The organism is Marinobacter sp. 1-3A (assembly GCF_016597775.1).
In the GTDB taxonomy this organism is placed as follows: Bacteria; Pseudomonadota; Gammaproteobacteria; order Pseudomonadales; family Oleiphilaceae; genus Marinobacter; species Marinobacter xiaoshiensis.
In genome coordinates this window covers 1-57,671 of record NZ_VCGZ01000014.1, presented here as the reverse complement: position 1 = coordinate 57,671, position 57,671 = coordinate 1, and the positions used below count along the sequence as shown (strand labels likewise).

Here is a 57,671-nt window from a genome sequence, read left to right as displayed (position 1 = left end):
TGCCAGTCGAATTGGAACTGGGAATCCACAGTGTGCGTCTCCGCAGGGGTTGGGGTCAGAAGTCGCCGGAGCAATTAGCCCCGGCGCTATAAAACAAAGGGCCTGGCGGCCCTTTAGCCTTTACTTGCCTTCTGGCATTGGGCCAAACCACTTTTCGTAAATGGTTTTGTAGGTTCCGTCTTCTTTCATTGAAGCGAGGGCCTCGTTAACCGCACCCACCCACGTACTACCGTCTTTCAGCGCGATGCCATACTGCTGGCCTTCGTACAGCTTGCCAACGGTTTTAACTTTACCTTTACCTTTGGTGCTGGCGAAGTAGCCAACGTTCGGGGCATCGTAGAACACTGCGTCTACTGCACCTGACATCAGTGCCATGTACATGTCTGAACTACCTGGATACGGAGTAACGCCGTTGTTCTTATCCAGATTCTTCTTCAGGAAGTCGTAACTGGTGCTGCCAATCTTCGAGCCGATTTTCAGGCCTTCCAGGTCGGAGACTTCTTTTACTTTATCGTTGTTCTGACGAACCAGAATCCGCAAGCCGGAGTCATAGTACGGGTCGGAGAAATCAACGATCTTTTCACGCTCGTCGGTGATGGTAATACCGGCAATGGCGATGTCCACGTTGCCTGTTTGCAGGGCAGGAATAATACCGTTGAAGTCCATGGTGTTGAGCTTGTAATCAAAGCCCGCACGCTTGGATACTTCAGCGATGATTTCCATATCGAACCCGATCATTTCGCCGGTTTCCTGATCCAGCATCTCAAACGGAACAAAGCTGGGGTCGGTAGCCACTCGCAGGGTTTCAGCGCTTAGGGTGCTAGCTGCGATGGTAAGGGCCAGGCCTGTACCCAGAGTTTTCAGCCATTTCGTGCTCATGCTTTCTCCTTTCTTTCTTATTGGGGCTCCGATTGCCGGATAAGGCAAGCCGGGAGGTTCACTGTTGATGACCGTGCCGCCCGGGGAGCATTAGTGGAACTGCATCACGTACACTCTAGACTATGACTCAGGTGAGCGCCGAAAATCAAATGCTTGGAGGGGATCAGAAAGAGATTCGTTCCCGCTCACTAATACCCAGGTTCTTCCAAATGCTGATGCTTGGCTCAGCCTGGTTCAGGGTATAGAAGTGCAACCCCGGGGCGCCGGCTTTCAACAGCTTCTCGCACATATCCGTGATTACTTCCTCACCGAACTTGCGGATGCTTGCGGTGTCGTCGCCGTAGGCTTCAAGCTGTTTGCGAATCCAGCGCGGTATTTCGGCACCGCACATATCAGAGAAACGCACCAGGCTTGAGAAATTCACGATGGGCATAATGCCGGGTACCACAGGAATGGTTACGCCGAGCTTTTCCAGCCGATCAATGAAATAGAAGTAGCTCTCCGGGTTGAAGAAGTACTGAGTAATGGCGCTGTTGGCGCCAGCCTCTACCTTGCGGGCAAAGTTCTTCAGATCTTCTTCAGCATTTCGTGCCTGCGGATGAAACTCCGGGTAGGCCGCTACTTCCAGGTTGAAGTGATCACCGCTGTGCTCACGGATAAACTCAACCAACTCGTTGGCGTAGCGCATCTCGCCGGATGCACCCATACCGGAAGGCATGTCACCGCGAAGGGCGACAATCCGGTTGATGCCGTTCTCTTTATACACATCCAGCAGTTCCGCAATCTCGGCCCGCGTACCGCCGACGCAGGAGAGATGTGGCGCTGTGGAAATGCCCTGCTTGTGCAGGTCGAGCACGGTTTCAATGGTGCGGTCCCGGGTGGAACCGCCCGCACCGAAGGTGACCGAGAAAAAATCGGGATTCACCTCGGCAAGCTGATTGCGTACAACCTGGAGTTTCTCCTTGCCCAAATCGGTCTTGGGCGGGAAAAACTCAAAGCTGAAACGGCGTTTGAATTGTTTCTGGGATTGCATCTTGTTACCCGATTAGTACTTGTAGCTTTCTGGCTTGTACGGGCCTTCGACCGGTACACCAATGTACTGCGCTTGTTCCGGAGTCATTTTGGTGATTACGCCACCAAAACCTTCAACCATGGCGAGGGCCACTTCTTCGTCCAGCTTCTTCGGCAGAACCTGAACATAGATGCCTTTCGCGCGGGCTTCTTCCGGCAGATCTGCGAACTTGCGCTCGAACAAATACATCTGTGCCAGAACCTGGTTGGCAAAAGAGCCATCCATGATGCGTGAAGGGTGGCCCGTCGCGTTGCCCAGGTTTACCAGGCGGCCTTCGGAGAGCAGAATCAGGTGGTCGTTTGCAGCCTTGTCGCGGTAGATCACGTGAACCTGAGGCTTAACTTCGTCCCATTCCCAGTTCTTGCGCATGAAAGCAGTATCGATTTCGTTATCGAAGTGACCGATGTTGCACACAACCGCGCCGGACTTCAGAGCCTTGAGCATGTGTGCATCGCACACGTTCATGTTGCCGGTGGTGGTTACCAGAATATCTGTGTTTTGCAACAGGGCTCTGTCGATGCCTGCTTCGGTACCGGTGTTCACGCCATTGATGTAGGGGGAAACAACCTCGTAGCCGTCCATACAAGCCTGCATGGCACAGATAGGGTCAGCTTCAGTTACCTTCACAATCATGCCTTCCTGACGCAGTGAAGCGGCAGAGCCTTTGCCCACGTCGCCGTAGCCGATTACCAGTGCCTTTTTACCGGCCAGCAGGTGGTCGGTACCACGTTTGATGGCATCGTTCAGGCTGTGACGGCAACCGTACTTGTTGTCGTTCTTTGACTTGGTAACAGCATCGTTCACGTTGATAGCCGGAACTTTCAAGGTGCCGTCGCGCAGCATTTCCTGCAGGCGGTGTACACCCGTGGTGGTCTCTTCGGTCACGCCGTGGCAGTTAGCCAGGATTTCCGGGTACTTTTCGTGGAGCAGAGCCGTCAGGTCGCCGCCGTCGTCCAGGATCATGTTGGGTTTCCAGCCCTCTACGTCTGCACCGATAGTGCGCTCGAGGCACCACTCGTATTCTTCGTCGGTTTCGCCTTTCCAGGCGAACACAGGAATGTTCTGGGCGGCAATGGCTGCAGCCGCTTGATCCTGGGTGGAGAAGATGTTGCATGAAGACCAGCGAACGTCTGCGCCCAGCTCGATCAGTGTTTCGATCAGCACGGCGGTCTGGATGGTCATGTGAATGCAGCCCATGATGTTAGCACCTTCCAGCGGCTGTTCGGCTTTGTACTTTTCGCGCAGTGCCATGAGGGCGGGCATTTCGCCTTCGGCAATTTTGATTTCTTTGCGGCCCCAATCGGCCAGGTTGATATCGCGGACTTTGTAGTCGTTGAAGCTGCTCATTGGTGTTCTCCGTTTGGTTCTGTTTTGGCCCGAGCCGTGAGTAAGGCTCGGTGCTGCTAAATTTCGATATGTCGGTGGTGGGGTCATCCCTCCCCGGAACCGCTACGAGCACCCCTGCGGGGTCCGGCCAGCAATCGCAGATTGCTGTCGTTCGGCTTGCGCATGAAGCTCCGCTTCATAAACGCTTGCCTCACCCATGTGCGCTTGTCTTCGGCCGTCCATGGCCTACGACATTCCGGGGAGGGATGACCCCACCACCTCGTTCTGGTTTTGGCGTATGCGATCTTGAATACGCTAACAAGTCCGTTAGATACCAGCAGCGTCTTTAAGAGCAGCTGCGCGGTCGGTTTTCTCCCACGGGAAGGTGATGAACGTCTTGCCCGCAACGGTTACTTCTTCTGGCTCGCGACCGAAGTGGCCGTAGGCTGCTGTCGCCCGATACATGGGGTGCAGCAGGTCGAGCATGTTGGTGATGGCATAAGGGCGCAGATCAAAATGCTGGCGTACCAGTTCAATGATTTTGTCGTCGCCAATAGTGCCGGTGCCGAAGGTGTTCACGGAGATGGACGTTGGCTGTGCCACGCCGATGGCGTAGGAAACCTGAATCTCACATTTGTCGGCCAAGCCAGCTGCCACGATGTTTTTGGCAACGTAGCGTCCAGCGTAAGCGGCGGAGCGGTCAACCTTTGAGGGGTCTTTACCGGAGAAAGCACCGCCACCGTGGCGAGCCATGCCGCCGTAGGTGTCTACGATGATCTTTCGGCCGGTTAGGCCACAGTCGCCAACCGGGCCACCGATAACAAATTTGCCAGTTGGGTTGATGTGGAACTGGGTGCCTTTGTGCAGCAATTCTGCCGGCAGTACGTTCTTGACGATCAGTTCCATTACGGCTTCTTTCAGATCGGCCTGGCTAACGTCCGGGTCGTGCTGGGTTGAGAGAACAACCGCATCAATGCCCACAACCTTGCCGTTTTCGTAGCGGCAGGTTACCTGGCTCTTTGCATCCGGGCGCAGCCAGGGCAGTACGCCGTTTTTACGGGCTTCGGCCTGGCGCTCTACCAGGCGGTGAGCAAAGGTGATCGGTGCAGGCATCAGCACTTCGGTTTCGTTGCTGGCGTAGCCGAACATCAGACCCTGGTCGCCCGCACCCTGATCTTCTGGCTTCTGGCGATCAACACCCTGGGCGATATCAACAGACTGCTTGCCGATGATGTTGATGATGCCGCAGGTGTCGGCATCGAAGCCTACGTCTGAGGAGGTGTAGCCTATGTCTTTAATCACGCCACGAACCAGATCTTCCAGATCAACCCAGGCGCTGGTAGTGATTTCACCACCTACGATAGCAACGCCGGTTTTTACCATCGTCTCGCAAGCAACGCGGGCGTGAGGGTCTTCTATGAGAATAGAATCCAGAACCGCATCGGAGATTTGGTCGGCGAGTTTATCCGGGTGGCCTTCAGAGACCGATTCGGAGGTGAAGATGTTGTAGTCAGACATAGCGTTGCTCCTCTGTGAGCGTTTCGAAATCTTGCCGGTGGCTGGATGTTGCTGCAGTTGCCGGCTTAGTTATTTGTTTTGTTTCAGTGGTCGTAGGTACTACTACTTACGCCAATATCAAAGTTTTTTGATATTCCATGCCAGAGGGCGGAATCTCAGGGTTTGATGCGTTTTCGGTTATCGCAGCGGTAACTGGGTTTTCCAGAACTCTCTAACTTGAATTTGAAAGCCGTTGCGCAATCCGATAAATAACTGCTCCCCGGCCTTCAAACCCGCTGCTGCAGCCCATGCGGTAAGCTCTTCTGGCTCGAATCCGAGCCACAGATCACCGCAGTTTTCTTTTGCCCAAATCTGGTCGTGCCGGCACAGATCGCTGATCATCAGGCAGCCGCCATTATTCATCAGGGCTGCAGCGTCCAGAAAAATGTCGGCCGGGCTGGGCACGTGGTGTAGCACCATGTTGGCTACAACAAGATCAAATGCATCCCCTCGGGCCAACAGGGTGTCGGTTACTCCTTCAATCAAATCAACGTTGTTCAGTCGCTCATCAATGCAGGTGCGCGTTGCTTTGGCCAGCATGTCCCGGCTGTTATCCAGACCCACAACGTGATCGCAAAGCTCGGATAGCACCGGCAAAAACCCGCCTTCCCCCGGGCCGATTTCCAGCGCACTTTGCCATTGTTTTTTCTTGGTACGCTTGCGGATCATGTCCGCTACCGGCGCGGCGTACAGGTCAAACGCAGCAATCAATTCCTGCTGCTCCCGGAACTGCTCAGAGTGCCGGGAAAAGAACGCCTGTGACTGATCCGCACGCTGATCCCGAATAAACTCAATTTTCTCTTGCAGGTGCGCAGGCAAGGGTGCGCGATCCACTGCTTCAAAAATTTGCCGAATCGTCAGATCTGTCGGCTTTTCGGTATCCAGATGCAGCGGGCGGCGGTAAAAAATTGCGTTGCCTTCGCGCTGCGGCTCCACCAGCCCGGCTTTGTGCATCACTTTTAGGTGATGGCTCATGCCAGATTGGCGCATATCAAATAACTGGCTCAGTTCCAGCACGCCAAATGTATCCCGACGCAGCACCCGCAGTATCTCCAGGCGCAAAGGGTCGCCGCTTGCCTTGAAGATCGGGGCAAGAACGTCCACGGAGGATATTTGGTGAGAGTGCGTGCTTAAAGTTGTCATGGTTGCGGAGTGTAAGGGGGTTGGGGCGCTCAATCAATAGGCATATCAAAATTTTTTGATATAGATTTATCATTCTTTGAAATCAGTCTCTTTCGGTAATTCCCAACCGAATAACCCGAGATAAGGCGTACGCCGATTTGCCCCGGCACACCCTAATCGGCGAAAATACGCGCCTTATTTTTAAGCAGCTTTTTATTGCCCTTTGAAAAGCACTGGTTTGTTACTTACTTCCTTGAAAAACATTGGAGAAACGTAAATGCCCTCTCGTAAAGATCTCGCCAACGCCGTTCGCGCGCTGAGCATGGATGCGGTTCAGAAAGCCAAATCCGGCCACCCGGGAGCGCCCATGGGTATGGCGGATATCGCCGAGGTGCTGTGGAACGATTACTTGAGCCACAACCCGGCTAATCCTGAGTGGGCCAACCGCGACCGCTTTGTGCTCTCCAACGGCCATGGCTCCATGCTGCAGTATTCACTGTTGCACCTGAGCGGTTACGACGTTTCTATTGAAGACATCAAAAACTTCCGGCAGCTGCACTCTAAAACTCCAGGCCACCCGGAATACGGTTACACCCCGGGCGTAGAAACCACCACCGGCCCACTGGGGCAGGGCCTGGCCAACGCTGTAGGCTTCGCGCTAGCAGAGAAAACCCTCGCAGCACAGTTCAACCGCCCTGGCCATAATGTTGTTGACCACTACACCTACACCTTTGTGGGCGATGGCTGCCTGATGGAAGGCATTTCTCACGAAGTTGCCTCGCTGGCCGGAACCCTGGGCCTTGGCAAGCTGATCTGCATCTACGACGACAATGGCATATCCATTGATGGCAAAGTTGATGGCTGGTTCACCGACAACACGCCGGCACGTTTCGCAGCCTACGGCTGGCAGGTACTTGCGGGTGTTGATGGCCACGATGCCGATGCCATCAGCTCCGCCCTGGAAGTGGCTCGCTCCACTACCGACAGGCCTACGCTGATTTGCTGCAAAACCGTTATCGGTTTTGGTTCCCCCAACAAGCAGGGCAGCGAATCTTCCCACGGCGCGCCTCTGGGTGACGACGAAATTGCACTGACCCGCGAAGCACTGGGCTGGGCTCACGGGCCGTTTGAAGTTCCAGCTGATATCTACGCTGCATGGGACGCCAAAGAAAAAGGCGCCAAGGCTGAAAGCGACTGGAATAAAACTTTCGCAGCCTATGAAAAAGCCGAGCCAGAGCTGGCGGCCGAGCTGAAGCGCCGCATGGCGGGTGATCTGCCAGCCGACTTCTCTGAAAAAGCCCAGGCGTACATTCAGGAATGTCAGGACAAGAGCGAAACCATTGCCAGCCGTAAGGCTTCCCTGAACACCCTGAACGCATACGGCCCAATGCTGCCGGAACTGCTGGGCGGCTCTGCCGATCTGGCTGGCTCCAACCTCACTATCTGGGGCGGCACTAAAGGTGTCACTAAAGAAGACGCCAGCGGCAACTACATCTATTACGGCGTTCGCGAGTTCGGCATGGCGGCCATCATGAACGGTGTTGCCCTGCACGGTGGCTTCGTGCCCTACGGCGCAACCTTCCTGATCTTCATGGAATACTGCCGCAACGCCGTGCGCATGGCCGCACTGATGAAGCAGCGCGCCATCTATGTATTCACCCACGATTCTATTGGTCTTGGCGAAGACGGCCCGACACACCAGCCGATCGAGCAGCTGGCCAGCCTGCGCACCACGCCGAACATGAGCACCTGGCGCCCGGCCGACGCAGTAGAATCTGCTGTAGCCTGGAAAGCCGCTCTTGAGCGTAAGGATGGCCCCAGTGCTTTGATCTTCTCCCGTCAGAACCTGCCAGCTCAGGCTCGTGATGCGCAGCAGTTGGCAGACGTAGCCAAGGGCGCTTATGTGCTGTCTGGCAGCGAAGGCACCCCGGATCTCATCTTCATCGCTACTGGCTCTGAAGTAGGCCTGGCACAAGATGCCGCAGCCAAACTGCGTGAGCAGGGCAAAAAGGTACGGGTTGTTTCCATGCCATCTACCGATGTATTCGATGCCCAGAGCGCCGAGTACAAGCAACAGGTGCTGCCACTGGAAGTGACCAACCGCATTGCTATCGAAGCTGCGATTGCGGATTACTGGTACAAGTATGTTGGCCTGGACGGTCGCATTGTGGGCATGACCACCTTCGGTGAATCGGCACCCGCCGGCGAGCTGTTCAAGGAGTTCGGCTTTACCGTAGAGAACATCCTGGAAGTGTCTGCAGAGCTGCTGGACGCCTGATGACAGACTCCGTGCCCTTTCGTATTGCGATCAACGGGTATGGCCGTATTGGCCAGTGCGTGTTGCGTGCCCTGTACGAAAACGGTTTTCGCGATCACCTGCAGGTGGTCGCGATTAACGAGCTTTCTGATATCGACACCATTGCACATCTGACCCGCTACGATTCCACCCATGGCCGGTTTACCGGAAGCCTGGCAGTGCAGGGGCAGGATTTGATCATGAACGGTGATCCTATCCGCATACTGCGCCATGCAGACCCAGCAGAACTGCCTTGGAAAGAGCTGGATATCGATCTGGTGCTGGAGTGCTCTGGTTCCTATTCAGACCGGGCGACGGCTGAATTGCACCTTCAGGCAGGTGCCAAGCGGCTGCTGTTCTCCCAGCCAGCAGAGTCAGACGTCGACCGCACCGTGGTTTTTGGCATTAACGAAATGGAAATCACCGCAGACGACCGCATAGTGGCCGCAGGTTCCTGCACCACCAACTGCCTGGTGCCGGTGATAACCGTATTGGATAAAGCCTTTGGCGTGGAGCAGGGCAGTACCACCACCATTCACGCCGCCATGAACGACCAGCCGGTGATAGATGCCTACCACCAGCAGGATTTGCGGCTTACCCGCAGCGCGTTGCACAACATAGTGCCGGTGGATACCGGGCTGGCGCGGGGCGTAGAGCGCCTGCTTCCGCACATGGAAGGTCGCTTCAGCTCAGTGGCCTTGCGTGTGCCCACCATGAACGTGTCTGCCATCGACATGGTGTTCAACGTGCGCGAAGCCACCGACGTACCCTCGGTAAACCGTGTATTGAAGGATGCCGCAGATGGCCCGCTAAAAGGCATACTCGGGTATACCGACGAACTGCTGGCCAGCTCCGATTTCAACCATGATTCCCACTCCGGTGTAGTAGATGGCGGCCAAACCCGCGTAACCCGGGGCACCATGGTGAAAGTGTTATGCTGGTTTGATAACGAATGGGGATTTGCCAGCCGCATGCTGGATGTAAGCCAAAGCTGGCTGTCCCGGCTTTAAACTCTTTGCCAATTAATTGAATTAACGGAACCCAGATCATGGCCATTAAGAAAATGACCGACCTGAACCTCGCTGGCAAGCGGGTTCTGATCCGCGAAGACCTCAACGTGCCGGTAAAGAACGGCGTGATTTCCAGCGATGCCCGCATCCGCGCCTCCCTGCCCACCATCAAGGCAGCCAGAGACGCTGGTGCCAAAGTGATGTTGATGTCGCACCTGGGCCGCCCGGAAGAAGGCGTGTACGACGAAGCCTCCTCCCTCAAGCCAGTTGCAGACCACCTCACCAAAGCCCTGGGCCAGGACGTACGCCTGATTAAAGATTACCTCGGCGGTGTTGAAGTGGCCGACGGCGAAGTGGTTCTGTTTGAAAACGTACGCTTCAACAAAGGCGAAAAGAAAGACGACGAAACCCTGGCCAAGCAATACGCGGCCCTGTGTGATGTTTACGTGATGGACGCCTTCGGCACAGCCCACCGCGCCCAGGCATCCACCCACGGTGTTGCACGCTTTGCACCGGAAGCCTGTGCTGGCCCATTGCTGGCGGCAGAGCTGGAAGCCCTGGGCAAAGCCCTGGATAACCCGGCCAAGCCAGTAGTCGCGATTGTTGGTGGCGCCAAAGTATCCACCAAGCTCGACGTACTCAACGCGCTGGAAAAAGTGTGTGACCAGATCATTGTAGGTGGCGGTATTGCCAACACCTTCCTGGCCGCAGCCGGCCACCCGGTAGGCAAATCCCTGTGCGAGCACGACCTGCTGGATACCGCCAGAGACATAGCTTCCCGCGTTAACATCCCGCTGCCGGTAGACGTAGTGGTTGCCAGTGAGTTTTCTGAAAACGCCACTGCAACCATCCGGAACATCGCGGACGTTACCGAAGGCGACATGATTCTCGATTCTGGCCCGCAAACCGCTGCCCAGTTCGCCGAATTGCTCAAGAACGCCAAAACCATTCTGTGGAATGGCCCGGTAGGCGTGTTCGAGTTTGAGCAGTTTGGAAACGGCACCAAAACCCTGGCCGAAGCCATCGCAGAAAGCGATGCCTTCTCACTGGCCGGTGGCGGAGACACAGTGGCTGCCGTTGACAAATACGGCATAGCTGACAAGATCTCGTATATTTCCACCGGCGGTGGCGCCTTCCTGGAGTTTGTGGAAGGCAAAGTGCTGCCAGCCGTAGCCGTACTGGAAGAGCGCGGCGCGTAAAAATTTCTGACCAGATTTCAAACTAATGAGTAACTAAGGAGACAACCAAATGGCCCTGATTTCGCTGCGGCAACTGCTGGATCACGCCGCCGAGCACGGTTACGGTGTGCCAGCCTTTAACGTAAACAACCTGGAACAGATGCGCGCCATCATGGAAGCCGCCGACAAAACCGATTCCCCGGTTATTGTTCAGGCCTCTGCCGGTGCCCGCAAATACGCTGGCGCCCCCTTCCTGCGCCACCTGATCCTTGCCGCTATTGAAGAGTGGCCACACATCCCGGTGGTCATGCACCAGGATCACGGCACCAGCCCTGCTGTGTGCCAGCGCTCCATTCAGCTGGGCTTCAGCTCCGTAATGATGGACGGCTCCCTGGGTGAAGATGGCAAAACGCCTATGGATTACGATTACAACGTAGACGTAACCCGCCGCACCGTAGAGATGGCCCACGCCTGTGGCGTTTCTGTAGAAGGCGAACTGGGTTGCCTGGGCTCTCTGGAAACCGGCCAGGCCGGTGAAGAAGACGGCATCGGCGCCGAAGGCATTCTGGACATGGACCAGATGCTGACCGACCCGGAAGAAGCCGCCGACTTCGTGAAGAAAACCCACGTAGACGCACTGGCCATCGCCATCGGCACCAGCCACGGCGCTTACAAGTTCACCCGCCCACCTACGGGCGACATACTGGCCATCAACCAGATCAAAGCCATTCACGCCCGCATTCCAGATACCCACCTGGTAATGCACGGCTCCAGCTCCGTACCCCAGGAGTGGCTGAAAGTAATCAACGAATTTGGTGGCGAGATTCCCGAAACCTACGGTGTACCGGTTGAGGAAATTGTAGAAGGCATCAAGCACGGTGTGCGTAAAGTAAACATCGACACCGACCTGCGCCTTGCAAGCACCGGCGCAGTACGCCGCTTCATGGCCCAAAACCCGGCCGAATTCGACCCACGCAAATTCCTGCAGGCCACCATGGTTGCCATGACAGACATCTGCGTAGCTCGTTACGAAGCCTTCGGCTGTGCTGGCCAGGCTAGCAAGATCAAGCCCATCAACCTCGAGCTGATGTATCAGCGCTACGAGTCTGGTGAGCTGGACCCGAAAGTTAAGTAAGCTGCTTTGAAACACAGCCCCGGGTGTCTTGCCTGGGGCTGTGCTATACCCTCCAGACCCCCTCTCGTTAACACCCTCATTCTAGAATTAACTAAATTTTGCAAAAGCCGAAGGTAAATTGCCGCGATATAGTCTAATGTAACCAGCTATTCGTAATGGACGCGCTTGCTAGTTAAGGATAACGGCCGATGACCTCTTCAGTACGACTCCAGATTCTCGATTTCAATTCCGGGTACTTCGCCTCATTTAAGCCTATTGGGCACAGCGATGTCTGTGGCTGGTGCACTGCTGTTTGAAAGAAAACTTAGAACGGCTATACGAATCAGCAGTCGAGTGTGAAGAAGTGGCTTCATCTACAACACTCACTTGTCTTAATAATCTCGATGCTAAAATGCCTTAATCCCAGAAGCTGGCAATAAATTAGGTGTTTGGTAGCGAAGTTGCGTTAAATATTACCTTTTAGTTTATGAGGTTTTCTGCTGTTTATCGAAAATGAAATGTAATTGCTTTGTCTTCCATGTTCTACACGTCATGTACAACGAAAAAAATCATCAACCATAAACTCATAAAGGAGTTGAAATGAGCAGTAAAGCAATAGAGAAGTTTGGATCAGCTTACGAATATGCAGGATTTTGGATCAGGGTTGGAGCATCATTGATTGACGGTATTATTATTTTATGTATTACAGTTCCCATTTTGTACATGATTTACGGGGACTCATATTTCTATTCTGATGATTTTATATTGGGTGGCGCTGATTTTTTAGTATCCTATGTGCTGCCTTTTGTCGCGACAGTGTTGTTTTGGATGTATAAGTCAGCAACGCCAGGAAAAATGGCGGTAAAAGCTATTGTCGTTGATGCTCGGACTGGAAATAGCCCTACAGCTCAACAGTCGGTTATTCGCTATATTGGATATGTTGTTTCTACCATTCCTTTATTTTTGGGTTTGTTCTGGGTGGCCTGGGATAGCAAGAAGCAGGGTTGGCACGACAAAATGGCAGGTACCGTCGTGATCCGCCCAAAGAACAGAGGCGTTCAAAGTGTTGAGTTTACAGAAAGCTAAGAACTAGTTTATATCAATCAAGCCGGGATGGAGCATATTAGCTGCGATTCCTTTTGGTAGAAGACATACTGCAACCATCGGACTTTGCCCTGATATTGAGAACGTAATATCAAATGTGCACCTACCACCAGCCAACAGCACGCCCCACTGTCGCCTGGCCAATAAAACCGGGGCATAAAAAGGGAATTTGAATGAACTGGTATCTGGAAGTCTTAAAGAAATACGCCGTATTCAACGGCAGAGCGAGAAGATCGGAATATTGGTGGTTTGTCTTGTTCAATATCATCATCAGTCTTGCTCTTGGAGCAATTGATGGGGTTACTGGAACATTTAGCCAAGCAGCCGGGTTGGGCTTGCTTGGCGGGCTATACACACTGGCCGTATTGCTCCCCAGCCTAGCGGTAACCGTGCGCAGGCTTCATGACACTGGCCGGAGTGGCTGGTGGTTTCTGATTATGTTTGTTCCGCTTATCGGTGCAATCGTGCTACTGGTGTTTATGCTTCTGGACAGTAAACCTGGGCAAAACCAGTACGGCGCGAATCCAAAGGCGGTAACCGCCTGATAGTGCAGTTCAGGGGCGGGTGCGCGCATGTGCACCCGTCCTCTGAACAGTCAAAGGGGGAATTATGGAGTTAGCGGTTTTAATCGCGACCGGCTTGCTGGTCGCGGCTACCTTATTACCGTTGTCGCGCCATCCCCATTGGTTTGTAAGGGGAATGGATTTTCCCCGCCTACAACTGGCTGTCATCGCAGCAGTATTAATCCTGATTCAAGTCCTGCTCCTGGATCATGCAAAAGCGCAGCCCTGGATTCTTGTGAGTGCCACAGCGGTTTGCCTGGCTTGGCAGCTGTGGTGGGTGCTGCCATATACCGTTTTCTGGCGAGCGGAAGTTAAAGCAGAAAAATCCCCCAGCCCGGATCGCAAACTAAGCATTCTCACGGCCAATGTACTAACACCCAACAAGCAAGCCGATGCCTTGCTGCGGTTGGTCAACCAATACAAACCGGATGTACTGGTAACGTTGGAGTCTGACGCCTGGTGGCAGGGTCATCTCGATACCCTGCAACAGGACATGCCCTACAGCATGAAATGTCCTCTGGATAACCTGTACGGCATGCATGTGTACTCCCGCTTGCAGCTTGATGAAACAGAAATATCCTACCTCGTTGAAGAGGGCATTCCATCAATGCACGCCCTGCTCAAGCTGCGCACGGGCGACCAGGTGCGTGTGCATTTTCTTCATCCTGCGCCACCAAGCCCCACTGAGAATCCCGAATCCGCCGAACGGGATGCCGAGCTGGTGATTGTTGCCCGAACCATCGTAGACAGCGACCAGCCTGTAATCGTGACAGGGGATCTTAACGACGTGGCCTGGTCAGCGACCACACGTTTGTTTCGCAAGCTCAGTGGGCTTCTGGACCCGAGGGTAGGGCGCGGCATGTTCAACACCTTTCACGCCAAATACCCGTTTCTTCGCTGGCCATTAGATCACCTGTTCCATAGTCACCATTTCACCGTGAGTTCGATTAAGCGCTTGCCCTACTATGGTTCAGATCATTTTGCGCTGTTCACCGAGTTGTCGTTCAGCCCTGTGCGGGGTGAGGATCAGGAGGGAGTGAAGGCCGACGCCGATGATAAGTCCTGGGCTAACTTCATCGCTGACGAACAGGATGTCGATTCGAAGGATGTACCTGCGCCGGGTGAATAGATAATGATCTGAATGCAGCTGGTGGCGTTTATATAATTGGGAGCAGGAGCGTTGCCCTATACACCTGAAGTTCTTGGCGAGATGGGCTAAAATCCGCTGCATCAAATACAGCGTAATGAGGATCCAGCTCGCATGAGTGAGGCCAAGGAGTCAAAAATGTATCGCCAGCCTGTGCAGTCTCGTGCGCAACGTTCAGTGCGAAAAATTCTTGATGCGGCATTAGAGGTGCTAAGCGAAGAAGGTTACGCCGGATTGACCACGAACAAAGTAGCCACTCGTGCAGGGATTAATGTGGCTACGCTTTACACCTATTTCCCCAACAAAGCCGCAATCATCATCCAGGTGGCTAAAGAGTTCGAAGAAGCGCGCCTGAACTATCTGATTGATAACACCGAGCGTTTTGAACACACTGGAAATTGGCAAATATGGTTGCAAGACGCCATTGATTCACTGGTGCAGTTTCGGTGTGATAATCCGGATAGCCTCTATTTGCGCGCAGCCATTATGAGCGCCCCTGAGCTCCGCTATCTGGATGAAGAAACTAATGCTCGTGCCATTGATGCGCTTCTCCCTGGGCTGCAGGCCCATAGTGACGCACTACCTACGACCCTGCTTTCGGCCATAGCTCGAACTGTAACACTTACAACAACAACGGTAATAGATGATGCGTTTGCGTTGTCGCCCTATAACGAATCCCTCATACAAGAATTGAAACTGCTGCTGCTGAATTATCTCAAGTGCTACCTGAAGTAGCCGACTGCGGTTCAGTATGAGCAGAAACTGCTCGCCTCTATCCTGCCATCACTAGCCCTTATTCCTGATCGTGTTCTGTGGCGTCCTTTCGATGTTTTTATAGCCTATCTGTTTCTGTCCGGCACGCCAAAAAAAAACAGTAAAAGCTTATGTTTTCAGTCAGTTATTTCCTTCTTTAAATCCTGTGTAAACCGACTAACTAATTGAAGTGTAATAGTCATTGCCATGGCCTTCTGGGTTTGCTAGCCTTGAAGATAAGTAATTACTTGGGTTTGGAAGTTCCTTGGTCATCGGGTGGCTTCAATAACAATAGGAAGAGATACATGCCGTTGGATATATCCATGATTGGCCTGGCAGGCCCTGGTGTTTCTGAGACGCTGGAAGACCGCTGGCTAATGAATTACGCCGCATCTGTTGGTGATGAAAACCCGGTTTATTTAGACAACCGAGGTGGCAAATTGCTGCCCGCGCACCCTGCGTATTTGTCGCACCTGGAGTGGGAGGCGATTGTTGGGCTGCATGAATGTTTGGAGATGCTGCTGCCGGAAGAGCGTGATCGTGGTGTGCACAGCTATAACGATACGGAAATTATTCGGCCTCTTCGTAGCGGCGACAAGATCAGCTGTGTGGCGAGTGTGGAGTCTGTGTTCGAGCATCCCGCAGGTGCCTGTCTCGGCATACGGGTTAACACAAGGGATGGTAATCAGGAATTAGTTGCTTCTTCGTTAACGCAAATCATCTACCGAGGCGTGCCGTTGGCTAGCAAGGCTGAAGGCCCTGCGCCTGTGGAATATCTGGAGAAACATACCTTTAGCGAGCAACCTGATCGAAGCGAAAAAATTGTTCTTAGCCCAATAGCTGCTCATGTGTTTTCTGAGTGTGCCCGCGATTACAACCCCATTCATACCGATATAGCCGTGGCTGAATCTATTGATTTGCCGGGTCTTATCTTGCACGGCACCGGCACGTTCGCTTTGGTGGTGAGCTCGCTGGTGAATCATGAAGCGAAGGGGCATCCGCAGCAGGTGCAGCGTTTTGTTGGCAGGCTGGCCGCGATGGTGCTTTGCCCATCTGAGGTCACGCTAAATGTCTATGCCGCTAAAAACCAGCCTTCGCATTTCCGCTTTGAGCTCCTGACTGACGCAAACAAGCCGGCTATTAGCAGCGGTTACTTTGCACTGGCCGAACACTAATTCGAGAGGTTAGCCGTGGCAGACACTCAAACCCCAACACCGTATTTCACCAGCGAATGGTTGCTGGTTGAAGAAGAGCCAGTTCGCCAGTTCGCCACATCCACTTATCTCAATGAGAAGCATGTGGATATGGCTGTGAGCCGCAACAACCCGTTGGGCGGCGACCTGGTAGACGGCTTTTGGATGTTAAGCATGTTGCTTTACTTCCATTTCAAGTACGTGGAGCGGCAGTCAGACAAAGAATATGGCTTCAACTACGGCCTCAACAAAGTGCGCTTTATTACCCCTGTGATGATCGGTGATGAAGTGCGCGTGACATCAGAATTTCTGGATGAAAAGCCGCATGGAGAAGGGCGCCTGATTACCACGCGCAACACCATGCACGTTCGTGGCAAAGAAAAGCCCTGCATGGTGGCTGATCTGCTTTTGCTGCATCTGAAGGCGGATTAGCGCTGCTCACGATCGTTTATTCACGTATCCAGTTAACACAAGAGAAAGATGATGACCCAGTCAAAAAACTGGTGGGCAGATATCGACACGAGTGCTCTGCCGCCTGTCTTTAAAAACATCGAGCACTATGCACAGACGGACCCCGAGATGACGGTGTGCCTGTTTAACGAACAGGCCCTGTCTTACGAGGAGCTTTGGCAGCAGGTTGAAGCCACCGCCAAGGCATTGTTGGCACTTGGCATTCAGCCCGGCCAGCGTGTTGCCACACTGTGTACCCCGCGCCCGGAGTTTCTTGTTACCTACTTGGCAGCCAGCTCAATTGGTGCGGTGTGGTTGGGGCTTAACCCAAGATATACCGTGCATGAGCTAAGTCACGTTATTGGCGATGCAGAACCCGCTCTTGTGTTCACGCTTGTGGGTGACAGTGCTCCGGAATTATTGCAGCGCCTCGAAGCGGTTTATGAAGGCCTTGGTGCTGAGAAAAAGCCTCCTGTTGTTGCCTTGAACCAGTGTGATGATGCGGTAAGCAATGTGGAAGGCATCATACCCTGGACGGCGTTCATTGAAGAGGCGGGTCGTTGTGATGCAGCGGTTCTGCAGCAAGCGCGTGACAGCGTAGCACCTTCAGATACGGCGATGATTGTGTACACGTCCGGCACAACGGGTAAGCCAAAAGGCGCCAGGATACGCCATTCCGGGCTGTCGCGCTTAGCGCATGTGCAATCACTGAAGTGGGGTGTCAAGCAGCCTCGCGTGCTGGTTAATTTGCCCATCAACCATATTGGTTGTGTAGGTGACTTGTGCACCGTAACGCTCTATAGCAAAGGCTCTTTGGTTTTTTCTGAAAACTTTAACGTGGAAGAAAACCTGGCGCTGATTGAGAACAAAAAAGTATCGGCGCTGTTCCAGATTCCCACCCAGCTGCAAATGCTGGCGGCCAGCCCAAACTTTAATACCTATTCATTAGCCAGTTTAGCGCTGGTGGGCTGGGGCGGCGGTCCACTTTCCCTCGCAGTGATCGATAAATACCGTGCCAAGGGGTGTCGCGTGATGACCACCTACGGCCTGACGGAAGTCGGCTCCTCTGTGAGTTACACCCCGATCGATGCCAGTGAGGAAGTACTCACCAACACTGTTGGTAGCCCGGATCCACAACTGCACCTGCGCTTTTTAGCGGAAGACGGCAGTTGGGCAGGTGAGCAGGGGCCCGGCGAAGTGTGCGTTAAGCACCCCAGCGTAATGGCGGGGTATTTGAATTTACCCGAGGCTACTGCGGAAGCGTTTACTGCGGATGGCTGGTTGCGCACTGGCGACATTGGTGAATTGCGCGATGACGGCAACCTGGTTCTGTTTAGCCGCGTTAGCGAAATGTATAAATCCGGTGGCTATAACGTTTATCCGCGTGAAATAGAGCAGGTCCTGGAAAGCTATCCGGGAATTGAAATTGCGGTGGTGGTTTCCAGGCCCGATCCACAATGGGGCGAAGTCGGTGCTGCGTTTCTGGAAGCGGTAACAGACATCGATGTTGAGCAGCTGCAGCAACACGCCCGCAACAGCCTTGCCAATTACAAAATACCTAAAGCCTTCTCGGTGATGACTTTGCCACGTTTAAGCAATGACAAAATCGACAAACAAAAATTGCGCGAGATCGCTCGTAAGCAAAATAAATAGAGGTGTCATGATGGCTGAATTGAAAAAAACGTTAAGCGGAACCGCGCTTGTTGCGGTGGGTGCGGCGGGACTTATTGGCTCAAGTTTTGTGTATTTATCAAGCCAGTTATTTGCTGAGTTTAGTGCGGGTGGCGTGATCATTGGCATGCTACTGGCAACCTTCCTGGCGTGTTGTGTGGCTTTGGCGATTAGTGAACTGACCTCCAGCTTCCCAAGGGCTGGTGGAGAGTTTGTTTATGCTTACCTTGCGTTTAACCGTCCTGTTGGTTTTCTGATGGGGTGGCTCGCTGTGGGGGTGTTTTGCGGGATCGTTGCATTTTACGTGACCGCAACGGGATTCCTGTTGGGGCAAGTCATTCCGGCTCTCAATACCATCCCTCTTTACAGTATTGGTGGCGAGGCCATACACCTACCGGTACTCATGATCGGGTTGGGTATGTTGTTTCTTAACTTATGGATGAATTGGTACGGCACAACCGTCGCTTTTTCTATCCAGGTAATGATGTTTATCACCATTGTTGTGCTTGGGCTTGCTGTGGTTTTTGTGGGATTTGACCATGGTGATATTAGTAACTTTCTCCCAGCGTTTAACGAGGAGCTAACAGGAAGAACCAGCTGGAGCTCGGTTTTCTCCTTCGTGTTGCCTGCTTTGGGGTTCCTGACAGGGTTCAGCATTGTGGCGATTCTCGCAGAAGAGGCAAGCGTGTCTGCACGCCAGGTGGGTAGAATCGTCATCCTTTCTGTAGTTATTGCGGGTGCTTTTTACACCTTAATGTTCATGGCTACAGCGTGGGTGATTCCCTGGGAAACAACGGCCTCGTTTTCTAGCGGTACCATTGATGCGTTCCGACACGCAGGTTTTCCGATTATAGCGTACCTGGCTTTTGCCATCGGCGTGCTAGGGCTATTAACAACCTTTCTTGCTGTGTTTTCCTCCGTATCTCGCCTTCTCTTTTCGCTCGCAAGAGCGGGCTTGCTGCCTAAGTTTTTAGCGCGCATTGATAATGAGCAGCGCATTCCTCGTAATGCGCTGTTGTTTACCACAGTGATTGGTATTGCATTGGGTTGGTTAGGTCCGAAAAGCCTGGTGTGGTTGTTGAATGTTGGTGGTGTTTATGTGGCCATGATGTGGCTGTTGACGGTGCTTACGTTCTATCGCCTGCGTAAAACCCTACCCAGTTTGCATCGTCCTTATCGGGTCAGATTAACGTGGTTCCCCGCTATTGGTGGCGTTGCGGCACTGCTGATTATCGCTGCAAATTTATTGCCTGGCACGGGTATGACACTTAAAAGCAATGTCGAGTACATGATTTTATGTAGCTGGCTAGTATTTGGTGTTTTGGTCTATTTGTTTACCGGAAAAGATAAGTCTCAGCAGGCCAACCTGGAAGATATGTTGGGTGATAGTTATGAGGCTTTTGCTAAAGCAAAAGCACAAAATTCATAAAATATTATAAATATAAATATCGAGAAATTTATGAGTCTATATAAAATGAAAAATATTGTTGGTTCACTGCTATTCATAACATCACTGCTGTTTGCAAATAATGCTTTGGCAGATTTTGGTGATGCGCAAACACGTGACTATACGTCTATGCCTGCAGGGACCACCTTTATGGTGAACTTTCTGCGGGCAGGTAAGGCAGATCGCTTTTATAGCGATGGCGAACGTGTCACTGGGCTGGGTTTAGAAGCTGATCTTCTGGCGGACACACTCGTAGTAGGGCATTTTTACGAGTTATTTGGTTTGACAATGATGGGCAAAGTATCGGGCTCGTTGATTAGAACCAAACTAAGCTCTAATTTTGACAGTCCAGAAACAACGACTGGCTTTAGTGATCCTGTGTTTTCAAATGCGGTATGGCTTGTTGACAACAACGAAGATGGAATGTGGTTTGTTATCGAGCCATATATCAGTTTTCCGTGGGGAAGCTACAACGAGAACAAGCCGAACACTTCGCCTGGCGAAAATGCTTACAAAGTACTAACGGATATTAACTTCACCAAACGTTTTGGAAGTGGCACATACGTTGAACTGTGGTATGAGTTTAAAAAGAACAGTCCTAACGATCGCTATTTTGGGCAAACATTAAAGAAAGATCGCTCTGATCGATACGCAGTTTTGTTTTCGCAAGACCTGCCTGCAACAAGTTGGACAAATAGTCACTTTTTAGGCATGCGCTATGCCTGGAGGCAAGGTGGTCAGGAGTATCTTGATGGTGTTAAAGCCGGCGGTCGCGATAATAACCAGGATCTAACGGTTACTTATGCGGCTATTATTGGCCAGCGAGACCAGCTGAAGTTATCGTATTTGCACAATACCAAGGCGCGCAATGGCTTCGCTGTAAATGGTGTTGAGTTGCGATGGGCGCGTATGTTCTAAGCTCTGCCCTCGGAAAGAAACGTAATATTGAGCGGCTGTTTGCGTTGCAAGCAGCCGCTTTTTCTTTGGTTCATTAGTTAGTTGGCGTTATCCTGTTTCATCAAGCATCTTCCGGAGCCCTGGAGGCTTCCGACGCTCGTTATCAGGAGCACTCGAAAGTGGATCAAACTCGAAACATTGATTCCGTTGCTGAGTTGCAAGGCGACCTTGCACGCAAACACAAGGCGTATGTGCCCACCGAGGCGGAAGCAACCAAAGCGCTAGTTGCTCAGGATTTCGAAACCCTGCAGAAAAACGGGTATGTGATTATCGAAGGGTTGCTCAGTGATTCAGAGCTGGAATCCATCCGTGCGGAAGCCTCGCCGCTTCTGAATAAGCCCGGGCGCAATAATTTTGAGGGCGTGAAAACACAGCGGGTTTACAATGTTCTGGAACAAACCCGGGTTATTGACACCCTTGCCGTTCACCCGAGAATTACGGGCCTTCTGAACCGGCTGTTTCAGCCAAATTACCTGCTTAGCCAAGCTCAAATAATCAACATCTTGCCGGGAGAAGCCGCCCAGCCGCTGCATTATGATGATGGCTTCTATCCCATACCCCGCCCACGCAAGCCCCTTGGCGCCGCTACGGTATGGGCGATTGATGAGTTCACAGAAGATAATGGTGCAACGGTTCTCATCCCGGAAAGCCATCTGCTTGGACAGGAAATAGTCACCGATCGCAGCAAGGTCGTTCCAGCCGTCATGCCTGCGGGGTCGGTTGTTTTCTTCCTTGGTACAACCTGGCACGGTGGCGGCAGCAACCAGTCAGCAGCATCCCGGTTGGCTGTTACATGCCAGTACTGCGAGCCCTGGCTTCGTCCGCAGGAAAACTTCTTTCTGGAATTAAGCCAGGAAACCCTGGCCGCCATTCCTGAACAGCTACTGAGCATGGTTGGCTATTCGATTCATCCGCCTTTTATGGGCATGGTGAATGGAATGCATCCCAAGCGTACTTTGAGTGGTAAGACAAAAGGCAGCTAATACAGAGCTGTGTCTTATTCCTGCAACCGCCCCGTCATTTTCCTTCCGTATGCTGCCCTCTCGATTTGAGCAGCAACGGAGAGTGAAGCATGAGCAAGCAGTTCCTTTACGTGATGATGTTGGCGGCCATTGCCGGTCTCGCCGGGTGTAACAGCGGTTCCAACAGCGGCGGTGTTGATTCCCCAATAACCAAACCAGACCCGACGCCTGACCCGGAACCAGATCCGAAGCCGGAACCGGAACCCAATTCTAAAGTGTTGTTGCAGGAAAACTTTGAAGCCGTGGCCGACGGCAAGCTGCCCGAAGGTTGGGTAGCCATGAGCGGCACGGAGGATATGTTTTACACCAACAATGGCAGCCTGTTTGTAGACGGCCGGGGAAATAACTACACCCCCGTCAGCCTGAAATTGCCCGAGTCGCTTCAGGATAAAAGCAACTACCGCATTGATGTTGTGTTTACGATTCAGGAAGCAAACACTGACACTCGCTGGGTTGGTTTCCAGTATCGCGTAGGCATGGGTGTCGAGCCCTACTATCAAATGGCGATTCGCCAGAAAGCCACTGCTGAAAACGGTACAGAGCATGCGCTACGCAACCAGGGCGAGTGGGCGATTGTAGACAAACAACGGTATTCAGAAAACATTGCGTCGGACCAGATGTACACCGCCACAATCGTTGCCCATGGCGATCGGGTTCAGCACTTCCTGAATGGGCAGTTGATGCAGGATTCTGAATTGGACAGCCAGTTTGCCCAAGGGGGTGTGGCTTTCCAGGCGGCCGGTAGTCTTCTTCGGGTTGATGAAGTGACCGTGACCGAGCAATTAACAGCACTGCCGCCATTGTCGCCGATGGCTGAAGTAGCAGAGCTGGATACTGGCGCTTCCATGGCTCCGAGCATTGCTACCGCAGTGCCGACCCTGGCTGAACTGGCGCTAGAGCCGTCCCTCCCGATTTTCTTGAAGCTCGACGACCAGTTGATGCTGACGACCGAAGACGGCGGCAGTTTGGGATATTTGGACAGCCTTCTTGAAGGTGAGCAGTTCAACGCGCTGCCGATGTTTTATGTGACCTCTCAGACCGCCGTGGATGCGCTGGTTCCTGTGGTAGAGAAGCATCAGCTGTTCGACATCACCTTGGTATCAAACAGTGCAGAGCTTTTGCGGGATGCACGGGTAAAAATGCCGATGATTCGCGCGGCGATGGATTTCACGGGTGCGGGCCTGACAACGGCTCCGGCAGATCTTTTGAGCATCACGCAGGAAACCAATCGGGCTAAAGCCAAGATTGCGATACTGCCGGCGCCTCTGCTGGATAAAGCCTCTGTGATATACCTTCAGAACCGTCTGGTATCTGTTTGGGGCAGTCTGGTAGCGCCAACCAACGAGCAAACCACTGACGTGCTATTGGCCGGTGTGAATGGCTTGGTGACGGATACACCCGAGCAGGCCCAAGAGTTCCTGGCCAAACTGCCGGAAAACACCCTGTTGAGAAAGCCGCTGATCGTGGGTCACCGAGGTGTGCCATCACTGGTGGCAGAAAACACCGTGGCTGGCGCTGTGAAAGCCGCCGAGTTGGGAGCGGATGCGGTTGAATCCGATATCTACCTCACCAAGGACAACCACATTGTCGTGATACACGATGGCACCGTGGATAGGACCACCGACGGCACAGGGCCGGTTGAGGAAAAAACGCTGGATGAACTGAAAGCGCTGACGGTGGAAGGCGCACACGATGTGCCGACAATGGACGAGTTCTTTACTGCCTTGAAAGGTAAAGAGGTGGTTCACTTCATCGAGATAAAGAGCGGCAAGCTTGAGATAGTGGAGTACCTGAAGCAGGCAATCGATCGCAATGACGTTTGGGACCAGGTTATCGTAATTTCATTCAACTCCGATCAGTTGCTGAAGTTGCAAGAAGTGATGCCCGGCGTCTCCGGTGGTTTCCTGACCGGCTTTGCTACCGACAGCAATATGACGAAAAACCTGCGCCAGATCCTGAAAGCGACGCAGCTGTATTCGTCTACGTTCAACCCTTCCTATAAAAACCTGTCGCCGTCGGTTATGGAGGCTTCCAGGCACCGTGGCACAACTTTCTGGCCCTGGACGTTCCGGGATCAAACCGAGGCAGAAAGCTACTACCTTGCGGGCACCCATGGCATGACGACGGATTACGCCCAGTGGTTTAGTGATTACCCCGTAAGCGTTGATCCGGTGGTGGGTAACATTAATGTAGCAGCCAATGTTGGCGTGGCAGTGGATGTGACCCTGACCACGCAGCTGGGTGAAACTCAGGCGGCTGAAGCAAATCGCTTCATTGTGCTGGCCAGCACAGCGGACTACACCAACGATGGTGCTTCGCTTATGTTTACAGCGCCCGGCACGGCGACCCTTCTTCCCGTGTATGAATACACGCTGGGCAACGGAGCGGCTTATCGCGTGATTGGCGCGCGTGTGGCAGTAACCATCAACTAAAATGAGTCTTGGGTAGCACCAAGCGATTTTTACTACCTTAAAGGCACGGGGCATACTCCCCGTGCCTTTTTTGTTGGCTTGAGCAAGGCTTGTCAGGCAACCGGCCGCTTTCTCTTTAGTTCCCGGGTCGATTGGCGTTACGCTATTCCTGTGTGGCAAGAAAAAGGCAGCTAACCAATGGTGAAATTAAAGTATGAGCAATGAACAACCGAATAACCCTCTGCACGGCATTACGCTGGAGCAAGTCGTAACACGGCTGCAAGAACATTATGGCTGGGAAGGGCTGGCTCAGCGGATCAACATCAATTGCTTCAAAAGCGATCCTTCGATTAAGTCATCGCTGAAGTTTTTGCGCAAAACCCAGTGGGCCAGGGATAAGGTTGAGGGTTTGTATATTTCAACGTTTGCTTGAGGCTGGCGCCGCGAAGGCATACGTTATTCGTTATCAGGTATATGTCATGTCGAAAAAAGTAGTCATGTTTGAGTACGAGAAAGAAACTAAAAACAGTGTGCGCTATAAGGAGGTACCTGATGAAGGCACGGCTCCTATTGTGGGCACTTTGTATGTGCAGAAATGGTTCGCGGGCAGCAGTAAGACGATTGAGATAACGATTGATAAAAAGGACTAGTACGGCACAGATTCAGGCCAACCAAGGTTCTTTGCAATAGGCATAAGGGGGCAAGCCGTGAAAGAGACCGGTAAAATCAACTATGTGGAAATGCCGTCACGAGACCTTGACGCCACAAAGAAATTTTTTGGTGATGCGTTCGGGTGGGCGTTTATCGACTATGGCCCTGAGTACGTTGCAATTCAGAACGCGGGTCTGGATGGCGGATTCTTTAAATCAGACCATGTGGCGACGACCAGCAACGGAAGTGTGTTGGTGGTTCTTTATAGTAGCGATCTGGAAGCTACGCTCGAAAAAGTGAAGCAGGCTGGAGGGAAGGTTGTTCTGGATATTTTCACTTTCCCCGGTGGTCGCCGTTTTCATTTTAGTGATCCGAGTGGCAATGAATATGCCGTTTGGTCAGAAGGGAGCAGAGAGTAAGCATTGAAAAACACAGCTAAATTATCCGAGTGCAGGAAATACCGTTTCGCCCTGTGGCGAACATGGGATGAATCGAAACCCTATGTAATGTTTGTTGGGCTCAACCCATCCACTGCGGATGAGACAACTGACGACCCAACACTAATCCGATGCATCAACTATGCGAAAGCATGGGGTTTTGGTGGTGTGTGCATGGCCAACATTTTTGCGTTTCGTGCCACTGCGCCAAATGATATGAAGGCAGCAAAGGATCCGATAGGCTCTGAGAATAACGAGTGGCTAATAAAGCTGTCTGGCGATGCGGGTTTGGTTGTGGCTGCGTGGGGAAATGATGGTTCATTTCTGGGCCGTTCTGATCAGGTGAAGGGGCTTCTGCCGAACCTGCACTGTTTGAAGTTGAACAAGTCAGGTGAGCCAGCGCACCCGCTGTATCAAAAAGCGGATAGAAAGCCCGTGCCAATGAGTGATTAAAAACCGCGATTTATAGCGGTTCTCCGAGGAGATGTGACTTTGCGCTTGCGAATACTGTCTGATTTGCACGTTGAGTGTTTTCAGGAAGGTCGTGAACTGCCTGAGGTGGCTGCGGATGTGGTTATCCTGGCCGGTGATATCCACCGCACAACGGAAGGCCTGGCGTGGGCGGCAGAGCGGTTTGGTGAGCAGGAGATTATCTACGTTGCGGGTAATCATGAGTTCTACGGAACCAGCATGCCCGAGGCCCGTGAAGCATTGCGTGCCGAAGCCCAGCGACTAGGGATTCACCTGCTAGATAACGATACGGTCGATATTGATGGCGTGCGGTTTCACGGCACCACACTATGGACAGATTTTGCTTTGTATTCTGGTCAACCTAACGATGATCCAGTGGGCACCCGTCAGCGCGCCCAGGCGTTCATGCCGGATTTTCGAATTATCCAGCAGCCAGCAGGTGAGGTGTTTACGGTTGATGAGAGCCAGAGGTTGCATGCCGAAGCCATCGCCTGGCTTGAGGCAGAATTAAGCGAGCCTGTGCCCGGGCCGCGAGTGGTGGTTAGCCACCATGCACCCTTGCCAGAGTGTATACCGCCCAAGTACCAGGGCGACTCCCTGTCGCCAGCTTTTGCTTCGAACTTGCGGGCGCTGATGGGGAGGATGGATCTGTGGGTTCACGGCCATGTTCATGAGCCCGTTGATTTGCAGGTTGAAGGTACTCGCGTATTCGCCAACCCCGGTGCTTATCCCAGAGAATATGACCCACCGCTGTTTGCTGCAGACAGAATTATTGAGGTGTAAGCCCATAAACAAGTATGATGGATGCCTCAATTAAAAGTCGAGTGGATGTCATGACAACAGATCTGAATAGCCGGCACGGTTTGAACCCTGCGCACAGTGAATTGGTAGAGGCGTGCAAGGTTATTGAACCATGCAAAGCCCTCGATATGGGCTGCTCCAATGGGCGTAACGCCCTATACCTGAGCCAGCTTGGCTTTGACGTAACCGCTGTGGACAACAACCCCGGCGCTATCAACATGCTGCAGCAAATTGTCAGCAAAGAGGGGATCGCCAATGTTGAGGCGAAGGTATACGACATCAATAACGCCGAGCTTGGGGCGGATTATGGGTTGATTGTCTGCACTGTCACCTTGATGTTTCTCGATCCGGCCCGTGTGGGTGCTGTGATTGCTGACATGCAAGAGCGCACTCTGCCCGGTGGCTATAACCTGATTGTTTGCGCCATGAATACCCCGGAATACCCATGTCCCGTTCCCTTCCCGTTTACCCTTGAATCGGGGCAGCTGAGAACAGCTTATGAGGGATGGGAGCTGGTTAAGTACAACGAGGATCTGGGCACCATGCATAATGGTGCCCAGTTGCAGTTTGCTACCATGTTGGCGCGGAAACCTGGTTAGATGCAGTGATCGCTTATCAAAAACAACTGCTCATGATAGTTGCCACTGGTTGGATCTCGGCCGCAGGCGCCAATGACGCTTGTCTGGCGTCTGCCCAGTCTGACCTGGAGCGTCTGTACTGCGAGGTTGTCGAACTTGGAGGCGGTGCAGGGCTTCCTTCTATGGTGGATTTCAAACGCAATGACCCAAAGGTGCAGGCGCTGTTGTTACGGCAGCCTGCCAAGCGTTTGAGCCTTACACTGCCTGAGGTTTCGGCCGGGCGTGAATCTGAATCCAAGCCCGCACGCAAGCCAGCGGCGGCCGAACCGCAGCGGGAACCGGCGAAGGAGTCCGTCTCTGAACCGTCGGTTGCCCAAGGCTTGGCGGATTGCCAATTGAGGGGAGAGTTGATTCAGTGCCCGAATACGGCCTTCAAGTTAGCAGGAAATCGCACGCTGGCATCACTGGAAGATGGTGTTCTGGAGCCGGGTAACCGCCTGGGAATCGTGCCTTTCAACGGCGCTCGTAGTGATGATGAGGCCGTGCGATCCTACCTTTCAACTGCTTATGATCGTTACATCCCCAAAATGCTGGCTATTGGTCTTGGCGCAAACACCATGAGCTTCACGGCATTTCATAACGCCTTTCACACCCTTGAAAGCGGCGGCGTGGATTTCTCCGAGCGTATGGAGAAAACCTACGAGTTGCTCAAGCAGGATCGAAAAACTTTGGGCGTGAAAGCCCGCTATCACGATGAACTGCCAGAAAACCTGGCTCAGTGTGTGACCATCGATCGCAGTATCATTGTGTGCGACAACGTCGGGACCAACTGGGTGTTTGTTCGCACAAAGTAGAGCGTGGTTTACAGCTTTTTGTAGCGCCGTTCTGGCCGGCCGATGCTGCCATAGCTGACTTCGGCCACAACGGTGCCTGTGCCTGTCATGTATTCCAGATAACGCCTGGCAGTTGTGCGGGATGCGCCCATGGCGTTGCCCACTTCTTCAGCGCTCCAGGGCTTGCCGCCGGCAATCAGTTCGCGAATCTTGTCCAGGGTTATAACATCAATGCCTTTTGGCAGGCGGTGATTGTGATCCTGGTTTGTGTCGCCGGAATTGCGTGGGAGTATGGCGTCTACTTCATCCTGCCCCAGGAGTTTTAGTGCCGACAGGCGCGCAAGATGGTCGCGAAACCGGTTGATGGCTTCTTCCAGGCGCTCGAATACCAGTGGCTTCAGAATGTAGTCAAATACGCCGCCGCGCAGGGCAGTGCGTAGTGTTTCCACTTCTTTGGCGGCGGTGATCAGAATTATGTCGGTGCTGTTGTCGCTGGCGCGCAGTTCGCGCAATAAATCCAGCCCGCTGCCGTCGGGAAAATACACGTCCAGCAATATCAGATCGGGTTGCAGTACCTCAGCCTGTTCCCGGGCATCGGCCAGGGTATGGGCTATGCCGCACAGTTCCACCTGGTCCAGGCGCTGCACAAAGCGGCGCTGGATTTCTGCAATCTGGCGGTCGTCTTCGGCGATCAGCAGTCGGATGGGGGGCACGATGGGCTCCTGCCTGTTGGTTTTTTGGGTAAGTATAGAGTGAAGCGACTGCCACCAGCCACGCTCAGGTTTTCCACCGTAATCGAGCCGCCCCAGCTATCCAGAAACTTGCGTACCAAATGTAGCCCAAATCCGTGCTCATGGCCGGCTTTGCTGGTTACGCCCTTCTCGAAAATCTGGTTTTGCAGTTCCGGTGCGACACCGGGGCCTTGATCCTCCACTTCAAAAATCAGCTCCTGGCCAAGATCTGTCATAGACAACTGTACTCTGCCGTTTGGGCCAGTGTGGCGGCGGGTGGCTTCCAGTGCGTTATCAATCAGGTTGCCAAGTACGCTGACCAGCTGATCGCGGGGCAGGTTGTCTGGCAGGTCGGTCATCTGGCTGTCCGGGTCTATGTCCAGATGCAGGCCCATTTCCCGCGCCCGGTTATGTTTGCCCAGCAGGCAGCCGGCAATGATGGGGTCTGGTACGGCCTCCAGCAGCAGGTGAATCAGAGCCTGATGACTACTCACTTCGCTGCCGATAAGCCCCAGCGCATCGTTGTAGGCGCCCAGTTGGATCAATCCGGCAATGGTGTGCAGTTTGTTGGAGTATTCGTGCGTCTGGCTACGCAGAGTATCGGCGTATTGCTGGATGTGGGTGAGTTGCTGGCTAACGTGATCCAGCTCGTTGCGCAGGCGGAAGCTGGCCACTACTCCGATAATGTCGTCGCCCTGGCGCATGGGCAGTCTGTTGACCACCATCTGCTTGTTGCGAAGCCATACCTCGCGATCGAAATCCGGTATGCCACTGCTCAATACCGACATCAGGTCGCTTTCGGGGAGTACATCCAGAATGGCGCGTCCGGCTATTGGAGTGTCTTCATCCAGGCCCAGGGTAGTCAGAGCTGCGAGGTTTACCGTGGTTATAATGCCGTCGCGATTGATGGCAATAATGCCTTCTCGCACCGATTGCAGTGTGGCGTCCCGCTCCTTGAACAGGCCGGCAATTTCTTCTGGCTCCAAGCCAAAAATTGCACGTTTGAAGCGGCTGGCAATCACCACTGCCGCGAGAATACTCACCAGCAACACTACGCCCAGAACGCCATACAGTATGAAGTTATAGTGCTGAACCGTGGCTTCTACCTGAGCCACGCTGTACCCCACCGACACTATCCCGATTATGGCGCCATTAGTGGGGTCAAATACCGGGGCTTTGCCGCGCATGGACTCGCCCAGATTCCCCATGGCGCGGGCGATATAGCCTTCGCCCTCCACCAGGGCCTGGTGGCCGTAGTCGCCATCATCGTCGGCCATGGAGTGGCCAATGCGGGCCGGGGAAGGGTGGGCCAGGCGGATGGCCTCGTGGTCACCAATAACAATAAACAGGGCTTCGTTGGTAGTGGCAAGCGTGTGGGTGAGGGTGTTCAGGTCCTCAACGTTGCGTTGCTGAATGCCGTTGATAATCGCAGGGCTTGCGGCGATGGTTTTAGCCACCATCAAGGCGCGCTGGCCAATCTCGTTGTATAGGGATTCGCTCAGGTAGTAGCCGGCAAACAGGCCAATAAGCAGGGTTTGCAACACGCTCACCAGGCCGAGGGTGAGAATCATGCGGGTTTTGAGTTTTGTGCGTCGCTTTGCAGGCATAGGCTTTAATCAGAATCGTCTATTGGCGGCAAGGTTCAGGGTAAAACACCCCAACCGGGTTTGCCCGTGAACTTTATGAACAAAAAGCACAGTAGTTTTTTTAAGTGAGTTACGCCCGCAAACTTCAGCAAATACGGATTGCCTTCTAGTCTGTTTATTGAAACAACAACGAGGTGATCAATATGTTTTTCAAAACAACAATAGCATTTGCAGCAGCGGCTGCGTTCAGTATGTCTGCCATGGCCTGGGAGCCCAGCGGAAAAGTTGAGTGTCTGGCACCGGCTGACCCCGGCGGCGGTTGGGATTTTACCTGCCGCAGTGTGGGTAAGGTTATGCAGGAGCTGGACCTGGTAAGTGGTTCAGTACAAACCGTGAACATGGCGGGCGCAGGTGGCGGTGTTGCTTATGCCCACACCGTAAGTAAGCGTAAAAACGACGACAAACTGATTGTTGCGGCCTCTACCGCTACTACCACCCGGCTGGCTCAAAAGCAGTTCCCGGGGATGGATGCCTCCATGGTTAAGTGGGTTGGCGCTTTGGGCGCAGACTACGGCATTATCGCGGTAAGCAAAAACTCAAAATATGAAAACCTGAACCAGCTGATGGATGCGGTGAAAGAGAATCCGCGATCAGTCAAATTCGCTGGCGGCAGTGCCCGTGGCGGCTGGGATCACCTCAAGGTGCTCATAGCAGCAAAGGCTGCAGGTGCTGAGAAACTGCCTTCTATTCCTTACCTGTCGTACAACAACGGTGGCGAAGCCATGACACAAGTGGTTGGCGGCCAGGTGGACGCATTCACGGGTGACGTATCCGAAGCCACTGGCTTTATGGAATCCGGTGATTTGCGCGTGCTGGCGGTGCTGTCAGAAGAGCGCCTGCCGGGCAAGTTCGGCGACATTCCTACCGCTCGTGAGCAGGGCATTGATGCCCTCGGCCCTAACTGGCGCGGATTTTACATGCCAAAAGACACCTCCGCAGAAGCGCAGCAGTATTGGGTAGACGCAGTCGACACCCTTTACGCCAGCGATGAGTGGAAGGCGGTCATGAAAAATAACGGCTTGATTTCATTCCACCCGAAAGCCGGTGAGTTTGAAAGCTTTGTAACCAACCAGGTGCAGGACATTGAAACCCTGTCCCGGGAAATTGGTCTACTGAAATGACTGGCCTGGGCGACCGTATTCTGGGCTTGTGCCTGTTGGTGCTGGCGGTTGCCTATGGCTGGGTGGCGCAACAGTGGCCTGAACCCTTCGGTGGTACCGAGGGGGTAGGGCCGGAAACCTTCCCCACCATGCTGGCCGTTGTGCTGGTGGTGGGGAGCCTGTACCTGATGATCAAGCCGGATGCCGATACCCAGTGGCCTGTTGGGAAAACAGCCCTGGAGTTGGTGGTTTCGATCATTGTGCTGGTGGTTTACGCGCTGCTGCTCGAGCCATTGGGCTTTGTTATCTCCACTACCCTGGCGGTTGGCGCTTTGAGCTGGCGCATGGGGGCACCTGCTAAATCAGCGTTTGCAATTGGGCTGCTCAGTGCCGTTGTGGTGTTCGGGTTGTTTAACTATGGCTTGTCTCTGAGCCTGCCCACTGGCTTGCTGGGGGGCTTTTAACCATGGAAACACTTGGCTTTCTGATGGACGGGTTTGCGGTGGCGTTAACGCCGTACAACCTGATGTTTGCGCTGTTTGGTGCCTTCGTGGGCACCCTGATTGGCTGCCTGCCAGGCCTGGGCCCGGCGAATGGTGTGGCCATTCTGATACCTCTTGCCTTTACCTTGGGCTTGCCGCCTGAAACGGCAATGATTCTGCTCACATCGGTTTATGCGGGTGCCATGTACGGCGGCCGGATTTCATCGATCCTGCTGAATATCCCGGGCGATGAGCCAGCCATGATGACCTGCCTTGATGGCTACCCCATGGCAAAAAAAGGCCGTGCGGCAGATGCCTTGGCAATCTCGGCGATTGCCTCCTTTGCGGGCAGTCTGATCGGGACCTTGGGGCTGATCATGCTGGCGCCAGTGCTGGCTCGCTTTGCGCTGACCTTTGGGCCGGCGGAATACTTCGCGCTGTTCTTGCTCGCCTTCGCTACGCTGGGAGGCATAACCGGCAAGAACCCGATGAAGACGGTGATCGCAGCTGCGTTGGGCATTATGATTTCCACAGTGGGAATCGATATCTCTACCGGTACCCAGAGGTACACCGGGGGCGTGCTGGAGCTGTATGAGGGCATCGATTTCATTTTGGCGATTGTGGGTCTGTTTGCCATATCCGAGCTTCTGTTTTTTGTAGAAGCACGCATGGGCAAAGGCCGCAGCAAAGTGAATATGGGCAAGCTGACGCTGACCTTCAAAGAGATTGTATCGACAATTCCCACTCAGCTGCGTGGTGGTGTGCTCGGCTTTATTGCCGGAGTTCTGCCAGGCGCGGGGGCCTCATTGGGAAGCTTTATAAGCTATACCCTTGAGAAGTCGGTGCTCGGCAAAAAAGGCCGCTTTGGAGAAGGTGATATTCGTGGTGTAGTGGCGCCGGAAGCCGGTAACAATGGTGCCGCGTCGGGTGCCTTGGTGCCCATGCTAACCTTGGGTGTACCCGGAAGTGGTACTACAGCAGTATTGCTGGCGATGTTGATTTCCCTCAATATTACGCCCGGGCCTCTGATGTTCACCCAGAATGCGGATATCGTGTGGGGTGTAATCGCCGCACTGCTGATTGGTAACGTATTGCTGCTGATACTGAACATTCCGATGATCGGAGTGTTTGTAAGGCTGCTGTCCGTACCGCCTATGTACCTGCTGCCAATCGTCACCATGGTGGCGTTTGTAGGTATCTACTCCATCAGCCACAGCACCTTTGATCTGTACTTCATGATTCTGTTTGGTGTTGGCGGTTATGTTCTGCGAAAGCTGGAAATTCCTTTGGTTCCCATTATTCTGGGCCTGTTGTTAGGGCCCGAAATGGAAAAGAACCTGGGCCATGCGCTGATTCTGTCTGACGGTGATTGGACCACACTCTGGTCGAGCCCCCTGTCGATAGGATTGTGGCTGGTAGCCGGACTTGGTTTGGTGTTGCCGACATTGGTTGGGCCGATTCTGCGCCGCCGAATGCGCAATGCGATAAAGGAAGGGCCTGTTAGCGACTAAGCGCCAAGGTCAGCCGTTTCGGCGGGTATTATAAAAGATGTGCACCGGGCTTTGCCCGGTGTTTTTATTTATCGAAGCACAGGAAGTTATGTCAGACTTTTCTCTAATCCAGTATGCCCTGGTCGCACTGATTTTTATCTGGAGCGGGTTCGTGCGCTCTGGCCTGGGCTTTGGGGGAGCGGTGCTGTCGCTGCCGTTCCTGTTGCTGGTGAAAGACGACCCGCTAATCTTCCTGCCCATCATTGCGGTACACCTGCTGTTTTTTTCGTCTTTGACCATCTGGATGAACAATCGCAAAAGCCGCACCGGCAAAACCGGTGATAGTAGCCAAAAGCTGACCGGGTTCGGGCCAGATGCAGCCGCAAAAGCACCCGAAGGCACGGTTGATTGGCCCTACCTCTGGCGGATGCTGGGCATCATGCTGGTGCCCAAATTGATTGGCGTGTTCGGCCTGTTTACGCTGCCCCCACATGTATTAAGCGCGATTATATTCGTGATTGTTGCGATCTACTCAGTGTCATACATCATCAACCGACCTTTCCGCAGCAGAAGTAAAACCGTGGATGTGATCTTGCTGATGGCCGGTGGTTACATCAGCGGCACCTCGCTAATCGGCGCACCGCTGATTATTGCGGTTGCCTCCCAGCATGTGGCGCGGGAGAAGCTGCGCGATACCTTGTTTGGCCTTTGGTTTATTCTGGTGTTGATCAAACTGGCAGCGTTCATCTGGGTTGGGCTTGATCTGCAGTTGATCCATCACCTTTGGTTACTGCCGTGTGCTGCGGTGGGGCATGTGATCGGGCTACGTTTTCACGAGCGTATTCTGAAGGCGGAAACACCGGTGTTTTTCCGCATGCTGGGGGTGGTGCTGTTGGTGGTCAGTAGTGTGGGTATGGTTAGCGCATTTTTGTGATGCCCACGGCATCAACGTTAATCAGGCCATTGCCAGGGTGGTGCGTCCAATAACCCCTGGCCCACAACAACCGTTTCACCCAGTTCCTTGTTCAGGGCAATCGAGTTGCAGTCACCATCCCTTTCCAGCGTTGCCACTAGCCGTGGTGCGTGGGAAACCACCCAAACCTGAGTCTCCCGCGAGGCGCGGATAATCAGTCGCCCGAGTGCAGGAAGCAGATCCGGGTGCAGGCTGGTTTCCGGCTCGTTCAGCACCAACAGGGAAGGGGGCCGGGGTGTAAGTAATGCTGCTACCAACAGAAGGTAGCGCAGCGTTCCGTCAGAAAGTTCTGCCTGGTTCAGCGGCCGCAACAGACCATCCTGCAGGAACTCCAGAACAAAGCGATTACCTGAGTCTGCAGAAAAGTTTATCGTAGCTCCGGGAAACGCATCCTCAATCGCGTGATACAACGCCTGGCGGTCGCCTATCTCATGGATGGTTCGCAGAGCAGCAACCAGGCTATGGCCATCGTGGTCGAGTACAGGGGTTCGTGTGCCTATCTGCGGCGTGCGAATGACGGACTGGGGATCGGTTCTGAACTGATCGTAGAAGCGCCAGTTGCGGATAGTTTGTCGCACAGCGTGCACTTCAGGCACAGCCACCGGGTCGCTGATTTCGTTGAGGATGCTTTCATAAGAATTGAGGTGGGCGTTATACACCTCCCACTTTCGGCCGGAGCGCACTTTTACTACAGGCCCAACGCGGTCGATCAGGCAGCTGCTAGGCCGGCAAACATCGCCCACCCAAATGCATTCACGTTTTATTTCCGGGTCGAACTGAAACATGGACGGGTCTTGGTAGCCGGCAAAACCCTGCGGTGCTGGCATTCCCAATGATATGGCATAACTGAACTCTTCACCCGCAAAGCCCAGCCTCAGGCGTGAGTTGTGTTTTCGTGCAGAGCCTTGAACAGGTGCGGAGCCTTCTCTCATGCCGCTGGTAATGTTGTCAGGCCCGGCCCAGAAGGTGTAATCCAGCCCGCCTTCCTGTGCGATCGACGAAATCATGTTTCCTTTCGCCGCTTCTGCGAGCAGGCGCAGAGATTTGTACAGGTTGGATTTGCCACAACCGTTTGGGCCTGTAACCACATTAAGACCCGCCAAAGGCGCAACAATGCCCTTCAGGCTACGGTAGTTTGATACTGCGAATGCATTGATCATGCTCACGAGCCCATCCCCTTTCGCCCCAACTTTTCCAGCGCCATTAGCGTATCTGTGTATTTCACCAGCCGGTTCAAATAGTCCGGTGACAGCCTCTGCATTTCGGCCATTGCCAGGCTCACCAGGCGGTGGGCATTCATGGGGCCGGCGTCTTTGGGGGCCTGTTCGATGGCGCAGCGAACGCGGTCCTGAAGGGCTTGCTCGCCACGGTCTGCCGATGCTCTGGTCATGGCTTTTAGTGGCTGACGGGGGTTGGCGGTTGCAGCGCGTTGGGGAGCTTCCAAATCATCTTCGGGCGTTCCAAATACCAACTGTTCCAGGGTGGACCGGGGTTGTGTTTGGGGTGCACTCTGAGTTTGATTCAGCCTGTCCAGCAGAGCTGAGAGCGGCGAAGTGCCACCGGTTTCAATGGCTTGTGATGACGGCTGAGGTGCTTCGAATCGTGTTTTGTAGTCTGCAACCGCCTGCTCCAGCTTCTGCCAGTGTGGAGTGTGCTGCAGTCCTTTTGCTTCCAACCGCATCGCCAGAGCTTCCAGATAGCGAAAGCCAACCGGGTTCATCTGGTCGGCTCCGGAGTTTCGGAGGTCTTCCAGTTGCGGATGCACGGCAGTGGCTTCAGTTATCGCATTCATCTGTTGTCAGCCTCCGCTTCGGCACTTGCAGGTGTTTGAGGCGCCAGAGGTACGGTACTGATTTCTACCCGCCGATTCTGAGCTCGGGATTCTGAATCAATATTGGGCACCGCCGGATGGTGCGGGCCAAAGGCGGCGGCGAATACCCGGTCGTTGGGCAGGCCAAGTTCTATTAATGTTCGGGTGACTGTGAGTGCCCTTTGTGCTGACAGCCCCCAGTTGTCCTGATACCGGTTGCCGCTGTGCATGGGCAGGTCATCGGTGAAGCCGCTGATCATCAGCAGTTCCTGGTGCTGAGTCAGATAGGTTTGCAACGGGGTAATTAGGGCTTCCAATACTTCCACGCCGTCGGCTTGCAGCTGATCCGAGTTCAGCTCAAACAGCACGTTGCCACTGATGCCGATGCGGCCATTGTGAAAGGTCACCAGGCCTTTGGTGAGCGGATCTTCCAGCGCTTGCTCCAGGGCAATCCGCCGCTGTTCTTCGGCTTCCCGCTTGGCTTTTTCTTCCTCAAGGGATTGGCTCAGTTCCAGTTGAACGCCAATCACCCACACCAGTATCAGCACCAGAATACCCACCAGTGCAGCCATCAGGTCTGAGAATATTGCCCAGATTGGGGTGGACTGCTGTTCACCGTCTTCCAGATATTCCATCAACTGGCTCCGCTGGTCTCGGTGTGATTGGCGATCAGAGCCGAAGCCGCATCAATCACATCTTTCTGGGAACTCACAGAGAGGTCGATAACTTCTCGGGCCTGGGCAACGTAATAGGCCAACTGTTCATCGTGGCGCTTGCCGGCTCCATCCAGTGCTTTCTGAATGTTGGCCAGGCTTTCCTGAAGCTGAGTGTTAGACGCGCTGAACAGCTCCACTGCGGCAAGGAAGGATTCGCTGAGGGCGCCCACTTCCTGGCTGCTGCCGGTGATGTCTTCGCCCAGCTTGCCGAGTTGCTGGCTTTGTTCCTGAATCAGGACATTAAAGCGTTCGCTGATGCCTGTGAGGGTTTCACCTGCGCCGCTGATAAGAGAATCCACCGCCTCGCGCTGGCTGTCTGCATTGTTGCGCTGGGATTCCAGAAGGCTGTCCAGCTCCTGAACCAGCCGCTGACGCTCTTCCAATAGTTGGTTTTCCCGTTCGCTGTTGCGGGCCATTTCGCTTTGCAGTTGCGAGATCACCCGTGCGGCGGCTTTGGGGGTTTCCGACGCGGTTTCTATCAGGCGGGTCATGGGGGCTTCCAGGCCTGCGCCCAATTCGGTCAGGTGTTTGGTGACGGTTGCTTCCAGCTGGGCCAGGCGTTCATTGGCCGCGTCGCCTCGGGTTGCTTCTTGCTCATGCAGTTGAGAAAGCTGCTCGCTGATACGGGTGATGAGAGCATCCAGGCCTTGTTGCTGATTGGTGGCAAGCTTGGCGCTTTCTTCACGGAAGTGGGATTGGTATTCCTGCAAGGTATTCTGCAGAGCTTTGCTGTGTTCAGCCGAGGCCTGTTGCTGAGCCAGAAGATTTTGCTGCCAGTTATTACCTGCTTCCTGTGTGGTTTTCTGGAAGCTATCTGTGAGTTCCGCAAGCTGCTGCTTGGTGGTGGCAGACCAGTCTTCGTGGAGCTTTCCGGCGCTGGACTGCAGAGTTGTCATGGCTTCGGTAACGATCGGCTCTATGCGTTCAGCGGCCAGGCGGCTGCTGGATTCCAGAGATTTCTCAAGAGACTCGGCCACAGACGTTGCCAGGGTTTGGTAGTGGCCGCCAACGGTGGTGTGGAACTCTTGCTGATTTCGGGTAAGGGATTGCTCAAGCTGCTGGCCTAGTTGCTCCATGCGGGCGGTCATGGATTCCATGGCGGTTGCCATTTGGGGCAGGGCTTCTGCTTGGGATTCCAGTGCTTTGAAAGCCTGTTGGCGCTGATAGTCTGTCGACAGGTGGTGTAACCGCTGGCGCAGAGTCTTATCCAGCTGGCGGGATACCTGTAAGAGCTCCCGGCGGCTGAGGGTGGAGGCCAGCCCCAGCATGGCGGACGCTGCGACACCGGCAATGGAGGTGCCGAAGGCCAAGCTCAGCCCGGCAATCGGAGCCGCCAGTGCGCTGCGAATCACACTGAGTTCGGTGCTGCCATCCAGTGCAGATGCCGCGCCGCTCAAGGTCACAATCATGCCGGCAAAGGTGCCTAGCAGGCCAAGCATAACCAATAGGCCAACCAGGTAGGGCGTAAACTGCGGGCTTGGCAGTGCAGCAAAATGCCCATCAATGCGCCTCTGTACTGCAAACTGAACTTGCTCCGGCAGGCCGGAAAACCAGCTTGTCAGTTGCTCGCGGCTTTCCGGTGTGGTGCCCAGCTTCTGTTGCAGTTTTCGGGTTGTGCTCCGGAACCCCATTAGCTCAACAAACCCCAGCGTGTAGACCGCCGCAATAATGACCGTTACGGAAAGCGCCAGCAGGTCAGAGCCTAAAAAGCGCTGGCCAATCCAGGCCGTCACCGCCATGCCTATGGCAAAAGCGAAAAAGAAGAAAAATCTGCTCATGGAGAATCCATTACCTCGTTGTGGCAGGCCTCAAGTACTCCCAGTACTGGCTCCAGCCGAACATCCAGTTCAGCGAGTAAAAGATTCTGCGCTTCTTCGCAGTAACGGTGGAGCCAATCATCCGGCGCAATGCCGGTTTCTTGGGAGGGATCAGAGGTTGTTTGTTCTGCGGGAGACAGCGCGTGAAATCGCTGCTCCAATACTTTGGAAATATGAGAGAAACACTGGCTGGTGTACCCGGTCATTGCCTGGTCGAAGGTTGAATCCAGCTCTGCCAGCCTGGCCAGGTTCTGGTTGTGATCCTTCATCGCTTTTCGGGTTTTGTCGCGAAGCTGCCGGCTTGCGGCGACCACTCTGCGTTGCAGGGTGAGCCAGGTGTTCAGATAGGGCTCGAAAGCCAGATTGTCTGTCGATTCAATATCCTCGCCGTAGCTTTTGATCTTCCCTATCAATGCTGTGCGAGTGGTGGCCAGTTCCTTGATTATTCGTTCAAAGGTTGGCCCTTGATCCATGCCTGGATAGCGGGCTCGAAATGCAATCGCGGAATCCAGAACAAGGGTGTCTGAAAGCCCAAACAGTCGCCCCAGGCGTTCGCCGCAACAGGGCAGCGGGCCGTCGGCAAGCGGCGCCCCGGATTGGGCCAGCAGTTGCAGCAGCCTTGGCGGTGAAACCCCGGCAGAATGTGAGGGTGATTGAGTCATCAAATAATCGCGCACAGGTTTGGGGAACCGAAAAATACCGGGCTTTCCGGGGCGACTATTCTAAAGGGTATGGGAGGTGATTGATAATGACTGAATTGCCAGAAATATACGCCCGAACAGGCTATGCCCGGGCATATATACATTACTAACCGATCAGCGCTTGGCCATCAGTGCTTCAAGTTCATCGGCGCCGCCAACCAGCTGGCCGTCGATAAATACTTGCGGGGTTGTGCCTTTGCCGGTCACTGCCTGCAGGGTGCTGTAAGACAAGCCGCCACTGCCCAGTGCGATCTCCTCATACTTGTAACCCTTGTTCTGCAACAGCGATTTGGCACGCGTGCAGTGCGGGCATCCGGGCTTCGTGAATACTGTTACCCGTGCCGGCAGGGTTGCGTCCGGCTTGATGTAGTTGAGCATTGTGTCAGCATCGGACACTTCAAACGGGTCGCCAGGCCTGTCTGGCTCTATGAACATCTTTTCAATGGTGCCGTCTTTCACCAGCATGGAATAGCGCCAGCTGCGGTCACCAAACCCGATGGCGCTTTTGCTGACCAGCATGCCCATCTCACGGGAGAAGTCGCCGTTGCCGTCTGGAATGAATTCGATGTTGTCGGCGTGCTGGTCTTCAGCCCATGCCTGCATGACGAATGGATCGTTCACCGACAGGCAAATTACACGATCGACGCCCAGCGTTTTGAATACCGGCGCCAGTTCGTTGTACCGCGGCAAATGAGTGCTTGAACAGGTTGGTGTAAACGCGCCCGGCAAGGCGAACACAATCACCGTTTGTCCGTTGAATAACTCGTCGCTGGTTACCGATGTCCACTCGTTATCACGACGAATGGGAAACGTAACCTGGGGGACTTTTTTACCTTCCGATGAACTTAACATTTAAAACTCCTTGGAGTTCGTGGGTTATTTGTTCGAAAGGGAAACTGTATCGCAATCAAACCTTTCTGGACACAGGAGATTGTCAGAGCCAAGTATAAAGTCGAGAGCCCCTTCGTAAGTCAGTTCAGCCCATACTGCCGGGGCCGTTCAAACCGGTAAAATCCTTCCTCTTCTTCCCGGGCGATGGTCGGCGCAGCCATTCCGAAGTGCTTCTCGCGCAATTCGTTGAGTGCTGTTTTGAGCGCTTCCCCAGACAGGCGCTGGTTTAGAGCGTCCCGTTCGGTGGTGTAGGCTTCGCCCTTCTGCCATTTGTCTTCCCGGACCTGATCCTGTTCGGCCATTTGCTCCACGGCGCCTTCGGAAAAGCCTAGTTGGAGTCTGAGGCTGTTAATGGCTTGCTGGCGTTGGTTCGGGGGCAAGTTTTTGAGTTTGGTTTGCACGCTTTCCAGGCTGAAAAGAGCATGCCCCAAGGCGCCAGAACCTGCGAACTGGAAACCCAGATCTCCACCGTAAACCTCTTCTGCATTGGTTTTCAACTGGTGTGCCAGCTCTGTTAGCTGCAGTTCACTGGCTTCATTCAGGTGTGTCATTTTTTGCTGGAAGACCTGTGACTTCTCTTCCAGATAGGACTTTTCTTCCCCCCATATCTGGCTTGCTATAGCCCCGAAGAGGGCTTCCCGCTGTTGCCAGAGCTCCATTTCCTGTTGAAAAACAGGGAGTGCATGCAGGCGCAGTTCGTTGTTATCCAGCCACGTGTTATAGCGGTCGAGGTTGGCCATGAGGGCTATGATTTGGTTATGTAGTTCTGGAAATGCCGTTTCTATCGCACGCTCAAACAGTTGGGCGCCAGCGTTGGGGTACTGTTCCAGCAAGGCTCGTCGTTCGTTATACAAACGAGCTTGAGTTGCGGGCTCGGCTATGGAGTCTCCATAACTTTCCAGATATTGCACAGCCAACTTTATAGCCAACTGTGATGAATCTTTTGCCGCGGGATCTTCAAGTGAGTGTTCTGAGTTGGCGCTGTGTCCGGTTCCATTCGTTATCTGATGCACCTGTTCATCTGATTGATGAAGGAGCATGTAGCCACCGATTGCACCAACGGCGACGATGACGGTAAAAAGGCCATAGCGTGTCTTTGAGCTCATTGTTTTGCCTTTGAAGCATGGTGGCCGCGAATGCGGCCACCAAATTCCAGTTACTGATTAGAGCAGAGGTTGAAGCTTGGGCCAGATCAGATCTGCAATTTTTGTTGAACCGCTGTCTGCGGGATGAATGCCGTCGAAAATGATGTCTTTGTCACTGATGACCGGGCGGGTATCAACAAAGGTGCAGTCGAGCACGGAGTTCTTGCACGCACGGGCCAGAGTGGCATTGCCGTAATCGATGGCTTCTTTCATGTCTTTCAGGCGGAATAGCCCGTTTTTGGTGTAGTAGTACCCTACAAAAATGCCCTTCCGGACACCGGCTGCCGCCATTTCATTGAGGAAATCTACGCCTTCAACGTAAGTGTTATCAATAATGTCGATACACTTTTGGCTCAGTCTTCCGAAGCGGTACCACGGCGTTTTGCAGCTGTTCGAGTTGAACATGATCGCGGGGATCAGAAGGTCGTTACCGCCGCCATCACCTACCACTATGTCGATGTTCGGGTCGTCAGAGACCGCCTCGCGAAACTGGTTAGGAATGGAAGGTGCAATCAGCTCTCCGCTAAGCTCGGCACCGGATACGGTGTAGCGCCGGAAGGTTTCACCTGCTTTTGATTCAAGCTGGTTCTGTATCTCGCCAGACAGGGCGAAGATTGAGTCACCAACAAAAACCACCTGGTTGTTGTCTGCATCCGTCACCTTGTCGTTGCTGAGCAGGTAGCCCAACTCACTGCAGCCGGTGAATAGAAACGCGGCAAAGACCACAACGGCAGCCCGAAGATGGGCGGCCCGGCTTGGTACCGAGACTGCGGCTGGTTTTTTAATATTGTTATCCATTATTGCAACTCCGTTTGTAAGGGAAGTACTTTTTTCTTTTGGTACTGCAATATGGATAGTGGCTTGTAGTGGGGGTTAATAGAAACGGAAAAACGCGGTTTGGCTTGTCCTAAGCGGCCAGTTGCAAGCCACTGTGAGCGGGGTCACATTGGATTCCAAACGGACTATTAACCTTTGTGTAAAAGGCGGTGGTGGTCAGCCTGCAATTGAGCCGGGGTGACCACCACTTCAAGGCTTTTTAAGACAATATAACCAAATGGTTTGGCAGTTCATCTTTCTGGTGGGTGGCAGGTACCTTGGCTTTCAGGTGCTTTCCACAGTCTTCAATGCAGGAAATGAAGCCCGTCAGTGTCTCGCCCTGTTTTACTTGCTTGGTGAATGCCGCAATGATGTCTTCCCAGGCGTCGTTGCCTATTCTTTCCGATATGCCCCGGTCTACCAGAATCTCAACGTAGCGCTCGGCTTCAGAGACGAAAATCAGCATGCCAGTGGCGCCTGCGGTGTGGTGCAGGTTCTGTTCCAGAAACTGACGCCGGGCCAGGTTTGACGCACGCCAATAGCCTACGGTTCGGGGGATCAGCCGCCTGTTGATGCCGGGTATCCGGAACACCAGACTGAGCAGGGCAAACACGCCCCATTGGCTGAGGAGGAGTACATCTGCCGACAGCCAGCTGGTAAGGTAATTAATAATACCGGGCACCAAAAGCGCAATGATCCCGGCCCAGAGCAGGGGGATATATGCGTAATTGTCGGCCTGGGCGGTTAGCACCGTAACCACTTCTGCGTCGGTTTCACGCTCAACTGCGGTGATAGCGGCCGCCACTTGTTCCTGTTCCTGCTTGCTTAGTAATGTCATGGGGTATCACTGTTTGTTGGGTTGAAGGTTGCCTTTCCGATGCGTGCTTGATCGCTACCAGCCACCAGATGCCCCCCCGCCGCCGAAGCCTCCGCCCCCGCCGCCAAAACCACCTCCACCGAAACCGCCACCACGGCCACCCATGCTGGCGCCTAGCAGTGCACCACCTACCAGAGCTGCGCCTGAACGGCCGCCTTGGCCGCGGCCACCACCCATGAAGAAAATGACAGCCATAATGAATAGGAAAAACATCAACACCGTTTTCGGGTTGGGTTTTTCCTGGGGGCCGCTTCCGGTTCTGGCCGGCGCAGCCAGGGGCTCGCCGCCAAGAACTTGCACCATGGCGGCAGCGCCATTGGCAATGCCTTGTTCGAACTGACCTTGCTTGAAATCGGGGGCAATTATCCGGTTGATAATGGTGGCTGAAGCCGCATCAGTAAGTCGTCCTTCAAGGCCATAGCCCACTTCTATCCGAATCCTGCGTTCCTGCTTGGCAACGATCAGAAGAGCGCCATTGTCCTCACCTTGCTGGCCTATGCCCCAGTGACGGCCTAGCTGGTAGCCATAGTCTTCTATGCCATAACCCTGAAGATCCGGCACGGTGACGACCACAACCTGCTCTGTGGTGCTTTGCTCGTGGGCCTCAAGCATTTGGGCTATCCGGCTTTCGGTAGCCGGGCTCAGCAGTTCCGCCTTATCCACCACTCGGCCTGTCAGTTCCGGGAATTCTGGTGCAGATTGCGCCAGAGCCGCTGATATCGGCAATATGATCAGGGCCAGTATGACCACAACGGGGCGGATAAAGGCGTAAGGCAAAGAGTGCCGCGAAGAGAATTGCATTTAAAACGTCACCTTGGGCGCTTCGTCGGCATTGTCGGCAGTAGCCTTGAAGTTTTCACGCACCTCCATTTCGCTATAGAGAATGCTGTGCCAGATTTTACCGGGGAAGGTCCGAATCTCGGTGTTGTAGCGCTCTACCGATTGGATGAAATCACGCCGGGCTACGGCGATGCGGTTTTCGGTGCCTTCAAGCTGCGACTGCAGCGCGAGAAAGTTCTGGTTCGATTTCAAATCCGGATAACGCTCAGAAACCGCCATTAACCGGCTCAGTGCGCTGCTAAGCTCGCCTTGTGCTTGTTGAAATTGCTGAAGCTTTTGAGGGTCGTTCAGGATGCTTTCATCAACTTGAATGGATGTTGCCTTGGAGCGCGCCTCAATAACCGCCGTGAGAGTTTCCTTCTCCTGAGCAGCAAAGCCTTTCACTGTTTCCACCAGGTTAGGTACCAGATCTGCCCGGCGTTGATACTGATTTTCAACCTGCGACCAGGCGGACTTAACTTTTTCATCGTAGGTGGGAATGTTGTTGATGCCGCAGCCGGTTAGCAGAAACGCCAGCATGAGCAAGGTTATGAGTTGCCGCATCGAACGCATGGGTGTGTATGTTGGCTGTGTTTGCATGGTGTAAGAGTTCCCTGATGATGACCAATGCCCCCGAACCAAGGGCTGTTAATGGTAGAAAGGGTCTCACACTCAGCCATTTCAAAACAGCCTGCTAGACTATCAATACTGTAGTGGTCAACTAATCCCGGACAGTATTTTAAGTTTTTCTTCCGCGACCACAGGTGGCATGCCGCCATTGAAGGTATGAGGGCGCTGCCGGTTGTAGTAGTCCATCAGGTAGTCACCAATATCCTTTCTTGCATCAGGAATTGAGCGGTATCCAAGTGATGGGATCCATTCGCTCTTCAGGCTCCGGAAGACCCGTTCCATAGGGGAATTATCCCAGCAATTTCCCCGGCGGCTCATGCTTTGCTCCATGCGGTAACGCCAAAGCCTCTGACGGAATAATCGGCTTGCGTACTGACTACCTTGGTCAGAGTGGAACAGAATCCCAGTCGGTTTTCCTCGTTGCTCATACGCATGGTCCAGTGCCTTTACGACCAGCTCAGCATCAGGCCGATCTGATAGCGCCCAGCCAACTACACGGCGGGCATAGAGATCCAGAACAACCGCAAGATAGCTCCATCGCTGACCAGCCCACACATAGGTGATGTCACCGCACCACGCCTGGTCTGGATGGCTGACATTGAACTCACGATTCAGTCGGTTTGGAATGTCTGGCCTTTCCACAGTGGCCTGCTTGTAAGCGTGAGGACCAGGTTGTTTGCAGAGCAACCCTAGCTCATTCATCAGGCGGCGAACCTTGAAGCGTCCGATCACAACACCTTCCTCATTAAGCATGGAGGTGATCATACGGCTTCCTGCTGAGCTTCGGCTCTTGCGAAAGATCCTGTTCACATCGGCTCGCAGAACCACTCGTTCGGCATCCACTACGGACCGCCTCCGGCGATACTCGTAATAGCTGGACCTTGATACTTCAAACGCTTTACAGACCATCTCAATAGGCTCCTGCTCACTCAACTGGTCTATCAGCGCGTACGATTCATCTCGTCCGACATCAAGAGAGCGGTAGCCTTTTTTAGTATCGATTTCTCCCGTTCCAGCCTCTCACAACGGGCTTCCAATTCTTGGATCCGCTGCTGCTCCGGGGTCATCGCTTTGGACTTCGGTGTAACACCGCCGCGTTCCTCGGAAAGCTGTTTTACCCATCGCCTGAGGGCGTTCTCGCCGACATTCAAAGAGCGGCTGGCTTCGGCAACACTGTAGCCTTGGTCAAGCACCAGACAGGCAGCTTCCTGTTTGAACTCAGGCGTAAAAGATCGTCGTTTCCTGGTCATCAGACACCTCGCTTATGGTGGCGATATTACCACCTACGTTGGTGTCCGGAATCATTGAACCACTACAGGATAAGCTCGGATTAACAGCGCAAAGTCGGACAATTCGCCCTCATATCACCCTGTCTAGATTCAAGCGTCAGTCCGGTTCGGTTTAGGGCTTACTGGCTGAATATGGGGAAACGGCTCTCGGGTCGTTTCAGGTGGGTCAGCTCGTGCTTTTTAAGCACAAACAGAGTGCTGATGGTTCGGTATACACGGTGATTGAGAGCTTCCCGTCAATTAGCACCTGAAACCTGCTCCACAGCCGGGGCTTTGTGCCACGTCGAGCGATCCATCCAGGGGGGCGCAGGCCAATGTGCCCAATGCCGGGTAATTTGACGGCCAAAGCCAGAGGGTCGATGCCAATGTTGAGGACGCGAATGTTCAGTTCAACACCTTTCCGGATACTCGCCATAAGGCCGAAATAGCCATTGAGGGAGAACTGGTAGCCCGAACCGCTGGGCGCTTTCGCAAACACTCCGTCAGCGAGATAGTCTTAAGCTTTGTATTCATTTGCGGGGAGTTACAAAAATCCTAAGGCAACGAACCAAAGACTGATTTATGTTCCACGCTGAGTTGATTCAGGATTGCACAACAAGGATGTCTGAGAAATGGATTTGAGCCCGATTTACCAACTCCTTAATACCGCACTTTGGTATCTGTTACCTCTTGTCATCATTGCGGGCCTGATTAAATCTCCCTGGTTCAAGGGTAAGTTCGGTGAGTTTCTGGTCAATCTCTCCGCGCGTTGGTTCCTGGATAACTCCCGCTACCATCTCATCAAGAACGTGACTCTTCCCACGGAAGATGGCACCACGCAGATCGACCATGTTCTGGTTTCGGAGTTTGGGGTCTTCGTTGTTGAGACCAAAAACATGAAGGGCTGGATCTTCGGAAGCCCTCATCAACGTTCCTGGACCCAGAAGATTTTTCGTTCCAATCACAAATTCCAGAATCCACTGCACCAGAACTACAAGCACGTGAAAACCCTGCAGGCTCTGCTCGGACTAGGCGACCACCAGGTGCATTCATTGGTGGTGTTTGTAGGGAATAGCACATTCAAAACGCCCATGCCGGAAAACGTCACGCAGGGCCTGGGATATGTTCGTTATATTAAGTCGAAAACGGATCGGGTGCTGACCCAGGAAGAAGTGGCGCAGGCCAGGGAAAAGGTGGCATCTGGCCGCCTCAAAGCTTCATTTGCAACCGACCAGGCACATGCTCGCTATGTGAGAGGTCTGGTGGCTGAGCGTTACGGTAACGAGCCCCGTCGCCCGAAAAACGGGCTTCTCAGACTCCTGGCTTTTTCAGTATTGATGCTAGGGGTTGGTGCGATCGGGCTGAATGCATACTCGAATTTTGCTTCGCAGGCGATGGCACTAGGCACGAAAAGGAGCGCTGAGCCGCGGGTTAATAGCGTACCGCAACCCTCCCTTCATCGTGCAGAAAGCGAACCAGAAATTGAATCAAGAACTGCCGAGCCTTTGGCCTCATCGAATGTGATAGATCAGCGTGTTCATCAGCCGCCCTCTGAGTTGTTTTTAGCAAGGCAGGAATGTAACTCCTTAATCGCGGCCGTTATTGGCAATCCGGATCCGCGGCTAATGCGCGACAAGGATAAGGCGTGTGCCCGCTACGAGGCTATGAAGGGGGAAATGAATTGAACCAAAAAGGATTACTCACCTCATGGAACGACGCCAAGGGGTTTGGCTTCATTGCTCCTGAGGGCGGTGGTGAGCGGGTCTTTGCTCATATCAGCACATATGCTGGCCGGGGACGGCCCGTTTCAGATCGAAAGGTAGCCTATACCATCGCGAAGGATAGTCAGGGCCGGCCGAGAGCAGGGCGGTTTCAGTATGCGGGAGTGGCAAAGGTTGGCGCCAGCATTGCTCGGGGAGTCTGGGTGGCCGCGGCGGTTGTTCTGGTATTCTTCACCATTCTGGCGGGTCTGTTCCATCGAGGTAATTTGCCGGTCTCTATCCTGGCTGCCTATGGCGGGGTGAGCCTGGTGTTGTTTGTGATGTACTGGATCGATAAGCGCGCGGCGCAGCGGGGTGGGCAGCGTACGGCTGAGAACACGCTGCACCTCTTTGAGCTATGTTGCGGCTGGCCCGGAGCACTTATGGCTCAGCAAGTTTTTCGGCACAAAACACGAAAGGGGAGCTATCAGTTCGTTTTCTGGCTGGCCGTTCTCGCTAATCTGGGCGCTCTTGGCTGGCTGCTCGTCGCCCCGGAAGCGGCCGCTTTGCGGCAGCAATTAGACGTTGATTTGTTGAATTCTTTGCGGAGCCCCAGGTGATTAAGCCCAGTTGTTACAGCTGCCGGAAAAAGTTTGAGTCATCTGAGCTCCGGGTCTCTTACTCGAAAAACTACTGTGAGGGCTGCGGTGTTGGGCTGTTTGGTGAGGATTATTTCAGTTTCACAGCTAAGCCCGCGCCAACTATCCGGAAGAGCCTGTTTATTCATTTTGCAGTACTTATTTTCGGGGTTGCTGGCTTGTTGTTATGGTTTTTGACTGGCAGGCCGTGAGCACTCGAAATCGAGGCTATAAAGGTATAGATGAAATGAGTGAGTCCAAGCAAAAAATTGCGTTGTTCATTGATGCGGATAATGCACCAGCGAGCAAGTTTGAAGCCGTTCTGAGTGAGGTTGCGAAGTATGGTGTGGTAACCATCAGGAAGGCATACGGTAACTGGAAAAAAGCGTCCCTGAAGGGCTGGGAGGATCACCTGCATGAGTATGCTATCCAGCCCATTCAGCAGTACGACCTTTCCAAGGGGAAAAATGCCTCCGATATCGCATTGGTGATAGACGCCATGGATGTGATGTACACGAAAGACATAGATGTTATGTGCTTTGTGTCATCCGACAGCGACTTCACACCGATGGTTACCCGTGCCCTGGCTGAAGGTAAGGTGGTTCTGGGATTTGGTGAGCGGAAAACTCCATCGCCTTTTGTGAACGCATGCTCCAAGTTTTTGTTTCTGGATAAAGAAGTTAACAACAACGAAACAGCCCCTGCTGAACCCAAAAACATTAAATCTGATACCAAGCTGGTAAACCTGCTGCGCCAAGCAATTGAGGCCACGGAGGAGGACAACGGATGGGCTGCTCTGGGCCCTGTTGGTGCGCACATATCGAACAAAACGTCGTTCGATACCCGCAACTATGGCTACAAAAATCTGAGCAGCCTCATTAAGGCAATAGATTTGTTTGAGCTAAAGCGTGGGCCGGGAAATTCCTATTTGGTAAAAGATGTGCGAAAGAAAAAGGGTGCATAACACAATGCTGCTTCTGGCGTTGGCATTCCCTCCATGCCAGTTGGTCCAAGAGCAAGGAAAAATTGATGCCTAGACAGGCCAGAGCTTAACGCCAAACGTCCGCCCCAATCTCAAGATTGATAGAACCGCCGAATAGCATCCAACAACCGGTCGACATCCTGGCGGTTCACATCCAAGTGCGTCACGAAGCGAATGGGGTTGCCTGCCGTGATCAGGATGCTCTGGTCAGCCAGGTAGTCGCGCAGTTGAGCGGCTCTGTCGGACCGGCAGCGGGCGTAGACGATATTGGTCTGGGTGCTCGCGGGGTTGATCTCCAGCTGCGGGAGTCCGGCAAGTCCTGCGCTGAGGTATTCGGCGTTTTCGTGATCGTCAAACAGTCGCTGTGGTCCTTTTTCCAAAGCAATTCGGCCGGCAGCAGCCAGTATGCCCGCCTGGCGCATGCCGCCACCCACCATTTTACGCAGACGGGTTGCTCGCTCAATAAAGGCTTTTGAACCCAGCAGCAGCGAACCAACAGGCGCGCCTAGCCCTTTTGAGAGGCAAACACTGACCGAATCATAGTGTCTGGTTATCTCGGTGACATCACAGTTGGATTTCACCGCTGCATTGAACACTCGGGCGCCGTCCAGGTGCAGCAACAGATTATGGTCGTCGCAAAAGGTGCGGGCCTGGCGCTGATAGTCCAGCGACAACACTTTGCCACCAATGGTGTTTTCCAGTGAGAGCAGGCGGGTAGAAGCGAAATGGATGTCGTCGGCCTTGATGGCGGCTCTGGCTTTTTCGAGGTTGATGCTGCCGTCGGGCTCGTTTTCGATGGGTTGCGGTTGAACGCTGCCAAGCACGGCGGCGCCGCCGCCCTCGTAACGGTAATTGTGTGCCGACTGACCGCAAAGGTATTCATCGCCCCGGCCGCAATGGCTCATGATCGCGAGCAGATTGGCCTGGGTGCCGGTGGCGGTAAACAGTGCTGATTCGAAGCCCAGCCGTTCGGCGGCATAGGCCTGTAAGCTGTTAACGGTTGGGTCGTCACCATAAACGTCGTCGCCCACCTCGGCGCTCGCCATGGCTTCGCGCATTTCAGAGGTAGGGCGGGTAACGGTATCGCTACGGAAATCGATCATGAGGGCGCCTTTGCTACGGCTTGGGTGACGACGGGAAAGCGCGGATAGTTTTTCCTTCTGGCGTGCTCAATAGCAATTCGCCGTGATCGCCAAAGCGCGCCTGGTTCACATTCATCAGCAGCTTCAAGAAAGATTTTTCCTGATTCATCAGCGCCGGTGCACAGGCCATTCGGGTCGATGCCATGTTGTCGCCAACAGTCAATGTGGATCCATTGAGTTGGTATTCGCCGCTGTAACGATTGCAGGATGAACTGCCGCCCACCCGATTGTCTTCCATGAATATAATGCTGACACGGGAGCTGTCGATAATGCCGTTGCCGCCAATGTCCTCAACAATCCACTCGCCGCCACGGACCAGATTGTCCGTTGTCACATCACTATCGGCGGCCTCTGGTGTATTTGCGCAGGCACTTAGAATAATTGCGGAGCTGACGGCACTAGCGGCTAGAAAATTTTTTAATTTCATTAGATTGCCCTGTCTTTGGATGTGCTTGATGACACCATATTATCCTGCTGGCCAAGCTTATGGTGAATTCTTGCCAAACCGTCATACGCGGCCTTGTTTCAGACCCTTCTTGTGAATACGTTCAGGCGCACAGTATATCGCTAGACACTTTGTTTTTTTGACACCCCATAACCACTGCGCTAATTTCAAGATTCTATTAAATGGGCAGCAATTACATGGGCGATTCTCCTCAATCACAGCTGGAAGCTGAAAGAGAAAAGAACAGATTGCTGTCTGACATTGTTAACGCGATTCCAGAGCCTATCCTGGCCAAAGATTGGGATGGCAACTTTGTTTTTGTAAACAGTTATGTAGCCAAGCTGTATGGCACCACTCCAGAAGAAATGATTGGTAAAGAGGACTCTTTTTTTACCGGTAACAAGGAGCAGGGCAAGTTTTTCAAAGAGAATGTCCAGAGCGTTATGCGGCGCTTTGAGCCTGAAACTGTTTATGAAGACTCTACTGATAGCAATACCGGCGAAATCCGTCATTTCCAGTCTCTGAAAATCCCTTTCAAAAACAGCAATGGTGAGCTGAACATTGCTGTTTTTGCGCAAGACATCACCGAAATAACCGAATTAAAAAACCTGGCTGAGTTTAACTCCAAGCGGCTGGAGCATGTATTAGCGGTCTCCCGGGAAGGAATGTGGGACTGGAACACGAAAACCAACGAGGTGTTGTTCAGCGAAGGCTGGGAAAAAATAACAGGTGTTCATCGTTCAAAAGCTTCATTTTCAGACTTCATGGCCCGTGTTGTTGAAGAAGATAAACAACGCGTTGCTAACGCGCTTCAGGCGCTGTTAGAGAATAACATCCCTTACGATATCGAGTTTCGATTCAAGCGCCCCGATGGCGAGGTGATATGGCTCTGGGACCGCGGAAGCATTGTAGAGTGTGATGAAGACGGTAAGCCTTTACTGCTGGTTGGCATTATTCAGGATGTTACCCAACAAAAGATAGATCAAGCCAAAATAGAATCACTGGCATTTTATGACCCGCTTACCAAGCTTCCAAACCGTGCTCTTTTGAGTGACAGGTTGGGCTTGGCACTTGATCGCTGCAAGCGCTCCGGAAAATGTGGGGCAGTATTTTTTGTAGATCTGGATAACTTTAAAAATTTGAATGACACCTATGGGCACCAGGCGGGGGATGATTTGCTGGTGGTGCTGGGGGCCAGGCTTAACGCCTTGGTGCGTGGCGATGATACGGTTGCCAGGTTTGGCGGTGATGAATTTGTGATTGTTCTGAATGATCTGGACACCGATCCGCGTAAGGCAGCGATCAAAGCAAAACTCATTGCCCAGGATATTCGATCTTCTATTGGTAAAAACGTCAGCATCAAACTGAATAATAACCGCCCCGCAATTGAATACTCAGTTACAGCAAGTATCGGGATCACCATTTTTGAGCCAGATCTGAGGCAGGCTTCCGAGCTGCTGCAGTTAGCTGATCTGGCTCTGTACCAGGCCAAGAGCAGTGGTCGTGATGACTATGCAGTGTTTGATCCGGTCATACAGGGCGAAATTGAAAAGACTGTGCGCTTGGAAAAAGAGTTGCGGCACTCGTTGATTCGGGGTGATTTTGTTTTGCACTATCAGCCTCAGTTCGACGTAGACCAACATCTGGTAGCTGCTGAGGCTCTGATTCGTTGGGTTCATCCCGAACGCGGGTTGCTCGGCCCGATAGAGTTTATCTCTGTCGTTGAAGGCTCGAACCTGATTACACACGATGGGTGAATGGGTGCTGACAGAAGCATGCAGGCAGCTAAAGGAATGGGAATCCGATTCACGATATCAACATTTGCGCGTATCTATTAACACCAGCGCCAAGCAGGTCTGGTCTGGGGATTTCGTATCGAATGTGAAAAGGATTGTTTCAGATTCCGGTATTGATCAGCTCCAAGCTGAGGTTGGAAATTACCGAGACGGTTTTGCTGGGTGACACCAGCGACGTCATCGGAAAGCTCAATGAGTTGGTAGACTTCGGATTGTCGTTCTCGCTGGATGATTTTGGGACCGGCTATTCATCTCCGAGTTACCTCAAGCACCTGCCCATCAGCGAACTGAAGGTTGACCACTCTTTCACACGAGGCTTGCTTGATGATGAGATGGATCTGGTTATGGTTAAATCCATCATCGGTTTAGGCCAGAATTTTGGTATTAGTGTTGTGGCTGAGGGTGTAGAAAAAGAAGCTCATCTGGATGTGCTCAAAGGATTGGGCTGTGACCTCTTTCAAGGATACTATTTCAGTCATCCTGTCCCGGTTTCAGAGTTCGTTGCTCTTGTTGATGGTAAGCCCTGGACCCATAGCATCGACTGGTCGCAGTAGTTGCTGGAGTCGGTGCTTATGCTGGTTATAATGGCGTACTTTTAACCATTGCAGAGAACCCTATGCCAATTGAAAAGAACCAGGTGGTCTTGTTTCACTACAGTGTTAGTGATGAGCAGGGCAATATTGTAGAAAGCTCCCGTGACGGTCAGCCAAACGCCTACCTGCATGGCCACGGTGGAATTATCCAAGGCTTGGAAGAGGCTTTGGAAGGCCGCGAGGCTGGCGATACCTTCAGCGTTACCATCCCTCCTGAAAAAGCCTATGGGCCGCGTAAGGCCGATGCCATTCAGCGGGTACCGGTCAAGCATTTGATCGGAGCCAAGCGCTGGAAAAAGGGCATGGTTGCCCAGGTGCAAACCGAGCAGGGCCGGCGCCATGTGGTTGTCGCCAAGGTCGGCCTCAAGTTTGCCGATGTGGACACAAACCATCCGATGGCGGGTAAAACCCTTACCTTTGATATCGAAATCATCGAGGTACGCGCTGCTGATCCGGAAGAGTTAGCGCACGGCCACGCCCATGGCCCCGGCGGCCATCACTGACGGGTTCGGCCAGTCGCTTTGCCTGGAGCGGGAAATGATTAAGCCTAGCTGTTACAGCTGCCGGAAGAGGTTTGAGCCAGCTGCGCTCAGGGTTTCATACTCGAAAAACTACTGCGAGAGTTGCGGCGTGGGCCTTTTTGGTGGGGATTACTTCACGTTTACCGAAAAACCTGCCCCAACTACCCGGAAAAGTATGGAAGTGCATACTATCGTGCTTCTTTTGGTGGTTGCAGGTTTGTGCGCGTGGTTTTGGGGGCGCTGAATCTGTCCCGTTTTTTTAGATTTTCAGTCTCACCAGTCGGTAACGTGTAGTGTTTAAAAGGTTAAGGCAAGCCGTGTATCCAGTCTTCGTGTTTTTCCTCTTTGTACTTGTTGCGAGCCCCGGTTATGCACAAATCTATAAATGGGTGGATGAAAACGGGAAGGTTCATTTCAGCGATCGAAAAGACCACCGCATTGAGCAGGAAGAGGTTAGGGTTAAGCCTGGCGTGTCGAAATGGTCGCGCTTTGATATCGACATTAAGACCGTAAATGTTGAACTGACTGACGAGGAGAATCAGCAGATTGTTGATGGTGTAAACAATGTTTACGAGTTTTTTGATCGAGTTATGTCCTTTGATATGTACAGGACAGTGCCAGTCAATATCCTGATTTTCAAAGGTAAGGCTGAATACCAGAACTACCTGATTCAAAACAACAGGGGCAACTCGATTGCCTCGTATGGCCTGTATATACCCTCTGAACACCAGATTGTAGTCTATATACGGGAAGACAGGATTTTCACCTTCAAGACCATCAAACACGAGGTGAGTCATGCGGTTGTCGACACCATCATTCCCTATGCGCCAGCCTGGTTAAATGAGGGGCTCGCTGAGCAGATGGAAATGCTGGAGAGGGATGGCTCAGGTTTGTATTTTGAGCGTCACCCGGAAAACCAGTGGGTTGTTGCCCGAGCCCGTGAACAGGGCCGCCTGGCAGATATTGAGCAGTTTTTGAAACTGCCCAGCGACAAGTGGCGGCATTCAGATGCGTCTGGAAGCGGCAGTCTCAGGGCTCAGTCGGGCCAGTTTGTCTACTTCCTGCTCTCGACACCTACCAGGCGTAACTTTGTAGTGCGGCTGATGCACAACTTCAACAGGGGGGATCGCACCCTTTCCTACTACCTTGTGGATGACAATTACCTCGGTGGTGTAAACATGCTGAGTTCGGATTGGAACCGTTGGTTGTTTGACCAGGGTGAATGGAATATCAGGCTTTAGTCTTCTGCTGTTATTGCTGAGTTTTAGGCATTATTCGCGTCTGGTTGCGGCTTTTTGCCGCTTTAGCTCGTAGTTTTTTGAAGGAGTCTTTGATTATGAGCAGTATTCCTACTGCCTTACAGGATATGGCGGCCCCGGACGGGGTTTGCTACGGCTGCGGGAGTGCCCACCCTGACGGCCTCAAGCTTAAGAGCTATTGGCACGAGGATGGCGTTCACGTGGTGTGCACGCACACGCCGGACCCGAAATTCAACGGTTGGCCGGAACTTGTTTATGGTGGTTTTCTGGCCATGCTTGTGGACTGTCATTCCAACTGGACGGCTATGGCCCATCACTATCGTGCCGAGGGCCGTGAACCGGGCAGCCTGCCCCGCGTTGATTGCGTTACTGGCAAACTCGGTCTTACCTTTATCAAACCGACGCCAATGGGCGTGGAGTTAACCCTCAAAGCGAGAGTGGAGGGCGAGGTGGGCCGCAAGAGCCGAGTGATTTGTGAGATCTGGGCAGGTGACACCCATACGGTGAGTGCGGATTCGATTTTTGTTCGGGTAGACTCTGAGCAATTGCAATCTCAGGCTCACGGTCGCGCTTAAAGATATTGGGGGCAGGTTAAAGTGAATGCTCCTTTTCAGCTGCGGCCGTACCAGCAGGAAGCCGTTGATGCCACCTTGAGGCATTTTCGGAAGTCTGATGAATCTGCCGTTATTGTGCTGCCAACCGGTGCGGGTAAAAGCCTGGTTATCGCCGAGTTGGCCCGCCTTGCCCGACGTAGAATTCTGGTTTTGACTCATGTGAAAGAGCTTGTTGAGCAGAATCACGCCAAATACCAGAGTTACGGGTTAACGGGCGGTATCTTCTCCGCCGGGCTGAAGCGCAAGGAAAACCTGCACCAAGTCACCTTTGCCAGTGTGCAGTCCGTGTCTGCCAATCTGGAGCAGTTCAAGGATGAGTACTCGCTGGTCATCATCGATGAATGCCATCGGGTTAGTGATGATGACACCAGCCAGTATCAAACGATCATTGATCTGCTAAGACAACAGAACACGTCCCTTAAAGTACTTGGGCTGACCGCCACACCCTATCGCTTGGCCATGGGCTGGATCTATCGCTATCACTACCGGGGCTTTGTTCGCAGTGAGCAGGATAAGCCTTTTGTGCATTGCATCTACGAACTGCCGTTGAGCTATATGATTAACCGTGGGTATCTCACCAAACCCCAGTTGGTTGATGCGGCGGTAACCCAATACGATTTCTCCACCTTGTCTCAGAACCGCTTCGGCGAGTACGCAGAGAAAGACGTTAATCAACTGTTGAGCAAACATCAGCGCGTAACCCGAGCCATTATCGAGCAGGTGATGGAGTTGGCCGTTGAGCGCAAGGCAGTGATGATCTTTGCGGCAACGGTGGATCATGCAAAGGAAATCACCGGCTATCTCCCGGAGCAGCAAACGGCTTTGATTACAGGCGCTACCGATCAGAATGAGCGGGACTCTCTGATTCAGCACTTCAAACAGCAGCAGTTAAAGTATCTGGTGAATGTCTCCGTTCTCACCACCGGCTTTGATGCGCCCCATGTGGACTTTATTGCCATTCTTCGTCCTACCCAGTCGGTGAGTTTGTATCAGCAGATTGTGGGGCGCGGTCTTCGTCTGGACGAGGGTAAGCAGAATTGCCTGGTGATAGATTACGCCGGTAATAATGTGAACCTCCATCACCCGGAAGTGGGGGAGAAGAAACCGAACCCCGATAGCGAACTGGTGCAGGTATTCTGCCCTGGCTGTGGGTTTGCCAATGTGTTCTGGGGCAAAACAGACAGTGACGGCCATGTGGTCGAGCACTATGGCCGCCGTTGTCAGGGGCTGCTGGAACCGGCAGAAGAGGGTGAGCCTGGGGCGCGGAATGAACGCCCTGAACAGTGCGACTACAGGTTCCGTTTCAAGGAATGCCCACACTGCAACGCCGAAAATGATATTGCGGCTCGCAATTGTCACCACTGCAAAAAAGCCATTATTGACCCGGACGATCAGCTAAAAGATGCCCTGAAACTGAAAGATGCCATGGTGATTCGTTGCGCTGGAATCACCATGAGTGGCGCGGGCACCAAACTGAAAATCACCTATCACAGCGAAGACGGGGAAGAGCTTAGCGAGTCGTTTGATTTCAGCAAGCCGGCGCAACGTAGCGTCTTTAATAGGCTGTTTGGCCGGCGTTTAGCGAATGGCCAAGCTCCACGCGAGTTTGGCAGGATTGATGAGGTGCTTGAGATGCAGGCTTTGATGCCTGCACCGGATTTCGTTATTGCCCGCAAACAGAAGCACTTCTGGCAGGTGCAGGAGCGGATCTTTGATTATCAGGGGGGCTATCGCAAGGCGTACTAGGCGCAGAACCCAAGGGCCTATTCCTCATAAATCATCTTGCGGGTCATGCCGCCGTCGATCACGAAGTTCTGGCCCGTCACAAAGCCGGCTTCGGGTGAGATAAGGTAAGCCACCATGGCCGCTACGTCGTCGGGTGTGCCGACGCGGCCGCTGGGGTGCTGTAGTGGTTCAATGATTCCGGACACCAACGTAGGTGGTAATATCGCCACCATAAACGAGGTGTCTGATGACCAGAAAGCGACGTTCTTTTTCTCCTGAGTTCAAACAGGAAGCAGCCAGC

The 57,671-nt window shown here is 53.3% G+C and carries 57 protein-coding genes and 1 pseudogene (1 of these 58 running past the window's edge); 35 read left to right on the top strand and 23 right to left on the bottom strand.

Going from position 1 to position 57,671, the window contains the following annotated elements; all coding sequences use genetic code 11:
• The 6 genes from FE848_RS17430 to FE848_RS17405 form a co-directional block, all read right to left on the bottom strand.
• Positions 1-29, bottom strand: partial view of an amino acid ABC transporter permease gene (locus tag FE848_RS17430; RefSeq protein ID WP_200205130.1) — the 5' portion only. The gene continues 643 nt to the left of window position 1, outside the view; only the first 29 of its 672 coding nucleotides appear in the window; the start codon lies at positions 27-29; its stop codon lies beyond the left edge, outside the window.
• A 91-nt stretch (positions 30-120) separates the two neighbouring features.
• The gene (locus FE848_RS17425; protein WP_200205129.1) at positions 121-879 is read right to left on the bottom strand and encodes a transporter substrate-binding domain-containing protein; all 759 of its coding nucleotides are present in this window, start codon (positions 877-879) and stop codon (positions 121-123) included.
• Positions 880-1,042: 163 nt separating this feature from the next.
• Entirely contained in the window at positions 1,043-1,912 is an 870-nt protein-coding gene (gene metF, locus FE848_RS17420; RefSeq protein WP_200205128.1) for a methylenetetrahydrofolate reductase [NAD(P)H], read from the bottom strand.
• Positions 1,913-1,924: 12 nt separating this feature from the next.
• Positions 1,925-3,298: an adenosylhomocysteinase gene (gene ahcY, locus FE848_RS17415; RefSeq protein WP_200205127.1), complete on the bottom strand. Its 1,374-nt coding sequence runs from the start codon at positions 3,296-3,298 to the stop codon at positions 1,925-1,927.
• A gap of 306 nt (positions 3,299-3,604) precedes the next feature.
• A complete protein-coding gene (gene metK / locus FE848_RS17410) occupies positions 3,605-4,795 on the bottom strand; it encodes a methionine adenosyltransferase (RefSeq protein WP_200205126.1) in 1,191 nt (396 codons plus the stop codon).
• A 177-nt stretch (positions 4,796-4,972) separates the two neighbouring features.
• The gene (locus FE848_RS17405) at positions 4,973-5,977 is read right to left on the bottom strand and encodes a metalloregulator ArsR/SmtB family transcription factor (RefSeq protein ID WP_200205125.1); all 1,005 of its coding nucleotides are present in this window, start codon (positions 5,975-5,977) and stop codon (positions 4,973-4,975) included.
• Between the two features lie 256 nt (positions 5,978-6,233).
• Here FE848_RS17405 and tkt point away from each other — a divergent pair, with 256 nt between their 5' ends.
• From tkt to FE848_RS17295, 22 genes are all read left to right on the top strand, one after another.
• The gene (gene tkt / locus FE848_RS17400; protein WP_200205124.1) at positions 6,234-8,234 is read left to right on the top strand and encodes a transketolase; all 2,001 of its coding nucleotides are present in this window, start codon (positions 6,234-6,236) and stop codon (positions 8,232-8,234) included.
• Entirely contained in the window at positions 8,234-9,262 is a 1,029-nt protein-coding gene (locus FE848_RS17395) for a type I glyceraldehyde-3-phosphate dehydrogenase (protein WP_200205123.1), read from the top strand. Before tkt ends, FE848_RS17395 begins: the two co-directional genes overlap by 1 nt.
• Before the next feature lie 38 nt (positions 9,263-9,300).
• Entirely contained in the window at positions 9,301-10,461 is a 1,161-nt protein-coding gene (locus tag FE848_RS17390) for a phosphoglycerate kinase (RefSeq protein ID WP_200205122.1), read from the top strand.
• A gap of 49 nt (positions 10,462-10,510) precedes the next feature.
• Positions 10,511-11,575 (top strand): class II fructose-bisphosphate aldolase, encoded by a 1,065-nt coding sequence (gene fba / locus FE848_RS17385; RefSeq protein ID WP_200205121.1) that lies wholly within the window; start codon positions 10,511-10,513, stop codon positions 11,573-11,575.
• Between the two features lie 579 nt (positions 11,576-12,154).
• Positions 12,155-12,640: an RDD family protein gene (locus FE848_RS17380; protein ID WP_200205120.1), complete on the top strand. Its 486-nt coding sequence runs from the start codon at positions 12,155-12,157 to the stop codon at positions 12,638-12,640.
• 191 nt (positions 12,641-12,831) lie between these two features.
• Complete coding sequence (locus FE848_RS17375; protein WP_200205119.1) at positions 12,832-13,203, top strand: DUF805 domain-containing protein; 372 nt, start codon at positions 12,832-12,834, stop codon at positions 13,201-13,203.
• A 64-nt stretch (positions 13,204-13,267) separates the two neighbouring features.
• Positions 13,268-14,350, top strand: coding sequence for an endonuclease/exonuclease/phosphatase family protein (locus tag FE848_RS17370; protein WP_200205118.1), 1,083 nt, complete (start codon positions 13,268-13,270; stop codon positions 14,348-14,350).
• Positions 14,351-14,506: 156 nt separating this feature from the next.
• Positions 14,507-15,103: a TetR/AcrR family transcriptional regulator gene (locus tag FE848_RS17365; protein ID WP_200205117.1), complete on the top strand. Its 597-nt coding sequence runs from the start codon at positions 14,507-14,509 to the stop codon at positions 15,101-15,103.
• Positions 15,104-15,426: 323 nt separating this feature from the next.
• Positions 15,427-16,296 (top strand): MaoC/PaaZ C-terminal domain-containing protein, encoded by an 870-nt coding sequence (locus FE848_RS17360; protein ID WP_200205116.1) that lies wholly within the window; start codon positions 15,427-15,429, stop codon positions 16,294-16,296.
• A gap of 15 nt (positions 16,297-16,311) precedes the next feature.
• On the top strand, positions 16,312-16,746 hold the full coding sequence (locus FE848_RS17355; RefSeq protein WP_200205115.1) for a MaoC/PaaZ C-terminal domain-containing protein: 435 nt from the start codon (positions 16,312-16,314) through the stop codon (positions 16,744-16,746).
• 51 nt (positions 16,747-16,797) lie between these two features.
• Positions 16,798-18,417, top strand: coding sequence for a class I adenylate-forming enzyme family protein (locus FE848_RS17350; protein WP_200205114.1), 1,620 nt, complete (start codon positions 16,798-16,800; stop codon positions 18,415-18,417).
• Positions 18,418-18,427: 10 nt separating this feature from the next.
• Entirely contained in the window at positions 18,428-19,864 is a 1,437-nt protein-coding gene (locus FE848_RS17345; RefSeq protein ID WP_200205113.1) for an APC family permease, read from the top strand.
• Positions 19,865-19,894: 30 nt separating this feature from the next.
• Complete coding sequence (locus tag FE848_RS17340) at positions 19,895-20,800, top strand: transporter (protein ID WP_200205112.1); 906 nt, start codon at positions 19,895-19,897, stop codon at positions 20,798-20,800.
• A gap of 158 nt (positions 20,801-20,958) precedes the next feature.
• Positions 20,959-21,822, top strand: coding sequence for a phytanoyl-CoA dioxygenase family protein (locus FE848_RS17335; RefSeq protein ID WP_200205111.1), 864 nt, complete (start codon positions 20,959-20,961; stop codon positions 21,820-21,822).
• 89 nt (positions 21,823-21,911) lie between these two features.
• A complete protein-coding gene (locus tag FE848_RS17330; protein ID WP_200205110.1) occupies positions 21,912-24,293 on the top strand; it encodes a glycerophosphodiester phosphodiesterase family protein in 2,382 nt (793 codons plus the stop codon).
• A 193-nt stretch (positions 24,294-24,486) separates the two neighbouring features.
• Positions 24,487-24,705 carry a VF530 family DNA-binding protein gene (locus FE848_RS17325; RefSeq protein ID WP_200205109.1) on the top strand — a complete coding sequence of 73 codons (219 nt, stop codon included), beginning with the start codon at positions 24,487-24,489 and terminating at the stop codon, positions 24,703-24,705.
• A gap of 46 nt (positions 24,706-24,751) precedes the next feature.
• Positions 24,752-24,922 carry a hypothetical protein gene (locus tag FE848_RS17320; protein ID WP_200205108.1) on the top strand — a complete coding sequence of 57 codons (171 nt, stop codon included), beginning with the start codon at positions 24,752-24,754 and terminating at the stop codon, positions 24,920-24,922.
• Positions 24,923-24,979: 57 nt separating this feature from the next.
• A complete protein-coding gene (locus FE848_RS17315) occupies positions 24,980-25,342 on the top strand; it encodes a VOC family protein (protein ID WP_200205107.1) in 363 nt (120 codons plus the stop codon).
• Positions 25,343-25,345: 3 nt separating this feature from the next.
• The gene (locus FE848_RS17310) at positions 25,346-25,813 is read left to right on the top strand and encodes a DUF1643 domain-containing protein (RefSeq protein WP_200205106.1); all 468 of its coding nucleotides are present in this window, start codon (positions 25,346-25,348) and stop codon (positions 25,811-25,813) included.
• A gap of 33 nt (positions 25,814-25,846) precedes the next feature.
• Entirely contained in the window at positions 25,847-26,614 is a 768-nt protein-coding gene (locus tag FE848_RS17305; protein ID WP_320159521.1) for a metallophosphoesterase family protein, read from the top strand.
• 50 nt (positions 26,615-26,664) lie between these two features.
• Positions 26,665-27,231 (top strand): tellurite resistance methyltransferase TehB, encoded by a 567-nt coding sequence (gene tehB, locus FE848_RS17300; protein ID WP_200205104.1) that lies wholly within the window; start codon positions 26,665-26,667, stop codon positions 27,229-27,231.
• A gap of 5 nt (positions 27,232-27,236) precedes the next feature.
• The gene (locus FE848_RS17295; RefSeq protein ID WP_227714533.1) at positions 27,237-28,064 is read left to right on the top strand and encodes a hypothetical protein; all 828 of its coding nucleotides are present in this window, start codon (positions 27,237-27,239) and stop codon (positions 28,062-28,064) included.
• 8 nt (positions 28,065-28,072) lie between these two features.
• On the opposite strand, the gene FE848_RS17290 is transcribed toward FE848_RS17295, so the two are convergent.
• Complete coding sequence (locus FE848_RS17290) at positions 28,073-28,756, bottom strand: response regulator (protein ID WP_200205103.1); 684 nt, start codon at positions 28,754-28,756, stop codon at positions 28,073-28,075.
• On the bottom strand, positions 28,735-30,381 hold the full coding sequence (locus FE848_RS17285) for a sensor histidine kinase (protein ID WP_200205102.1): 1,647 nt from the start codon (positions 30,379-30,381) through the stop codon (positions 28,735-28,737). The genes FE848_RS17290 and FE848_RS17285 overlap by 22 nt, the downstream gene beginning before the upstream one ends.
• Positions 30,382-30,563: 182 nt before the next feature.
• On the opposite strand from FE848_RS17285, the gene FE848_RS17280 reads away from it, so the two are divergent.
• The 4 genes from FE848_RS17280 (at position 30,564) to FE848_RS17265 (ending at position 34,426) form a co-directional block, all read left to right on the top strand.
• Positions 30,564-31,541, top strand: coding sequence for a Bug family tripartite tricarboxylate transporter substrate binding protein (locus tag FE848_RS17280; protein WP_200205101.1), 978 nt, complete (start codon positions 30,564-30,566; stop codon positions 31,539-31,541).
• Complete coding sequence (locus FE848_RS17275) at positions 31,538-31,984, top strand: tripartite tricarboxylate transporter TctB family protein (protein WP_200205100.1); 447 nt, start codon at positions 31,538-31,540, stop codon at positions 31,982-31,984. The genes FE848_RS17280 and FE848_RS17275 overlap by 4 nt, the downstream gene beginning before the upstream one ends.
• Before the next feature lie 2 nt (positions 31,985-31,986).
• Positions 31,987-33,513: a tripartite tricarboxylate transporter permease gene (locus tag FE848_RS17270; RefSeq protein ID WP_200205099.1), complete on the top strand. Its 1,527-nt coding sequence runs from the start codon at positions 31,987-31,989 to the stop codon at positions 33,511-33,513.
• A gap of 88 nt (positions 33,514-33,601) precedes the next feature.
• Positions 33,602-34,426 carry a sulfite exporter TauE/SafE family protein gene (locus FE848_RS17265; protein WP_200205098.1) on the top strand — a complete coding sequence of 275 codons (825 nt, stop codon included), beginning with the start codon at positions 33,602-33,604 and terminating at the stop codon, positions 34,424-34,426.
• 17 nt (positions 34,427-34,443) lie between these two features.
• Here FE848_RS17265 and FE848_RS17260 read toward each other — a convergent pair whose 3' ends face one another.
• The 12 genes from FE848_RS17260 to FE848_RS17205 all read right to left on the bottom strand — a co-directional run bounded on the left by FE848_RS17260 (position 34,444) and on the right by FE848_RS17205 (position 45,937).
• Complete coding sequence (locus tag FE848_RS17260) at positions 34,444-35,625, bottom strand: AAA family ATPase (protein WP_200205134.1); 1,182 nt, start codon at positions 35,623-35,625, stop codon at positions 34,444-34,446.
• Positions 35,626-35,627: 2 nt separating this feature from the next.
• Positions 35,628-36,257, bottom strand: coding sequence for a DUF2894 domain-containing protein (locus FE848_RS17255; RefSeq protein WP_200205097.1), 630 nt, complete (start codon positions 36,255-36,257; stop codon positions 35,628-35,630).
• Entirely contained in the window at positions 36,254-36,910 is a 657-nt protein-coding gene (locus FE848_RS17250; protein WP_200205096.1) for an OmpA family protein, read from the bottom strand. Before FE848_RS17250 ends, FE848_RS17255 begins: the two co-directional genes overlap by 4 nt.
• Entirely contained in the window at positions 36,910-38,769 is a 1,860-nt protein-coding gene (locus FE848_RS17245) for a DUF802 domain-containing protein (RefSeq protein ID WP_200205095.1), read from the bottom strand. Before FE848_RS17245 ends, FE848_RS17250 begins: the two co-directional genes overlap by 1 nt.
• Entirely contained in the window at positions 38,766-39,470 is a 705-nt protein-coding gene (locus FE848_RS17240; RefSeq protein ID WP_200205094.1) for a DUF3348 family protein, read from the bottom strand. Before FE848_RS17240 ends, FE848_RS17245 begins: the two co-directional genes overlap by 4 nt.
• Before the next feature lie 153 nt (positions 39,471-39,623).
• On the bottom strand, positions 39,624-40,361 hold the full coding sequence (locus FE848_RS17235; RefSeq protein ID WP_200205093.1) for a glutathione peroxidase: 738 nt from the start codon (positions 40,359-40,361) through the stop codon (positions 39,624-39,626).
• 119 nt (positions 40,362-40,480) lie between these two features.
• Entirely contained in the window at positions 40,481-41,506 is a 1,026-nt protein-coding gene (locus FE848_RS17230) for a hypothetical protein (protein WP_200205092.1), read from the bottom strand.
• 57 nt (positions 41,507-41,563) lie between these two features.
• Positions 41,564-42,343, bottom strand: a complete 780-nt coding sequence (locus FE848_RS17225) for an SGNH/GDSL hydrolase family protein (protein WP_227715427.1) — start codon at positions 42,341-42,343, stop codon at positions 41,564-41,566.
• Positions 42,344-42,581: 238 nt separating this feature from the next.
• Complete coding sequence (locus FE848_RS17220) at positions 42,582-43,199, bottom strand: TPM domain-containing protein (RefSeq protein ID WP_200205091.1); 618 nt, start codon at positions 43,197-43,199, stop codon at positions 42,582-42,584.
• 54 nt (positions 43,200-43,253) lie between these two features.
• Positions 43,254-44,039 carry a TPM domain-containing protein gene (locus FE848_RS17215; RefSeq protein ID WP_200205090.1) on the bottom strand — a complete coding sequence of 262 codons (786 nt, stop codon included), beginning with the start codon at positions 44,037-44,039 and terminating at the stop codon, positions 43,254-43,256.
• Positions 44,040-44,630, bottom strand: coding sequence for a LemA family protein (locus FE848_RS17210; RefSeq protein WP_413785017.1), 591 nt, complete (start codon positions 44,628-44,630; stop codon positions 44,040-44,042). It lies immediately after the preceding gene.
• A 144-nt stretch (positions 44,631-44,774) separates the two neighbouring features.
• A protein-coding gene (locus FE848_RS17205) for an IS3 family transposase (protein WP_200205088.1) occupies positions 44,775-45,937 on the bottom strand; the annotation gives its coding sequence in 2 pieces (ribosomal slippage) (positions 44,775-45,682 and positions 45,682-45,937; 1,164 coding nt in all).
• A gap of 650 nt (positions 45,938-46,587) precedes the next feature.
• Here FE848_RS17205 and FE848_RS17200 point away from each other — a divergent pair.
• From FE848_RS17200 to FE848_RS17190, 3 genes are all read left to right on the top strand, one after another.
• A complete protein-coding gene (locus tag FE848_RS17200; protein ID WP_200205087.1) occupies positions 46,588-47,640 on the top strand; it encodes a nuclease-related domain-containing protein in 1,053 nt (350 codons plus the stop codon).
• Positions 47,637-48,275 carry a DUF1294 domain-containing protein gene (locus FE848_RS17195; protein ID WP_200205086.1) on the top strand — a complete coding sequence of 213 codons (639 nt, stop codon included), beginning with the start codon at positions 47,637-47,639 and terminating at the stop codon, positions 48,273-48,275. Before FE848_RS17200 ends, FE848_RS17195 begins: the two co-directional genes overlap by 4 nt.
• A gap of 265 nt (positions 48,276-48,540) precedes the next feature.
• Positions 48,541-49,257 carry an NYN domain-containing protein gene (locus tag FE848_RS17190; RefSeq protein ID WP_200205085.1) on the top strand — a complete coding sequence of 239 codons (717 nt, stop codon included), beginning with the start codon at positions 48,541-48,543 and terminating at the stop codon, positions 49,255-49,257.
• A 110-nt stretch (positions 49,258-49,367) separates the two neighbouring features.
• Here FE848_RS17190 and ltaE read toward each other — a convergent pair whose 3' ends face one another.
• Both ltaE and FE848_RS17180 read right to left on the bottom strand, forming a co-directional pair.
• The gene (gene ltaE, locus FE848_RS17185; protein WP_200205084.1) at positions 49,368-50,378 is read right to left on the bottom strand and encodes a low-specificity L-threonine aldolase; all 1,011 of its coding nucleotides are present in this window, start codon (positions 50,376-50,378) and stop codon (positions 49,368-49,370) included.
• Positions 50,379-50,391: 13 nt separating this feature from the next.
• Complete coding sequence (locus tag FE848_RS17180) at positions 50,392-50,844, bottom strand: META domain-containing protein (RefSeq protein ID WP_200205083.1); 453 nt, start codon at positions 50,842-50,844, stop codon at positions 50,392-50,394.
• Between the two features lie 200 nt (positions 50,845-51,044).
• On the opposite strand from FE848_RS17180, the gene FE848_RS17175 reads away from it, so the two are divergent.
• The 6 genes from FE848_RS17175 (at position 51,045) to FE848_RS17145 (ending at position 57,391) form a co-directional block, all read left to right on the top strand.
• On the top strand, positions 51,045-52,619 hold the full coding sequence (locus FE848_RS17175) for a diguanylate cyclase domain-containing protein (RefSeq protein ID WP_200205082.1): 1,575 nt from the start codon (positions 51,045-51,047) through the stop codon (positions 52,617-52,619).
• A gap of 134 nt (positions 52,620-52,753) precedes the next feature.
• A complete protein-coding gene (locus FE848_RS17165) occupies positions 52,754-53,212 on the top strand; it encodes an EAL domain-containing protein (RefSeq protein ID WP_227715426.1) in 459 nt (152 codons plus the stop codon).
• Between the two features lie 62 nt (positions 53,213-53,274).
• The gene (locus tag FE848_RS17160) at positions 53,275-53,754 is read left to right on the top strand and encodes an FKBP-type peptidyl-prolyl cis-trans isomerase (protein WP_200205079.1); all 480 of its coding nucleotides are present in this window, start codon (positions 53,275-53,277) and stop codon (positions 53,752-53,754) included.
• 335 nt (positions 53,755-54,089) lie between these two features.
• Complete coding sequence (locus FE848_RS17155; RefSeq protein ID WP_200205078.1) at positions 54,090-55,013, top strand: DUF4124 domain-containing protein; 924 nt, start codon at positions 54,090-54,092, stop codon at positions 55,011-55,013.
• A gap of 95 nt (positions 55,014-55,108) precedes the next feature.
• A complete protein-coding gene (locus tag FE848_RS17150; RefSeq protein ID WP_200205077.1) occupies positions 55,109-55,606 on the top strand; it encodes a PaaI family thioesterase in 498 nt (165 codons plus the stop codon).
• Positions 55,607-55,627: 21 nt separating this feature from the next.
• Positions 55,628-57,391 (top strand): DEAD/DEAH box helicase family protein, encoded by a 1,764-nt coding sequence (locus FE848_RS17145; protein WP_200205076.1) that lies wholly within the window; start codon positions 55,628-55,630, stop codon positions 57,389-57,391.
• Between the two features lie 17 nt (positions 57,392-57,408).
• On the opposite strand, the pseudogene FE848_RS17140 reads toward FE848_RS17145, so the two are convergent.
• Positions 57,409-57,552: pseudogene (locus FE848_RS17140) on the bottom strand (SDR family oxidoreductase); the annotation flags it as partial.
• Positions 57,553-57,671: the final 119 nt, after the last annotated feature.

Coding starts and splice junctions, on each gene's coding strand:
- ahcY (WP_200205127.1), bottom strand. CDS start 3,298: ATGAGCAGCTTCAACGACTACAAAGTCCGCGATATCAACCTGGCCGAT.
- FE848_RS17260 (WP_200205134.1), bottom strand. CDS start 35,625: ATGATCAATGCATTCGCAGTATCAAACTACCGTAGCCTGAAGGGCATT.
- FE848_RS17270 (WP_200205099.1), top strand. CDS start 31,987: ATGGAAACACTTGGCTTTCTGATGGACGGGTTTGCGGTGGCGTTAACG.
- tehB (WP_200205104.1), top strand. CDS start 26,665: ATGACAACAGATCTGAATAGCCGGCACGGTTTGAACCCTGCGCACAGT.
- FE848_RS17325 (WP_200205109.1), top strand. CDS start 24,487: ATGAGCAATGAACAACCGAATAACCCTCTGCACGGCATTACGCTGGAG.
- FE848_RS17200 (WP_200205087.1), top strand. CDS start 46,588: ATGGATTTGAGCCCGATTTACCAACTCCTTAATACCGCACTTTGGTAT.
- FE848_RS17240 (WP_200205094.1), bottom strand. CDS start 39,470: ATGACTCAATCACCCTCACATTCTGCCGGGGTTTCACCGCCAAGGCTG.
- FE848_RS17150 (WP_200205077.1), top strand. CDS start 55,109: ATGAGCAGTATTCCTACTGCCTTACAGGATATGGCGGCCCCGGACGGG.
- FE848_RS17285 (WP_200205102.1), bottom strand. CDS start 30,381: ATGCCTGCAAAGCGACGCACAAAACTCAAAACCCGCATGATTCTCACC.
- metF (WP_200205128.1), bottom strand. CDS start 1,912: ATGCAATCCCAGAAACAATTCAAACGCCGTTTCAGCTTTGAGTTTTTC.
- FE848_RS17350 (WP_200205114.1), top strand. CDS start 16,798: ATGACCCAGTCAAAAAACTGGTGGGCAGATATCGACACGAGTGCTCTG.
- FE848_RS17360 (WP_200205116.1), top strand. CDS start 15,427: ATGCCGTTGGATATATCCATGATTGGCCTGGCAGGCCCTGGTGTTTCT.
- FE848_RS17245 (WP_200205095.1), bottom strand. CDS start 38,769: ATGAGCAGATTTTTCTTCTTTTTCGCTTTTGCCATAGGCATGGCGGTG.
- FE848_RS17390 (WP_200205122.1), top strand. CDS start 9,301: ATGGCCATTAAGAAAATGACCGACCTGAACCTCGCTGGCAAGCGGGTT.
- FE848_RS17340 (WP_200205112.1), top strand. CDS start 19,895: ATGAGTCTATATAAAATGAAAAATATTGTTGGTTCACTGCTATTCATA.
- FE848_RS17425 (WP_200205129.1), bottom strand. CDS start 879: ATGAGCACGAAATGGCTGAAAACTCTGGGTACAGGCCTGGCCCTTACC.
- tkt (WP_200205124.1), top strand. CDS start 6,234: ATGCCCTCTCGTAAAGATCTCGCCAACGCCGTTCGCGCGCTGAGCATG.
- FE848_RS17275 (WP_200205100.1), top strand. CDS start 31,538: ATGACTGGCCTGGGCGACCGTATTCTGGGCTTGTGCCTGTTGGTGCTG.
- FE848_RS17210 (WP_413785017.1), bottom strand. CDS start 44,630: ATGCGTTCGATGCGGCAACTCATAACCTTGCTCATGCTGGCGTTTCTG.
- FE848_RS17365 (WP_200205117.1), top strand. CDS start 14,507: ATGTATCGCCAGCCTGTGCAGTCTCGTGCGCAACGTTCAGTGCGAAAA.
- FE848_RS17180 (WP_200205083.1), bottom strand. CDS start 50,844: ATGAAATTAAAAAATTTTCTAGCCGCTAGTGCCGTCAGCTCCGCAATT.
- FE848_RS17395 (WP_200205123.1), top strand. CDS start 8,234: ATGACAGACTCCGTGCCCTTTCGTATTGCGATCAACGGGTATGGCCGT.
- FE848_RS17235 (WP_200205093.1), bottom strand. CDS start 40,361: ATGTTAAGTTCATCGGAAGGTAAAAAAGTCCCCCAGGTTACGTTTCCC.
- FE848_RS17380 (WP_200205120.1), top strand. CDS start 12,155: ATGAGCAGTAAAGCAATAGAGAAGTTTGGATCAGCTTACGAATATGCA.
- FE848_RS17265 (WP_200205098.1), top strand. CDS start 33,602: ATGTCAGACTTTTCTCTAATCCAGTATGCCCTGGTCGCACTGATTTTT.
- FE848_RS17230 (WP_200205092.1), bottom strand. CDS start 41,506: ATGAGCTCAAAGACACGCTATGGCCTTTTTACCGTCATCGTCGCCGTT.
- FE848_RS17330 (WP_200205110.1), top strand. CDS start 21,912: ATGAGCAAGCAGTTCCTTTACGTGATGATGTTGGCGGCCATTGCCGGT.
- FE848_RS17175 (WP_200205082.1), top strand. CDS start 51,045: ATGGGCAGCAATTACATGGGCGATTCTCCTCAATCACAGCTGGAAGCT.
- FE848_RS17375 (WP_200205119.1), top strand. CDS start 12,832: ATGAACTGGTATCTGGAAGTCTTAAAGAAATACGCCGTATTCAACGGC.
- FE848_RS17280 (WP_200205101.1), top strand. CDS start 30,564: ATGTTTTTCAAAACAACAATAGCATTTGCAGCAGCGGCTGCGTTCAGT.
- FE848_RS17190 (WP_200205085.1), top strand. CDS start 48,541: ATGAGTGAGTCCAAGCAAAAAATTGCGTTGTTCATTGATGCGGATAAT.
- ltaE (WP_200205084.1), bottom strand. CDS start 50,378: ATGATCGATTTCCGTAGCGATACCGTTACCCGCCCTACCTCTGAAATG.
- FE848_RS17215 (WP_200205090.1), bottom strand. CDS start 44,039: ATGCAATTCTCTTCGCGGCACTCTTTGCCTTACGCCTTTATCCGCCCC.
- FE848_RS17225 (WP_227715427.1), bottom strand. CDS start 42,343: ATGGATAACAATATTAAAAAACCAGCCGCAGTCTCGGTACCAAGCCGG.
- fba (WP_200205121.1), top strand. CDS start 10,511: ATGGCCCTGATTTCGCTGCGGCAACTGCTGGATCACGCCGCCGAGCAC.
- FE848_RS17255 (WP_200205097.1), bottom strand. CDS start 36,257: ATGAATGCGATAACTGAAGCCACTGCCGTGCATCCGCAACTGGAAGAC.
- FE848_RS17220 (WP_200205091.1), bottom strand. CDS start 43,199: ATGACATTACTAAGCAAGCAGGAACAGGAACAAGTGGCGGCCGCTATC.
- metK (WP_200205126.1), bottom strand. CDS start 4,795: ATGTCTGACTACAACATCTTCACCTCCGAATCGGTCTCTGAAGGCCAC.
- FE848_RS17370 (WP_200205118.1), top strand. CDS start 13,268: ATGGAGTTAGCGGTTTTAATCGCGACCGGCTTGCTGGTCGCGGCTACC.
- FE848_RS17250 (WP_200205096.1), bottom strand. CDS start 36,910: ATGGAATATCTGGAAGACGGTGAACAGCAGTCCACCCCAATCTGGGCA.
- FE848_RS17405 (WP_200205125.1), bottom strand. CDS start 5,977: ATGACAACTTTAAGCACGCACTCTCACCAAATATCCTCCGTGGACGTT.
- FE848_RS17345 (WP_200205113.1), top strand. CDS start 18,428: ATGGCTGAATTGAAAAAAACGTTAAGCGGAACCGCGCTTGTTGCGGTG.
- FE848_RS17160 (WP_200205079.1), top strand. CDS start 53,275: ATGCCAATTGAAAAGAACCAGGTGGTCTTGTTTCACTACAGTGTTAGT.
- FE848_RS17320 (WP_200205108.1), top strand. CDS start 24,752: ATGTCGAAAAAAGTAGTCATGTTTGAGTACGAGAAAGAAACTAAAAAC.